Annotated in this window: 54 protein-coding genes and 1 tRNA gene; 34 read left to right on the top strand and 21 right to left on the bottom strand. The window is 69.9% G+C overall.

What is annotated here, in order from left to right; translation table 11 throughout:
* The 3 genes from GT007_RS14815 to kdsA all read left to right on the top strand — a co-directional run.
* Positions 1–268: hypothetical protein (locus GT007_RS14815; RefSeq protein WP_201451930.1), on the top strand; the 268-nt coding region annotated here is incomplete at its 5' end.
* A 42-nt stretch (positions 269–310) separates the two neighbouring features.
* Positions 311–538: a cupin domain-containing protein gene (locus GT007_RS14810; protein WP_201451929.1), complete on the top strand. Its 228-nt coding sequence runs from the start codon at positions 311–313 to the stop codon at positions 536–538.
* Between the two features lie 44 nt (positions 539–582).
* Positions 583–1,404 carry a 3-deoxy-8-phosphooctulonate synthase gene (kdsA, locus tag GT007_RS14805; RefSeq protein ID WP_160122402.1) on the top strand — a complete coding sequence of 274 codons (822 nt, stop codon included), beginning with the start codon at positions 583–585 and terminating at the stop codon, positions 1,402–1,404.
* An 8-nt stretch (positions 1,405–1,412) separates the two neighbouring features.
* Here the strand turns inward: kdsA and GT007_RS14800 are convergent, their stop codons facing one another.
* Positions 1,413–2,063, bottom strand: coding sequence for an FMN-binding negative transcriptional regulator (locus GT007_RS14800; protein ID WP_236571678.1), 651 nt, complete (start codon positions 2,061–2,063; stop codon positions 1,413–1,415).
* A 26-nt stretch (positions 2,064–2,089) separates the two neighbouring features.
* Complete coding sequence (locus GT007_RS14795) at positions 2,090–2,788, bottom strand: GntR family transcriptional regulator (protein ID WP_160122401.1); 699 nt, start codon at positions 2,786–2,788, stop codon at positions 2,090–2,092.
* A gap of 86 nt (positions 2,789–2,874) precedes the next feature.
* On the opposite strand from GT007_RS14795, the gene GT007_RS14790 reads away from it, so the two are divergent.
* On the top strand, positions 2,875–3,864 hold the full coding sequence (locus tag GT007_RS14790; protein ID WP_160122400.1) for a phosphotransferase: 990 nt from the start codon (positions 2,875–2,877) through the stop codon (positions 3,862–3,864).
* A gap of 5 nt (positions 3,865–3,869) precedes the next feature.
* The gene (locus GT007_RS14785) at positions 3,870–5,207 is read left to right on the top strand and encodes an aspartate aminotransferase family protein (protein ID WP_408015552.1); all 1,338 of its coding nucleotides are present in this window, start codon (positions 3,870–3,872) and stop codon (positions 5,205–5,207) included.
* Positions 5,208–5,209: 2 nt separating this feature from the next.
* On the opposite strand, the gene GT007_RS14780 is transcribed toward GT007_RS14785, so the two are convergent.
* From GT007_RS14780 to GT007_RS14750, 7 genes are all read right to left on the bottom strand, one after another.
* Positions 5,210–5,284, bottom strand: a tRNA-Gln gene (locus GT007_RS14780).
* 28 nt (positions 5,285–5,312) lie between these two features.
* Complete coding sequence (locus GT007_RS14775) at positions 5,313–6,164, bottom strand: 4-(cytidine 5'-diphospho)-2-C-methyl-D-erythritol kinase (protein ID WP_160122399.1); 852 nt, start codon at positions 6,162–6,164, stop codon at positions 5,313–5,315.
* Between the two features lie 46 nt (positions 6,165–6,210).
* Positions 6,211–7,896 (bottom strand): thiamine pyrophosphate-dependent enzyme, encoded by a 1,686-nt coding sequence (locus GT007_RS14770; protein ID WP_160122398.1) that lies wholly within the window; start codon positions 7,894–7,896, stop codon positions 6,211–6,213.
* Between the two features lie 167 nt (positions 7,897–8,063).
* A complete protein-coding gene (locus GT007_RS14765; RefSeq protein WP_160122397.1) occupies positions 8,064–17,981 on the bottom strand; it encodes an SdrD B-like domain-containing protein in 9,918 nt (3,305 codons plus the stop codon).
* Between the two features lie 243 nt (positions 17,982–18,224).
* Positions 18,225–19,871 carry an NAD(P)/FAD-dependent oxidoreductase gene (locus GT007_RS14760; protein ID WP_160122396.1) on the bottom strand — a complete coding sequence of 549 codons (1,647 nt, stop codon included), beginning with the start codon at positions 19,869–19,871 and terminating at the stop codon, positions 18,225–18,227.
* Complete coding sequence (locus GT007_RS14755) at positions 19,859–20,227, bottom strand: DUF3293 domain-containing protein (protein ID WP_160122395.1); 369 nt, start codon at positions 20,225–20,227, stop codon at positions 19,859–19,861. Before GT007_RS14755 ends, GT007_RS14760 begins: the two co-directional genes overlap by 13 nt.
* Before the next feature lie 43 nt (positions 20,228–20,270).
* Positions 20,271–21,041, bottom strand: a complete 771-nt coding sequence (locus GT007_RS14750) for a LamB/YcsF family protein (RefSeq protein ID WP_160122394.1) — start codon at positions 21,039–21,041, stop codon at positions 20,271–20,273.
* 99 nt (positions 21,042–21,140) lie between these two features.
* Between GT007_RS14750 and GT007_RS14745 the strand changes: the two genes are divergently transcribed.
* Complete coding sequence (locus GT007_RS14745) at positions 21,141–21,854, top strand: 5-oxoprolinase subunit B family protein (RefSeq protein WP_160122393.1); 714 nt, start codon at positions 21,141–21,143, stop codon at positions 21,852–21,854.
* Positions 21,851–22,798, top strand: coding sequence for a 5-oxoprolinase subunit C family protein (locus GT007_RS14740; RefSeq protein ID WP_160122392.1), 948 nt, complete (start codon positions 21,851–21,853; stop codon positions 22,796–22,798). Before GT007_RS14745 ends, GT007_RS14740 begins: the two co-directional genes overlap by 4 nt.
* Before the next feature lie 65 nt (positions 22,799–22,863).
* On the opposite strand, the gene GT007_RS14735 is transcribed toward GT007_RS14740, so the two are convergent.
* From GT007_RS14735 to GT007_RS14725, 3 genes are all read right to left on the bottom strand, one after another.
* Complete coding sequence (locus GT007_RS14735; protein ID WP_160122391.1) at positions 22,864–23,964, bottom strand: BsuBI/PstI family type II restriction endonuclease; 1,101 nt, start codon at positions 23,962–23,964, stop codon at positions 22,864–22,866.
* On the bottom strand, positions 23,961–25,736 hold the full coding sequence (locus GT007_RS14730) for an HsdM family class I SAM-dependent methyltransferase (RefSeq protein WP_160122390.1): 1,776 nt from the start codon (positions 25,734–25,736) through the stop codon (positions 23,961–23,963). The genes GT007_RS14735 and GT007_RS14730 overlap by 4 nt, the downstream gene beginning before the upstream one ends.
* 202 nt (positions 25,737–25,938) lie before the next feature.
* Positions 25,939–27,102, bottom strand: a complete 1,164-nt coding sequence (locus GT007_RS14725; RefSeq protein WP_160122389.1) for a 4-hydroxybenzoate 3-monooxygenase — start codon at positions 27,100–27,102, stop codon at positions 25,939–25,941.
* Positions 27,103–27,178: 76 nt separating this feature from the next.
* Between GT007_RS14725 and GT007_RS14720 the strand changes: the two genes are divergently transcribed.
* The 5 genes from GT007_RS14720 (at position 27,179) to GT007_RS14700 (ending at position 31,945) form a co-directional block, all read left to right on the top strand.
* Positions 27,179–27,868, top strand: coding sequence for a glutathione S-transferase family protein (locus GT007_RS14720; RefSeq protein ID WP_160122388.1), 690 nt, complete (start codon positions 27,179–27,181; stop codon positions 27,866–27,868).
* The gene (locus tag GT007_RS14715) at positions 27,865–28,515 is read left to right on the top strand and encodes a DsbA family oxidoreductase (RefSeq protein ID WP_160122387.1); all 651 of its coding nucleotides are present in this window, start codon (positions 27,865–27,867) and stop codon (positions 28,513–28,515) included. The genes GT007_RS14720 and GT007_RS14715 overlap by 4 nt, the downstream gene beginning before the upstream one ends.
* 65 nt (positions 28,516–28,580) lie before the next feature.
* Complete coding sequence (locus GT007_RS14710; RefSeq protein ID WP_160122386.1) at positions 28,581–29,555, top strand: tripartite tricarboxylate transporter substrate-binding protein; 975 nt, start codon at positions 28,581–28,583, stop codon at positions 29,553–29,555.
* 346 nt (positions 29,556–29,901) lie between these two features.
* Complete coding sequence (locus tag GT007_RS14705; protein ID WP_160122385.1) at positions 29,902–30,858, top strand: hypothetical protein; 957 nt, start codon at positions 29,902–29,904, stop codon at positions 30,856–30,858.
* Positions 30,851–31,945: a glycosyl hydrolase family 8 gene (locus tag GT007_RS14700; RefSeq protein ID WP_160122384.1), complete on the top strand. Its 1,095-nt coding sequence runs from the start codon at positions 30,851–30,853 to the stop codon at positions 31,943–31,945. The genes GT007_RS14705 and GT007_RS14700 overlap by 8 nt, the downstream gene beginning before the upstream one ends.
* Positions 31,946–31,950: 5 nt before the next feature.
* On the opposite strand, the gene GT007_RS14695 is transcribed toward GT007_RS14700, so the two are convergent.
* On the bottom strand, positions 31,951–32,784 hold the full coding sequence (locus GT007_RS14695) for an NAD-dependent epimerase/dehydratase family protein (RefSeq protein ID WP_160122383.1): 834 nt from the start codon (positions 32,782–32,784) through the stop codon (positions 31,951–31,953).
* 101 nt (positions 32,785–32,885) lie between these two features.
* On the opposite strand from GT007_RS14695, the gene GT007_RS14690 reads away from it, so the two are divergent.
* Positions 32,886–33,665 (top strand): tetratricopeptide repeat protein, encoded by a 780-nt coding sequence (locus GT007_RS14690; RefSeq protein ID WP_236571677.1) that lies wholly within the window; start codon positions 32,886–32,888, stop codon positions 33,663–33,665.
* A 98-nt stretch (positions 33,666–33,763) separates the two neighbouring features.
* A complete protein-coding gene (locus tag GT007_RS22810; RefSeq protein WP_160122382.1) occupies positions 33,764–34,969 on the top strand; it encodes a LysM peptidoglycan-binding domain-containing protein in 1,206 nt (401 codons plus the stop codon).
* Here GT007_RS22810 and GT007_RS14680 read toward each other — a convergent pair.
* Positions 34,906–35,250: a hypothetical protein gene (locus tag GT007_RS14680; RefSeq protein WP_160122381.1), complete on the bottom strand. Its 345-nt coding sequence runs from the start codon at positions 35,248–35,250 to the stop codon at positions 34,906–34,908. The genes GT007_RS22810 and GT007_RS14680 overlap by 64 nt on opposite strands.
* Positions 35,251–35,375: 125 nt before the next feature.
* Here GT007_RS14680 and GT007_RS14675 point away from each other — a divergent pair, with 125 nt between their 5' ends.
* Positions 35,376–36,059 carry a phosphatidylserine decarboxylase gene (locus tag GT007_RS14675; RefSeq protein WP_160122380.1) on the top strand — a complete coding sequence of 228 codons (684 nt, stop codon included), beginning with the start codon at positions 35,376–35,378 and terminating at the stop codon, positions 36,057–36,059.
* Entirely contained in the window at positions 36,056–36,946 is an 891-nt protein-coding gene (locus tag GT007_RS14670) for a CDP-alcohol phosphatidyltransferase family protein (protein WP_160122379.1), read from the top strand. Before GT007_RS14675 ends, GT007_RS14670 begins: the two co-directional genes overlap by 4 nt.
* Here GT007_RS14670 and GT007_RS14665 read toward each other — a convergent pair.
* Positions 36,900–38,081, bottom strand: coding sequence for a vWA domain-containing protein (locus GT007_RS14665; protein ID WP_160122378.1), 1,182 nt, complete (start codon positions 38,079–38,081; stop codon positions 36,900–36,902). The genes GT007_RS14670 and GT007_RS14665 overlap by 47 nt on opposite strands.
* Before the next feature lie 365 nt (positions 38,082–38,446).
* Positions 38,447–39,286, bottom strand: coding sequence for an AAA family ATPase (locus GT007_RS14660; protein WP_236571676.1), 840 nt, complete (start codon positions 39,284–39,286; stop codon positions 38,447–38,449).
* An 83-nt stretch (positions 39,287–39,369) separates the two neighbouring features.
* On the opposite strand from GT007_RS14660, the gene GT007_RS14655 reads away from it, so the two are divergent.
* The 9 genes from GT007_RS14655 (at position 39,370) to glpD (ending at position 45,181) form a co-directional block, all read left to right on the top strand.
* Positions 39,370–39,702 carry a hypothetical protein gene (locus GT007_RS14655; protein ID WP_160122376.1) on the top strand — a complete coding sequence of 111 codons (333 nt, stop codon included), beginning with the start codon at positions 39,370–39,372 and terminating at the stop codon, positions 39,700–39,702.
* An 86-nt stretch (positions 39,703–39,788) separates the two neighbouring features.
* Positions 39,789–40,031, top strand: a complete 243-nt coding sequence (locus tag GT007_RS14650) for a hypothetical protein (protein WP_160122375.1) — start codon at positions 39,789–39,791, stop codon at positions 40,029–40,031.
* Between the two features lie 11 nt (positions 40,032–40,042).
* The gene (locus tag GT007_RS14645) at positions 40,043–40,486 is read left to right on the top strand and encodes a Dps family protein (protein ID WP_160122374.1); all 444 of its coding nucleotides are present in this window, start codon (positions 40,043–40,045) and stop codon (positions 40,484–40,486) included.
* A 22-nt stretch (positions 40,487–40,508) separates the two neighbouring features.
* Positions 40,509–40,790, top strand: a complete 282-nt coding sequence (locus GT007_RS14640) for a hypothetical protein (protein ID WP_160122373.1) — start codon at positions 40,509–40,511, stop codon at positions 40,788–40,790.
* Between the two features lie 2 nt (positions 40,791–40,792).
* Positions 40,793–41,197, top strand: coding sequence for a hypothetical protein (locus tag GT007_RS14635; RefSeq protein WP_160122372.1), 405 nt, complete (start codon positions 40,793–40,795; stop codon positions 41,195–41,197).
* 166 nt (positions 41,198–41,363) lie between these two features.
* On the top strand, positions 41,364–41,999 hold the full coding sequence (locus GT007_RS14630; protein ID WP_160122371.1) for a PRC-barrel domain-containing protein: 636 nt from the start codon (positions 41,364–41,366) through the stop codon (positions 41,997–41,999).
* A 41-nt stretch (positions 42,000–42,040) separates the two neighbouring features.
* Positions 42,041–42,940, top strand: coding sequence for a diacylglycerol/lipid kinase family protein (locus GT007_RS14625; RefSeq protein ID WP_160122370.1), 900 nt, complete (start codon positions 42,041–42,043; stop codon positions 42,938–42,940).
* A complete protein-coding gene (locus GT007_RS14620; protein ID WP_160122369.1) occupies positions 42,937–43,677 on the top strand; it encodes a metallophosphoesterase family protein in 741 nt (246 codons plus the stop codon). Before GT007_RS14625 ends, GT007_RS14620 begins: the two co-directional genes overlap by 4 nt.
* A gap of 31 nt (positions 43,678–43,708) precedes the next feature.
* Entirely contained in the window at positions 43,709–45,181 is a 1,473-nt protein-coding gene (gene glpD / locus GT007_RS14615) for a glycerol-3-phosphate dehydrogenase (RefSeq protein ID WP_160122368.1), read from the top strand.
* A 4-nt stretch (positions 45,182–45,185) separates the two neighbouring features.
* On the opposite strand, the gene GT007_RS14610 is transcribed toward glpD, so the two are convergent.
* On the bottom strand, positions 45,186–45,692 hold the full coding sequence (locus tag GT007_RS14610) for a GNAT family N-acetyltransferase (RefSeq protein ID WP_236571675.1): 507 nt from the start codon (positions 45,690–45,692) through the stop codon (positions 45,186–45,188).
* Positions 45,693–45,809: 117 nt separating this feature from the next.
* Here GT007_RS14610 and GT007_RS14605 point away from each other — a divergent pair, with 117 nt between their 5' ends.
* Complete coding sequence (locus tag GT007_RS14605; protein WP_160122366.1) at positions 45,810–46,595, top strand: enoyl-CoA hydratase/isomerase family protein; 786 nt, start codon at positions 45,810–45,812, stop codon at positions 46,593–46,595.
* Between the two features lie 11 nt (positions 46,596–46,606).
* Here the strand turns inward: GT007_RS14605 and GT007_RS14600 are convergent, their stop codons facing one another.
* Positions 46,607–47,221, bottom strand: coding sequence for a hypothetical protein (locus GT007_RS14600; protein WP_160122365.1), 615 nt, complete (start codon positions 47,219–47,221; stop codon positions 46,607–46,609).
* A 221-nt stretch (positions 47,222–47,442) separates the two neighbouring features.
* Here GT007_RS14600 and GT007_RS14595 point away from each other — a divergent pair, with 221 nt between their 5' ends.
* The 6 genes from GT007_RS14595 to GT007_RS14570 all read left to right on the top strand — a co-directional run bounded on the left by GT007_RS14595 (position 47,443) and on the right by GT007_RS14570 (position 53,451).
* On the top strand, positions 47,443–48,342 hold the full coding sequence (locus GT007_RS14595) for a LysR family transcriptional regulator (protein ID WP_160122364.1): 900 nt from the start codon (positions 47,443–47,445) through the stop codon (positions 48,340–48,342).
* 80 nt (positions 48,343–48,422) lie between these two features.
* Positions 48,423–49,295 (top strand): NAD(P)-dependent oxidoreductase, encoded by an 873-nt coding sequence (locus GT007_RS14590; RefSeq protein WP_160122363.1) that lies wholly within the window; start codon positions 48,423–48,425, stop codon positions 49,293–49,295.
* A gap of 1 nt (position 49,296) precedes the next feature.
* A complete protein-coding gene (locus GT007_RS14585) occupies positions 49,297–50,808 on the top strand; it encodes an aldehyde dehydrogenase family protein (RefSeq protein WP_160122362.1) in 1,512 nt (503 codons plus the stop codon).
* Complete coding sequence (locus tag GT007_RS14580; RefSeq protein WP_160122361.1) at positions 50,798–51,538, top strand: serine O-acetyltransferase; 741 nt, start codon at positions 50,798–50,800, stop codon at positions 51,536–51,538. Before GT007_RS14585 ends, GT007_RS14580 begins: the two co-directional genes overlap by 11 nt.
* Positions 51,535–52,377 carry a VOC family protein gene (locus GT007_RS14575; RefSeq protein WP_160122360.1) on the top strand — a complete coding sequence of 281 codons (843 nt, stop codon included), beginning with the start codon at positions 51,535–51,537 and terminating at the stop codon, positions 52,375–52,377. Before GT007_RS14580 ends, GT007_RS14575 begins: the two co-directional genes overlap by 4 nt.
* A gap of 96 nt (positions 52,378–52,473) precedes the next feature.
* Complete coding sequence (locus GT007_RS14570) at positions 52,474–53,451, top strand: Bug family tripartite tricarboxylate transporter substrate binding protein (RefSeq protein ID WP_160122359.1); 978 nt, start codon at positions 52,474–52,476, stop codon at positions 53,449–53,451.
* Positions 53,452–53,541: 90 nt separating this feature from the next.
* Here the strand turns inward: GT007_RS14570 and GT007_RS14565 are convergent, their stop codons facing one another.
* On the bottom strand, positions 53,542–53,967 hold the full coding sequence (locus GT007_RS14565) for an organic hydroperoxide resistance protein (RefSeq protein ID WP_160122358.1): 426 nt from the start codon (positions 53,965–53,967) through the stop codon (positions 53,542–53,544).
* Positions 53,968–54,076: 109 nt separating this feature from the next.
* Between GT007_RS14565 and GT007_RS14560 the strand changes: the two genes are divergently transcribed.
* Both GT007_RS14560 and GT007_RS14555 read left to right on the top strand, forming a co-directional pair.
* Positions 54,077–54,508: a MarR family winged helix-turn-helix transcriptional regulator gene (locus tag GT007_RS14560; protein WP_160122357.1), complete on the top strand. Its 432-nt coding sequence runs from the start codon at positions 54,077–54,079 to the stop codon at positions 54,506–54,508.
* Between the two features lie 50 nt (positions 54,509–54,558).
* Positions 54,559–55,314 carry an alpha/beta hydrolase gene (locus tag GT007_RS14555; RefSeq protein ID WP_160122356.1) on the top strand — a complete coding sequence of 252 codons (756 nt, stop codon included), beginning with the start codon at positions 54,559–54,561 and terminating at the stop codon, positions 55,312–55,314.
* Here the strand turns inward: GT007_RS14555 and GT007_RS14550 are convergent.
* Together GT007_RS14550 and GT007_RS22895 are read right to left on the bottom strand one after the other, a co-directional pair.
* Positions 55,306–55,629 carry a hypothetical protein gene (locus tag GT007_RS14550; RefSeq protein WP_160122355.1) on the bottom strand — a complete coding sequence of 108 codons (324 nt, stop codon included), beginning with the start codon at positions 55,627–55,629 and terminating at the stop codon, positions 55,306–55,308. The two genes, GT007_RS14555 and GT007_RS14550, sit on opposite strands and share 9 nt — an antisense overlap.
* 5 nt (positions 55,630–55,634) lie before the next feature.
* Positions 55,635–55,729: IS3 family transposase (locus tag GT007_RS22895; protein ID WP_328798949.1), on the bottom strand; the 95-nt coding region annotated here is incomplete at its 5' end.

Below are 55,729 nucleotides of genomic sequence, written 5' to 3'. Positions count from 1 at the left end.
GCAGCTGCCAGAGCCGCTGTATCACGCAAGCGACCTGGTGCGTCGGGTGGGGCGGGATGGCTACCTGCGCTTCAAGGGGTGGCCGCTGAAGCTGTCACAGGCCTTTCAGGGGCTGGACGTGGCCTTCGGGGCCACCAGCCAGGATGGCGTGTGGCAGCTGTTCTTCTCGCGATTTCCTCTCGCCACACTCGACCTCAGGGACGAAACACCCCATCTCAAAACCGTCAGGGATGTCTCCGTACACCTGTCAAACATCTCTCCAGTCTGAACAAACCCCACGGCCCTGCACAGCGATGCCTGCGAAGTGGCCGTGCGCACCTACAAGGCCGGGGAATCGGAGGCGCTGCACATGCACAAGGTGGCGACCGAGGTCACCATGGTGCTGTCGGGCACCGTGCGCATGGCGGGCCGCGAGTGGAACGCCGGCGACATCATCGTGCTGGAACCAGGCGAGGCCACGGATTTCGAGGCGGTAACCGACGCTGTCAACGTGGTGGTGAAGGTGCCTGGAGCGCTGAACGACAAGTATCTGCTCTAGGGGTTTGGTGCTAGAAGCCGCGGCGCCAGACCCGCGAGGACAGAGTGACGAACGTACAGATCGGCCCGATCATCATCGGCAACGGCCTGCCGCTGGCCTTCATCTGCGGCCCCTGCCAGATCGAAAGCCGCGCCCACGCGCTGGAAACCGCCGACGCCATCGTCGCAATGGCCAGCGCGGCCGGCGTGCCGATGATCTACAAATCCTCCTTCGACAAGGCCAACCGCACCAGCGGCAAGGCCCAGCGCGGCATCGGGATGGCGCAGGGCCTGGCCATCCTGGCCGAGGTGCGCGAACGCACCGGCCTGCCGACCCTGACCGACGTGCACCTGCCCGAGCAATGCGCCCCGGCCGCCGAGGCGGTGGACGTGCTGCAGATCCCGGCCTTCCTGTCGCGCCAGACCGACCTGCTGCTGGCCGCCGGTGAAACCGGTGCCGCGATCAACGTGAAGAAGGGCCAGTTCCTGGCGCCGTGGGACATGGTGAACGTGGCCGCCAAGATCGCCAGCACCGGCAATGAGCGCATCCTGCTGTGCGAGCGCGGGGCCAGCTTCGGCTACAACACGCTGGTCAGCGACATGCGCTCGCTGCCCATCATGGCGGCCACCGGCTATCCGGTGGTGTATGACGCCACCCATTCCGTACAGCAGCCCGGCGGCCAGGGCGGCAGCAGCGGCGGGCAGCGGGAATTCGCGCCCGTGCTGGCGCGGGCCGCCGTGGCGGTGGGGGTCGCGGCCGTCTTCATCGAATGCCATGAAGACCCGGACCGCGCGCCGTCCGACGGTCCGAACATGATCCCGCTGCGGGAAATGCCGGCCCTGATCGCGCGCCTCAAGGCGTTCGACGCGCTATCCAAGGCGGGCTGAACGCCCGCTCAGCGCGGGATCAGCCGGCCCACCTCGCGGTCGCCCTCATGCTCGCTGGCGGCCAGCCCCTCGGCCACGCCGGCGCGGTCGGCGGCCTCGCGGTTCTGGCTCAGCTTGCGCTTGCCCTCCAGGCGGGAGATCGGCAGGCGCAGGCCCACGATGCCGCGCAGCTGGGCGCGCACGAAGGCCTCCGGCGCATCGGACACCGCCCAGGGCTCGGCGCGCGGGGCCTCGTGCTGGCGGGTCAGGCGGGTGACGACCTCCAGCAGGCGGTCCGCATCCTCGAAGAACTCCGCCGGGCCATAGGCGTGCACGGCCACGTAGTTCCAGGTGGGCACCACCTTGTGGTGCTCCCGCTTGGAGGGATACCAGGACGGGCTGACATAGGCATCCGGGCCCATGAAGATCGCCAGCGCCTCACCCAGCGCCGGCAGCTTCCAGTGCGGGTTGGCCCGGGCGACATGGCCATACAGCGTGCCATAGGGCCCTTCCTCCGGCGCCAGGAACAGCGGCAGCGGGGTGGAGATCAAACCCTCGGCGGTGGCGGTGACCAGGCTCGGCAGGCGCGCCGCGCCCATCATGGCGTGCAGGTCGGGCAGGTCTTCCACGCGGAAGGCGGGCGGGATGTACATGGCGGGCTCGCGGGCGTTGATACCCACCTTCTATCAGTGAACAGCGCTGGCGGTCAGCCCAGGCCCGGTACGGCGCGGGCGCGGGCGGGCGGCCCCTGGCGCAGCCGCCGCAGCAGGCCCTCGGCCGATTCCCGCAGATCCTGCTGGATCGCCAGCGCCGCCGCCTCGGCATCATGGCGCGCCAGTGCGGCCACGATCTCCCGGTGGCGGGGGATGGAGGCCAGCAGCACCTCCCGGTGCGGCATCATCAGTTCGACATAGGGGCCGATGCGCAGCCAGAAGGGCTCGATGGCCGCGCAGAGCATCGGCGACTGGCTGGCGGCATAGACCGCCGCGTGAAAGGCCCGGTTGGCCAGCGCGTAGCCGCGGCTGTCGCCCTTGTCGGCCTCCGCCTCCAGCACATCGCACAGCGCGCTGATCCGCTCCACATCCCCGGGCTCCGCGCGCATCGCCGCCTTGCGGGCCGCGAGGCCTTCCAGATGGATGCGGATATCGAGCAGTTCCTCCAGATCGGCGGCACCCAGCACCGGCACGAACAGCGTGCCCGAGCTGGGGGAGGCCACCAGCGCGCCCTCCGCCTCCAGCCGGCGCAGCGCCGCATGGGCGGGCTGGCGGCTGATGCCGAGCGTCTCGGCCAGGCCGCGCAGCGTGATGCCCTGGCCGGGGCGCAGCGCGCCGGACATCAGCGCCTCCCGCACCGCGCGATAGGCCTGGCGGTCGAGCGTGTCGCGCAAGGGGGGCTCGGCGTTCATGCGGCCAATATAAGCGAGGCGATCGGTTTTGTCACTTTTGGCATGCCAGATTGTCATGCACACTCAAGCACGATACACCATGCGCCATGCAGCCGCATCCGATCGACGACCCGATGATGCTCGCCCCGCCGCCCCGGCTGGACGAGGACGCCCTGGCGGAGGTGCTGGCCCGCCACTGGGGGCTGCGCGGCCGGCTGGCGCCGCTGGGCGGCGAGCGCGACCGCAACTTCCGCCTGGAGCGCGAGGACGCACCTCCGCTGCTGGTCAAGCTGGCCCACCCGGACGAGGACCCGGCGATCACCGATTTCCAGACCGCCGCCCTGCTGCATCTGGAAGCGGCCGACCCCGGCCTGCCGGTGCCGCGCATGCTGCGCGACCGGGAGGGCGGCACCACCCGCCCCCACCCCACGCTGGAAGGGCGCAGCGCGTTGCTGCGCGTCCTGACCTATCTGCCCGGCCGCCCGACCACGGACCCCTTGCGCGCCGCCCCGGCGCTGGGGGCGCTGGCCGCGAGGCTGGACCGCGCCTTCGCGGGCTTCCGCCACCCGGCGGAACAGCGCCGCCTGCTGTGGGACCTGCGCGAGGCCCCCGGCCTGCGCCCCCTGCTGGCGGAAATCTCCGACCCGGCCTTGCGCCGGGTGACCGAAGCCGCGCTGGACCGGTTCGAGCGGCTGCCCCCCCTGCATGGCCTGCCGGCCCAGGCGATCCACAACGACCTGAACCCCCACAATGTGGTGGTGGACGAGGCCGGCCAGCCCTGCGGCATCATCGACTTCGGCGACGTGGTGCGCGCGCCCCTGTTGCAGGAGGTCGCGACCACCAGCGCCTATCTGCTGCTGCCCGGGACCGATCCCCTGCTGGCGGTGCGGACCTTCGTCGCGGCCTATCGGGCCGTGCAGCCGCTGCCGGAGGAGCTGGTGGCGCAACTGCCGGTGCTGATCGCCACACGCATGGTGCTGACGGTGCTGATCACCCATTGGCGTGCCCGGCTGCAGCCGGAAAACGCCGCCTATATCCTGCGCAACGCGCCCGGCGCGCGGGCCGGGCTCGAAACCCTCATGAACCAGCAAGGATGACCGCCATGTCCGATACCAGCGCCCCGCCCAAGGGGATGGCGATGATCAACGCCTTCGATCCCAACCGCGCCACCGGCCTTTCGCCCGAGGAGCAGGCCATGGTGGCCCGGCGCCAGAAGCTGCTGGGCCCCGCCTATCGGCTGTTCTACGAACACCCGGTGCATGTCGTGCGCGGCGAGGGCGCCTGGCTGTTCGACAGCCACGGCAACCGCTACCTCGACTGCTACAACAATGTCGCCTCCATGGGGCATGCGCATCCGCGCATCGTGGCCGCCATCGCCGAGCAGGCGGGCAAGCTGAACACCCACACCCGCTACCTGCACGAAACCGTGCTGGACTACGCCGAGGCGCTGCTGGCCACCCTGCCGCCGGAACTCGGCCATTGCATGTTCACCTGCTCGGGTTCCGAGGCGAACGACCTGGCGCTGCGCATCGCCAACGCGCACACGGCCGGCGAGGGCGTGGTGGTGACCGCGCTGGCCTATCATGGCGTGACCTCGGCGCTGGCGGCCCTCTCGCCCTCGCTGGGTGAGGGCGTGCCGCTCGGCCGGCATGTGGCCACCGTGCCCGCCCCCGATGCCTATCGCGGCGGGGCGGAGATGCCGGCGCGTTTCGCGGCCGACATCGCTGCCGCCTTCGCCGACCTGGCCCGGCACGGCATCAAGCCCAGCGCCCTGCTGGTGGACACCATGTTCACCTCCGACGGCGTCTTCCCGGCCCCCGCTGGCTTCCTGGCGGCGGCGGCCGAGGCGGCGCGGGCCGCGGGCGCGCTGTTCATCGCGGATGAGGTGCAACCCGGCTTCGGCCGCACCGGCACGATGTGGGGCTTCGAGCGCCATGGCGTGGTGCCGGACATGGTGACCATGGGCAAGCCGATGGGCAACGGCCACCCGGTGGCGGGGCTGGCGCTGCGGCCGGAACTGCTGGAACGATTCGGCAAGCGCGCACGCTATTTCAACACCTTCGGCGGTAACCCGGTCTCGGCGGCGGCAGCACTCGCCACGCTGCGCGTGCTGCAGGACGAAAAGCTGGCCGATAACGCCACCGCCATCGGCGCGCATCTGACCGAGGGCCTGCGCCGGATCGCCACGCGGCGCCCCATCATCGGGGATGTGCGCGGCGCGGGGTTGTCGATCGGCTGCGAGCTGGTGCTGGACCCGGTGACGAAAACCCCCGCCACGGCCGAGACCGGCCGGCTGGTGAATGCCCTGCGGGAACGCCGGATCCTGATCTCCGCCTCCGGCCCCGGCGCGAATATCCTGAAGATCCGCCCGCCGCTGTGCCTGACGCGCGAACAGGCCGACATGTTCCTGGAAGCGGTGGAGGAATTGCTGCCGGGCTGAGGTGGTTGGGGTGCCAGGATTCGAACCTGGGAATGGCGGTACCAAAAACCGCTGCCTTACCGCTTGGCTACACCCCACCAAGGCCGGGACAGCGGTGAAGTGCCATCAAGCGGCCGGTTCGTAAAGGGGGCCAGCCGCGCTCCACCAGGCATGCGGCATGGCGGCGGCGGCGGCCAGCGCGGCCTCCGCCCGGGCGAACAGGCCGAAGCAGGTGGCACCCGATCCGCTCATCCGCGCCAGCAGGCAGCCGGGCTGCGCGCCGATCGCGCTCAGCACCTCCGCCACCTGCGGCACCAGGGAGATCGCAGCTTCCTCCAGATCGTTGCGGGTGCCGCGCAGGGTTTCCGCCATGGCGCGCGCATCGGCCCAGGCCGCGGGCAGCGCCGCCATGGGCGTGAAGCCGCCCTGCCGGGCGCGGAACACATCGGGCGTGGACAGCGGAATACGCGGGTTCACCAGCAGCAGATGCGCGGGCGGCGTGCGGGGGGCGGTGCCCATCACCTCCCCTACCCCGCCCATCCGGGTGGGGCGGCTGGCGACGCAGACCGGCACATCGGCGCCCAGCGGCAGCGCCAGTTCCAGCAGCGCCGATTCGGGCAGGCCCAGCCCCCAGGCCCGGTTCAGCAGCCGCAGCGTGGCCGCCGCGTCGGCCGAGCCGCCGCCAATGCCGCTGGCCACCGGCAGGTTCTTCACCAGGGTCAGCGTGCCCTCGGGGGCGATGCCGGCCTGCTTGGCCAGGGCGCGGGCCGCGCGCAGCACCAGATTGTCGGCCTCGGCCAGCAGCCCCTCCGCGAAGGGGCCCTGCAATTCCAGCGCCAGGCGGCGCGCGGGGGAAAGGCGGACCTCATCGGCCGCCGGGCCGAACACCGCCAGGCTGTCCAGCACGTGATAGCCATCGGCCCGGCGGCCGATGACATGCAGGTAGAGATTCACCTTAGCGGGGGCGGCTTCGATCATGGCAGTGATGTGCCCGATCCACCCCCGCCGAGATAGGCCCCCGGCCCTACTTCTTCGCCTGGGCGCGCAGCTGGGCCACCGTGGCGCGGTTGGTCACCTGCTCGGGGTTCATCCGCACCTCGATGATCGCGGGCTTGCCGCTGGCCGAGGCGCGCTTGTAGGCCGGAACCAGCTCATCCGTGGCTTCCACCACCTCGCCATGGCCGCCGAAGGCCTCGATGAAGCGGGCGAAATCCGGGTTGGTCAGCTGCGTGCCGGAGACACGCTCAGGGTAGGCGCGCTCCTGATACATGCGGATCGTGCCGTACTGGCCGTTGTTGAACACCATGATGATGGGGTTCACATGGTGGTGGAAGGCGGTGGCGATTTCCTGGCCGGTCATCAGCGCGCCGCCATCGCCCACGAAGCAGATCACCTCGCGCTCCGGCGCCACGATCTTGGCGCCGATCGCGGCCGGGATGCCGTAGCCCATGGCGCCGTTGGTCGGGCCCAGGAAATCCTGCTTCTGGCTGACGTGCATGAAGCGGTTCGGCCAGGTGGCGAAATTGCCGGCGTCGCAGGTGAACACCGTGTCCTCGGGCAGCACCTTCTCCAGCGCCTGCAGGGCGCGGGCCAGGTTCAGCGGGCCCTCGTATTCCGGCGCCTCGGCCTGGGCCAGGCGGGTGGCGCGCAGCTGCTTGGTCCAGGCGCCCCAGCCGGGCTTGGAGACCTTCAGCCCCTTCACCGCGGCGGCGAAGGCATTGAGGTCGGTCGTGATGCCCAGCGCCGGGCGGTAGACGCGCCCGATCTCGGCCTGGTCCGGATAGACATGGATGATGGGCTTCGCGCCCGCCATATCGAACAGGGTGTAGCCCTGGCTCACCGGCTCACCGATGCGGGTGCCGATGGCCAGGATCAGGTCGGAGTCGCGCGCGTGCTGCACCAGCCCCGCATCGGCGCCCACGCCCAGGTCACCCACGTAATTGTCGCTGGTGCCGTCGAAGTTGGACTGGCGGCGGAAGCCGACGGCCACCGGCAGCTTGTTGGCCACCAGGAATTTCTGGATGGCCTTGCGGCCCTCGGCCGTCCAGCCCGCGCCGCCGCCGATGACGGCCAGCGGGCGCTTGGCCTTGCCCAGCATCTTCATCATGGCCTCGATGGCCTCGGGCGCCGGGTACGGCGGCGTGACCACGGCGGGGCCGATATCGGGCACGGTCGCCAGGCGCTTCTGCATTTCCTCGCTGATCGCCACCACCACCGGGCCCGGGCGGCCGGAGCGCGCCACGTCGAAGGCATGGGCGATCAGTTCGGGGATGCGCTTCTCATCGTCGATCTGCGTCACCCACTTGGCCAGCGGGGCGAACATCTTGCGGTAATCGACTTCCTGGAAGGTCTCGCGGTCGGTTTCCTCGACCGGGATCTGGCCGACCAGCAGCACCAGCGGCGTGCTGTCCTGGTGCGCGATGTGCACGCCGATCGAGGCATGGCAGGCGCCGGGGCCGCGCGTGACGACGGCGACACCGACCTCGCCCGTCAGCTTGGCATGGGCCTCGGCCATGTTCACGGCACCCGCCTCGAACCGGCAGGTGATCAGGTTGATGCGGTTGCGGTTGGCATAGAGGCCATCCAGCAGGTCCAGATAGCTCTCGCCCGGCACGGCGAAGACATGGCTGGCCCCCTGGGCCACCAGCGCGTCGGCCAGGATGCGGCCGCCGGTGCGGGGTTCGAGTGCGGGGGCTTGCTGCTTGGCCATGGCGTGTCCTCAGGGGTTTCCTGGGCGCGGAGGTTACAGGGGGTGCACCGATACGTCACGATGGGCAGCCCGGGTGAAATCCAGCCGCTTCGGCATTTCTGGTATGCCGCACGCAAGAAGGGGGCGCGGTTGCCCGCACCCCCTTCCCTTCCGCCCGAAGGCGTCGTTCAGAACACGAAGTCGCTGGCCTGCAGGCTGGTCACCCCATACAGGATGATCTGCTCGCCATTGTGCTCGATCAGCGTCTTGTCGCTGTAGTTGGTGACGGCGAGGTCGGCCATGCTCAGCCCGCTGGCCGAGAAGTCCAGCTTGTCGCCCTCGGCATGGTTGAAGTCGGACACCTGCGTCAGGCCCCAATGCGGCCCGAACGCGAAGGTATCCGCGCCGCCATAGCCGTACACATTGCCGCCGCCCGGGCCGATCTGCATCGTGTCCCCGTAGTTGGAACCCCAGAAGATCGTGAAGCCCGAACCCGCCGTCAGCGTGGAGGCCGCCGTGCTATTCGCCACCAGGTTGGTGCCGCTGGCATTGCCGGTGATGCTGGTGGCGCTGCCCGAGAGATAGGCCACCTCCACATTCTCGGCCACGGTCCAGCCGCTGACTTCCAGCCAGGCGGTGTCGTAGCCGCCATCGGCGTTCTCGACGACGGTGTCGGCCGCGTTCTTGATGATGAAGTGGTCGTTGCCCGCGCCGCCGAACATCTGCGTCACCCCGGTGCCGGAGTAGAAGATGTCGTTGCCCGCGCCACCGATGAAGGTGTCGTTACCACCCTGGCCCCAGAACACGTTGTCGCCCGCGGCGGCCGTGACGGTGGAGCCGGACGCATTGGCCACCACCTGCGCCCCGCTGCCGCCCAGCACCACCGAATGCGCATCGCCGAACAGGCGCACGATCTCGACATTGTCCGAGACATGCCAGCCATCGGCGCTGACCCAGGCGGTGTCGATGCCCTCGCCCGGCTTCTCGACGATGACCGAATTCACGTTGTTCACCACGAACTGGTCATTGCCCGCGCCACCGATGAAGGTGGTGACACCCGAGCCGCCGCGCAGCACGTCATCGCCGGCGCCGCCATCCAGAACGTCCCCGTTCTGGTTGCTGCCCCAGATCTCGTCATTGCCGCCGCCGCCATGGATGGTGGAGGCAAGGTCGGCATTGGCGACCAGCACATTGTCCAGCGCATTGCCGTTCAGGCTGGTGGCGGCGCCGATCAGGCGGCCCGCCTCGATCTCGGGCGACATGGTCCAGCCGCTGGCCGCGACCCAGGCCGTGTCGTAGCCGCCATTGGCGTGCTCGGAGACGAGGTCGCTGGCGCTGGCGATGCTGAACTGGTCGTTGCCGGCGGTGCCGAAGAACACGCTGCCCGCCGCGTCCGCCACGCCGCTCAGATGGATGTTCTGGTCGGCGAAGCTGACCCACTGGATGTCGTGCAGCACCTGCTCGCCGGCCGCCGTCTTGATGACGGTGGTCGAACCGTTGCTGGTGATGGTGGCATCGGCGCGCAGCACGTCCAGCTGCACCACATTGTTGCCGCCGCCGCCATAGACCTCGTCCGAGCCCTCACCGAGGCGGAAGATATCGTTGCCGGTGCCGCCCACCGCGGTGTCGTTGCCGGCGCCGCCGATGAACAGGTTGCCGCCATTGCCGCCGATCAGCAGGTCGTCGCCGCCATGGCCCATCAGCGTGGTCGGCGCGTCGGTGCCGATCACGATGTCATCGCCCTGGCTGCCGTAGAAGCTGTCCTGGCCGGCGGGCAGAACCACCGGGGCCAGTGCCTCGAAATGACCGAAGGCGCCGGGCATAGAGGTCTGGTCGGGGTGGTAGTTGATGCCGGCGGGCATGCCCTGGCTGGCCTGCCAGCCATTGATCACGATGGCGGCGTTGGTGCCGAAATACAGCACGAACTGGCCGTTCACCATGCCGGTCGCGGTTGGCGCGCCATAGCCGTAGATCTCGATGGTGTCCCCGCGGGAGGGGTTGAAGTTCTCGATCCACTGCACGCCGTCGCCGACCTGATAGTTCACGGTCGTCTGCTGGCTGCCGAGCTTCAGGTGGTCGCCCACCGTGTAGTTGCCGAAATTCGTGCCGTCGAAGCTGATAGTGCCGGTGTTGGTGCCACCCACCATGATGCCGCTGCCGTGCAGCTCGTCATTCCCGGCCAGGCCGATCATGATCGAGCGGCCTTCATTGGCCTCGATGATGTCGTTGGAGATGCCGCCCACCAGCAGGTCGTAGTTCCAGGCGCCGGAGGCGCTGCCCAGACCCTGGCCGTTGTTGCCCAGCCCCTGCATGTTGTTCGGGCCGCAGCCGCCGATGATGATGTCGCGGCCGGAGGTGCCCTCCATGATGTTGGAGCCGTGGCCACCCACCAGGATGGAGCCGCCGGAACCGCCGCCGCCCTGCAGGTTGTTGTCGCCCGTGCCGCCGACGAGGTAGGCGAGGCCGCCATTGCCCATCAGGTGGTAGCTGCCCTGCCCGCCGATGGCATAGGCGCCCGGCTGGTCGAAGGTGTAGTTGCCGCCGCCATCGGGCAGGTGCTGGGCGACATTGCCGGTCAGGCCCACGCCCTCATAGGCCAGGCCCGCATTGACCTGCGTGACCTCGGCGCCGTTCACCACGGTGAAGGCGTCGGTGATGCCGTTGCCGGGGTTGGCGTCGCTGTCGCGCACCCCTTGCGTGCCCGCCACCTTGGCCACGAATTCCGTGCCGTCGGGGGCGGTGAAGCGGGTGATGTAGCTGCCCGGCGCCACGCCGCTGAACAGGTAATCCCCGTTCGCGTCGGTGTAGGCGGTGGCGGCGATCAGGCCGGTCACCGTGATCAGCTCGACCTTGATGCCCTCGAACATCGCCGAAGGCAGCTTGTAGTTGCAGATGGCGTCCGGCTGGTCGAGGAACACATGCCCGCTGACCGCGCCCGTGCCCTGATAGCCCGCGTCGATGGTGCGGTCCGTCTGGCCCGAGAGGATCAGGAAGCCCGGGGCGACACCCAGGGCATTCGGGTTGCTGTCCACCGCGCGGTTCGGGCCCACATAGGGGGTCGTGACCGTGTAGCCGGCGGGGGTGGTGAACTCGACATGATAGTCGGAGGGCTTGTGGCCCTCGAACAGGTAGTTGCCCTGGGCGTCGGTCACGGTGGTGTCGACGGTCAGGCCCGTGCGGTCGTCGATCAGCTTGACCGTGACACCGGCAAGGCCCGGCTCCAGCGCGTTCTGCAGCCCGTCATGGTCGATATCGACCCAGGCCTTGTCGCCGATCGTCACCGGGCGCCACAGCCCGGCGTCGATGGTCAGGTTCACGTCGCCCGAGGAATAGGTCTGGTTCGGCGTGGCGCCCGCCAGGTCGGCGTCGCTGTCGATGGCGTCGTTGGCGCCGACATTCTTGTCGGTGAAGTGATAGCCCGCGGGGGCGTCGAACTTCACCGAATAGGTGTCGGGGCGCAGGCCGTCGAACAGGTAGTTGCCGTTGGCATCCGTGACCATGCTGGCCACGACGGTGCCGCTGCCATCCAGCAGCTTGACCGTGACGCCGGCCAGCGGCGTGTCGATGGCGTCCTGGATGCCGTTGCCGTTCTGGTCCTCGAACACCCGGTCGCCGATCTTCACAGGGATGTAGAAGCCGGCGTCGTGCGTCAGGTCGATCTGGCTGGAGGCGACGGTGAAGGCCGGCGTCTCACCCGTGGTGTGGCTGGGGTCGCTGTCGGTCGCGGCCGTGCCCTGGCCGGGGATGGTGGGCACATAGCCCGCGGGCGCCGTCCAGATTTCCTTGTAGGTCGCGGGCGGCACGGTGAAGGAGTAGTGGCCGTTCGCATCCGTCACGGCCGTGCCGACCACGGCACCCGTCAGGGTGTTGATCAGCGTGACGGTGGCACCGGCCAGGTTGGCCTCGCCGCTGTCCTGGACGCCGTTGCCGTTGGTGTCCACCCAGGCGCGGTCGCCGATGGTGGCCGGGCCGTACAGCCCCGCATCCACCGTGCGGTCGTCATCGCCCGAGACATAGACCTTCACCGGGGTGATGCCGGTGATGCGGCTGGCGTCGCTGTCGGCCGCGTCGTTGCCGCCCTGGTCGGGCTGCACGAACTCGAAATCCGTCGGCGGCACCACCTGGATGTGATAGGCGCCGGGCTTCAGGCCGGTGAACAGGTACTGGCCGTTCGCGTCCGTCGTGGTGGTGCCAACGATGGCGTTGCTGCCATCCAGCAGGTTGACCGTGACATGGGCCAGCGGCGTGTCGCCGGCATCCTGCACGTTGTTGCCGTTGCGGTCTTCCCACACCGTGTCGCCGATGGTGACGGGGCGGTACAGCCCGGCGTCGATCGTGCGGTCGTCGGCACCCGAGATGTAGGTCTTGGCGACCGTCTGGCCGGTGACGAGGTCGGCATCGCTGTCCACCGCGTCGCCGCCCGCATCCTTGGCGGTGAAGACATAGCCCGCGGGCTTGTCGAACTGCACCGCGTAGGTGCCGGGCTTCAGCCCCACGAACAGGTAGTTGCCCGAGGCATCGGTGGTGGTGGTGGCCAGCACGGTGCCCGTGCCATCCAGCAGCTTCACCGTGACGCCGGCCAGGACGACATCGCCGCCATCCTGCACGCCGTTGCCGTTCATGTCCTCGAAGACCGTGTCGCCGATCTTGACCGGGATGTAGTAGCCCGCGTCATGCGTCAGGTCCGTGACGCCCGACAGCAGCACCGTGTTCCCCGTGACACCCGTGACCGGGCTCGGGTCGCTGTCGGTGGCGGCCGTGCCCGCGCCGTCCGTGGTGCGGACATAGCCGGCGGGCAGGCTCCATTCCTCGTGATAGGTGCCGGGGGGCAGGTTGGTGAACAGGTACAGCCCGTTGCTGTCCGTCACCTTGGTGCCGACCAGGGCGCCCGTGTCACTGTCGTAGAGGTTGACGGTCACGCCCGCCAGGCCCGGCTCGCCGGCCTGCTGGATGCCGTCGGCGTTCAGGTCCACGAAGGCCTTGTCGCCCAGCGCCGCCAGCGGGATGACATGCACAGTCTCGGTGTCCGAGGACGGCGTCATCGCCGTGCCCGGGGTCACGCCATAGGGGTTGGCGGGGGTGACGGGCGCCACGGTCGCGGTGTTGGTCAGGTAGGAACCGGCCGAGGCGCCGGCGGCGACCTTGGCCGTCACCTCGATCACCACCTTGTCGCCGGCCGTGAGCGCGTTGTCGCCCGCGTTGACCACGTCGCCGAAGTCGAAGCTGAGCTTGCTGCTGGCGGCATCGAAGGTGCCGCCGGCATTCACCGCCAACGTGCTGCCGGTGATCGACCCCAGCGACACCACCTTGGAGGACAGGTATTCGAGGCTGCTGGGCAGCGCGTCGATCACCTTCAGGTGCTGCGCGCCCTCGCCCAGCGTCACCGTCAGGCGATAGGTGACGGTCTCGCCCGCCACCACGTCGGAGCCCGGCGTGTAGATGTTGGAGGTGGCAACCAGGTCCTTCACGATGCTGTCCTGGATGGCGACGTGGATCGTCGCGTCATCCTGGTCATGCGCGGTGCGGATGCTGGAAGGATCGTTCGCGTAGTCGAGCGTGGCCGTGTTGGTGATGGCCTGGCCATGCACCACGGTGTCGGCCAGCTTCGCCTGATAGGTGATGGTCACGCTCTGGCCCAGCGCCAGGCTGGCCAGGTTCAGGCTGATATGCCCGCCCGCCTCGCTGATCGTGCCCATGCTGGAGGTGGCGGAACCCGCCACCAGCGTGATGCCCGGGGCCAGGATGTCGCCCAGCGCCAGGTTATAGGCGCTGGCGTGGCTGGCGGCGGTGTGCTGGATCGTGACCGTGTAGGTCGCGATGTCCGCCGCGTCCCCCGTGCCGAAGGTCGTGGTCTTCTGCACGTCCAGCACCGGCTCCACCACATCGACCGAGGCGGTGGCGGTGTTGGACTGGCTGTAGTCGGTGGTGGCCTTGACGCTGTTGGTCAGCACGTCGCCGCCCACATTGGCGGCGACATCCACCACCTTCGCCTGCAGCTCGATGACGATCTGGTCCTTGGCGTCGGCCACATTGTCGGCCGTGTTGGTCACCGTGCCGAAGGACAGCGTGACCTGGTCGCTGGTGCCATTGCCGTTGCTGTCGGCGGCCGAGACCGTGGGCGTCAGGATGCCGCCGGCCGCGGACAGGTTGGCGCCGGCCGAGATCACCTTGGCCGAACCCGCCACATATTGCAGCTGGCCGGAGGAACCGGAGACCAGCTGGTCCGCCAGCGTGTCGATCACCTTGAAGTTGACCGACTGGCCCTCGGGCACCGTCACCACCATACGATAGGTGACGACCTCGCCCACCTTCGCATCCTGGTTGCTGGTGCTGTACTGCGCGCTGCCGGTATCGGCGAAGCTGGTGTCGAACACCGACTTGGTGATGGTGGGCGAAGCGATGGTGACCGTCGCCGGGTCGCTCACATTGTACGGCCGGTCAGAGGCGGGGGTGCCGGGCTCGCTGCTGCCTGTCGCGGTCGCGGTGTTGTTGATGGCCTGGCCGCTGACGGCCCCCGCCACCGCCTGCGCCTGGAAGGTGAGCTTGATCTGCCCGCCCTCGTTCAACTGCGCGGCGGTCACCTTCAGGTTGGTGTCGCCCACGCCATTGCCGCTGACGATGGTGGTGCCCGAAGGCCCGCTGACCAGCGTGACCGTGCCCGGCAGGAAGGTGGCATTCGGCGCCAGCTGGCTGAGGATGTCGTCGATCGAGACATCATAGGCCGGCGCGCCATAGCTGCTGGACTGGTTCGTCAGCGTGACGGTGTAGGTGTAGACGTCGTTCGCATCGACCGTGACGCGGCTCGCGGTCTTGTCGAGCACCAGATGCGGCTCGACGATCTCGACCGAGCTGGTGACCGTCGTGTCCTTCACCGTGCCCACGCTGTCGGTGACGCGGACGATGGCCTTGTTCGTCTCCGTCTCGCCCGCGTAGTTCGCGGCCGTGTCCAGCACGCGCGCCACGATGTCGAAGCTGATGGTGTCGGCGCCGTTCTGCGTGTTGTCCGGCGTGTTGGTCACGTCACCGAAATTGAAGGTGACGGTATCCATGATGCCGTCGCCGTTGCTGTCGGAAATCACGCCGACGCTGCCAGCCGCGACCCCGGCGCCGGTGATGTTGGCGCCGACCGTGGCGCCGGTCACGCTCACCAGTTCGAAGGGCCCGCCCGTCACGGAACCCGTGCCGCCCGGCAGGATGTCGATCAGCTTCAGGCTGTGCGACTGGCCCTCGGGGATGGTGGCGGTCACGTGCCAGGTCACCAGCTCACCGATCGCGAGATCGGTCAGGCCGGCGTTGCCCTCGGCGGTGCCGGTATCGGCGTTGGAGGTGGCGATGACCGTCTTGGCCACCTGCGGGGTGACATCGACATAGGCGGTGTTGGTATCCGCCAGGCCGTCGGTGGAGGTGCGGCTGATGCCGCCTTCCTCCGCCGCGTACCAGGCGGTGGTGCCGGTGTTGGTCAGCCGGTCGCCCGCCGCCACGGTGCTGTCCAGCTGCAGGTCATAGGTGATGACGACCACGTTCTTGCCGCTGGTCGCGTCATAGGCGGCGATGGCGCCCTGGTGCAGGCCGGGGTCGGTCAGCTGGATGCCGCCCGCCGCGTCGAACAGGCCGCTGCCCGTCAGCGTATAGGCCACGGCCGTGCCGTCGCCGTAATGCACCTGCAGGTTCAGCCCGCCGGCGGGGATGTGGAAGCCGGTGGGCAGGCTGTCGCGGATCAGCGTGTCGAAGGCACCGCGCACGCCGCTGCCCACATTCTCGACCACGATGGCGAAGGTGACGGTGTCGTTCGCGTCGGCGCGGATCAGGTTGGCGTCGATGGGCGTGCTGGCCAGCCCCGCGCTGGTGATGGTGCCGGTGAAGGCGGTGGCCGAACCCGGCGCGTTGAAGGTGACGCCCGAGGGGCCGGCGGCGGCCGTGAGGACGGCGGCCCCCGTGTTGTCCTCGGCCACCACGCCCTTGACGATCTTCAGCCGCGGCTCACCCAGCTGGAACTGGATGATCGCATTGTCCTGGGAGACGGTGTCGAAGCTGTTGGTTTCGGAGGAGGTGACCTGGTTGCTCAGCAGCAGCCCATCGCCGAAGGCCGCGTCGTTCACCTTCACGGTGAACAGCAGGTCGATATGCGTGGTCGGGTAGGCGCTGTTGGTGATGTCACCGAAATTGAAGGTGATCGAGTTGCCGGCCGCATTCTGCGTGATGCTGGGCATCACGCCCGCCGCGTTCAGGTGCAGCTGGTCGGTGGGGCCGAGGCTCCACTGGTTCAGGCCCGGGACGGCGCCGACGCCCGCGAAGGAGAAGGCGTTGGCCGTGCCGTTCACATCCGGGTCGGCCGCCAGCAGCACGGGCAGCGGCAGGAAGTCCGTCAGCGTCACCGAATGCGCCGAGGTCAGCGGCATATCCAGGGTGAGGCGATAGGTGATCAGGTCGCCCGACTGGATCTTCGGCACCACGGAGAAGCTGGTGCTGCCCTGCGCCGTGTCGCCATTGATGGCGTAGATGCTCTTGCCGACATCGCTGACCGGCAGGATCACGCCGGCATGGCTGTCATCGGCGATGGCGTCGCCGGTGTTGTACACGTCGCCACCATAGATGACGTCGTTCTTCACCGGGTCGCCCTGGTCGACCATCGTGTCGCCCGGCACCGGCCCGGTCCAATTGGCGTCCAGCGTGGTCTGGAAATTGATGTGGATGGTGGCCTGCTGATAGTCGGTGGCGTGGGTCGCGCCGCCCAGCGCGCCGCCATTGCCGTCCATCACATCGTCGAGGCCCGCCGCGACCATCGCCTCGCTGACGCGGAAGGTGATGACGCTGGTGCCGTCCGCCGCCTTGGCGCCGACATCATAGAAACCCACCAGGCTGACCGTATGGGTCACGCCATGCTCGGTCACCGTCAGGGTGGGGGTGAAGCCCGCCTTGAAGGTCTGGCCATCGCCCAGCGTGTCGGTGACGACGAGGCCCTTCATCTCGAAATAGTTCGAGACCTGGCCGTCCAGCGAATATTCCAGCGTGCCGCCGGCCTGCCATTGCGGGGAGACGAGGTCCACGCCCTTCTGGATGGCGATGGACTTGGCGGTGACGATGTCCTCGGCGCCCGGCGGGTCGATGTTGATGTGCGTGAGGCTGTCGCGCCCGTCGATCGGCTGCCAGTCGGCATCCAGCGTCGCGTTGTTCTCCAGCGGGCGGAAGGCGCCGGTCGCGGGGTCCAGCACCGGCTCACCGGTCGAGAGGAATTCCGTGACGTAGTAGTCGATGACCAGGGTGGGCTTCACCGCCCCGCCCGTGATGGTGCCGTCGAAGGTGCCGGTCACCACCTGGCTGCCATAGGCGCCGGTGATGGACACCGTGCCGGGCAGCACATGGCCCGACCCGTCCTCCAGATGCGCGCCCAGGATCACGACGCCATCGGGCATCTGGTCCTTCAGCGTGACGCCGGTGAAGTGCTGGCCCGCCGCGAAATCGCCCTGCACCAGCCAGGTGCGCGGATAGGAGGGGCCGGTCGCGGTTTCCTGCTCCGGGCCCAGATAGATCTTGTCCAGCGTGGCGACGGTGGGGTCGAGGTTCAGCGTGGCCGTCGGGCCAGTGATGACGGGGTCGGCGGCCGGGTTGTTCAGCGGGTCCGCGCCATAGGCGAAGCCGCCCGAGGCCTTTACCGCCAGCAGCGTGTTCAGGTCCGCCAGGTTGGAGATGTTCAGCTTCAGGTCGATGTCGGAGGGCGTCTGGGTGGTGGTGAAGCTGCCGAAGGGCAGCTTGAGCACCAGCAGGCTGTCGCCCGGCGTGCCGTTGATGACCAGCGCGTTGCCCGATGCGTCCTTCGCATAGGGGTGGGTGGCGTGGCCCGCGGCGTCGAACTGGATCAGCGTCGATTCCAGCGCGGCGCCCAGATAGGTGGCCGAGACGAAGGTGACGCCATCATTGACCGGGGAATTTCCCACCCCGGCCCCATCCGCGCCGTTGGTCGGCAGGATGACGTTCACATAGGGCGCATAACCCGTGTCGCTGCCGGAGGCAGCGTTATCGAAACGCAGGCCGAGCGTGACCGTGGTGCCGATGAAGGCATCCAGAGTGGAACCGTTCAGGAAGGTGACGATGGGCTGGGGGGCCATGGCTGCGCCTTATTTGTCTAAAAAAACGCGTTTTGGGCGTTTCTTGAGGAAGCGTTAAAGGGCGGCGCAGGCCCGCACAAGCATCTTTCCCTAACAAAATCTCAATTTTTCGGAAAAACCCAAGCGCGAAGTCGGAAAACCCGCCGACGGAAGCGCATTTCAAGAGGTTAGCGGGCGTGCTTCAGCGCGCGTCTTAATCGCGAAGCGCGCACACACGTCAGAAGTGTATGAATTTTTTGAGTTTCATCCCCAACCTTCGGTCACCACCGCATGGCGGCGGCGTTCCTGCGGCAGGTCCCGCCCCAACAGCGCCATCGCCACCGCCTCCGCCACCCGGATGCCGTCCACCCCTGCCGAGAGGATGCCGCCGGCATAGCCAGCCCCCTCGCCCGCCGGATACAGGCCCGGGGTGTTGGGGCTTTCGCACAGGTCGGTGCGCCGGATCCGCAGTGGCGAGGAGGTGCGCGTCTCCACCCCCGTCATCACCGCATCCGCCATGTCGAAGCCCGGCAATTGGCGGCCGAAGGCGGGCAGAGCCTCTCGCATGGCGGCCACCGCGTAGTCGGGCAGGCAACGGGACAGGTCGGTGGGGGTGACACCCGGCTTGTAGCTGGGGGTCACGGCGCCCAGGCTGGTGCTGGGGCGCCCGGCCAGGAAATCCCCCACGCGCTGGGCGGGCGCGCGGTAGTCGCCGCCGCCGGCCTCGAAGGCCAGGCTTTCCAGCCGGCGCTGGAACTCGATGCCCGCCAGCGGGCCTTCGCCGGGGAAATCCTCGGGGCCCACATTCACCACCATGCCGGCATTCGCGTTGAACTCGGCGCGGGAATACTGGCTCATGCCATTGGTCACGACGCGGCCGGGCTCGCTGGCCGCGGCCACCACCTTGCCGCCCGGACACATGCAGAAGCTGTACACGGCCCGGCCATTGGCCGCGTGGTGCACCAGCTTGTAGTCGGCCGGCCCCAGCACCGGATGGCCCGCCGAGGGCCCGAACCGCGCCAGGTCGATCACCCCCTGCGGGTGTTCGATGCGCACGCCGATGGAAAACGGCTTGGCCTGCATCGCCACACCCGCGGCGTGCAGCATGGCGAAGCTGTCGCGCGCGGAATGGCCTAGCGCCAGCACCACATGCCGCGCCGCCAGCACGGAACCGTCCGAGAGCCGCAGCCCCCGCACGGCACGGGTGCCTTCCTCCAGCAGCACTTCCTCCATCCGGGTGCCGAAGCGGTATTCGCCGCCCAGCGCCTCGATCTCGGCGCGGATGTTCTCCACCATCGAGACCAGGCGGAAGGTGCCGATATGCGGCTTGGAGAGATACAGGATCTCCTCCGGCGCGCCGGCCTTCACGAATTCGGTCAGCACCTTGCGGCCATGCAGCAGCGGGTCGCGGATCTGGGAATACAGCTTGCCGTCGCTGAAGGTGCCTGCCCCGCCCTCGCCGAACTGCACGTTGCTCTCGGGGTTCAGCACGCCCCGGCGCCACAGGCCCCAGGTGTCCTTGGTGCGCACGCGCACGGGCTGGCCGCGTTCCAGGATGATGGGGCGAAAGCCCATCTGCGCCAGCAGCAGCGCCGCGAAAATGCCGCAGGGGCCCGCGCCCACCACCACCGGGCGCTCCTGGAACCCCTCCGGCGCATGGGCCACGAAATCATAGCGCATGGCGGGGGCGGGGCGGATGCGCGGGTCGTTCAGCGCCAGCAGCGGCGCCTCGTCCGCCAGCAGCGCGTCCACGGAATAGACCAGCCGGATCGCGCGCTTCTGCCGCGCGTCATAGCCGCGGCGCACCACCTGCCAGGCCAGGGGGCGGGCGCCCAGCCGCTCGCGCACCGCCTCGGCCAGGGCGGCGGGGGTGTGGTCCAGGGGAAGGCGGATCTCCGTCAGGCGCAGCATGGGCGGGCTGGTGCCAGCTTGTGATCATCTGGGCAAGCTTGGGGGCAAGCGAGCCAGTGCAACCGTGCCCCGCGCGTATCGAGCACCAGCACCGCCGCCTGGGCGAAGCGCCGGGCCAGCAGGCGGGTGCGGGGCGTATCGGGGGCCAGGAACATCGCCTCCCGCCACTGCCCCAGCCCGGAGTGGGCCGGCAGCCAGGGGCGGGGCAGCAGCGTCGCCATCCGGGCCATCCGGCGCCGGTTCAGGCCGGCCGGCCAGCGGCGACCGCGCGGGTTCTCGGCGGTCAGGAACAGGGCGCGGCGGGTGCCGAGCAGCGCCAGCGCCCGCCCTGCCCCGCCGCCGGGCCGGACCACCACGCCCGCCGCCCCGTACCGGCTGAGGCGGAAGGCGCGGGCCTTGTTAAAGGGCCATCTCCGGCAGGGTCTTGAGCTGCACGCCCGCATCCAGCAGCGCCTGCTTCACGGCAGCGCCCAGGGCACGCGCGGTCGGCTCGTCGCCATGCACGCACAGGGTGTGGATCTCGGCCGGGATGCGCTTGCCGCTGCGGGTCACGATCACCTTTTCCTGCACCATGGCCAGCACCTGCTTCACCGCCACGGCGGGGTCATGGTGCACCGCATCGGCATTGGCGCGAGAGGTCAGGTTGCCGTCATCGTCATACATGCGGTCCATGAAGCCCTCACTGGCCAGCGGGATACCGGCCTCGATCGTGGCCTTGGCCAGGCAGGAATTGGCCAGCCCCACATGGATCAGCTTGGGGTCGATGGCCTTGATGGCGCGCACCAGCGCGCGGGCCGCGTCGATGTCCACGGCGGTCAGGTTGCCCAGCGCGCCATGCGCCTTCACATGCGTCACCTTGCCGCCCGCGATGGCCGCCACCCCCATCAGCGCGCCGATCTGATAGGCGCACATGTTCTCCAGCTCCTTGGCGGACATCTTGATCTGCCGCCGGCCGAAGCCCTGCAGGTCAGGAAAACCCGGATGCGCGCCCAGCGTCACGCCATGAGACATGGCGAGCTGCACCGTCTTCAGCATCACGTCCGGGTCGCCGCCATGGAAGCCGCAGGCGATGTTCGCGCTGTTGATCAGCGGCATCACGCCCGCGTCGTCGCCCATCTTCCAGGGGCCGAAGCTTTCGCCGATGTCGGAGTTGATGTTCACCACGGGCATATCTGAAGCTCCTGAATCCTGTCCCGCCCCAAGCTTGCAGCCGCCGGGCAGCCTGCCAAGATGGCCGCCGAGACTGGGTGCGGATTCCGGGGGTTCTGGATGCGATTGCGATTGGCCGGCGACGGCATGCTGGTGGCCGAGTTTTCCACAGGGATCGACCCCGCGGCCTCCGCCCGCGCCCGCGCGCTGGACGCGGCGCTGAAGGCCCGCGCATTGTCGGGGGTGGTGGCGACCATGCCGGGCATCCGCTCGCTCGCGATCATCCATGACCCCGTGCACCTCACCACCCGCGCCCTGACCGCCGTGCTGGAGGAGCTGGAATCCGGCCTGACCGCCGCCGAGGCCGCCCCCGCCCATCGCTGGGTGCTGCCCGCCTGCTACGAGGCGCCGCATGCGCTGGACCTGGAGGAATCGGCCACCCGCCTGGGCCTGTCCACCGATGAGCTGATCGCCCGCCACCTGGCCGGGCGCTACACCGCGCTGATGGTGGGCAGCTATCCGGGGCATCCCTATCTGGGCGGGCTGGACCCCAGCCTGTACCTGCCGCGCCGCGTGCCGCCCCGGGTGCGGGTGCCGCGCGGCTCCATCGCCATGGCGGAACTGATGACCAATGTGTACCCCGTGGAGGCCCCGGGCGGGTGGAACGTGCTGGGCTGCACCGCCGCCCCGCTGTTCGACCTGCGCTGGGACAATCCCTCCCTGCTCTCGGCTGGCGACGAGGTGGTGTTCCGCCGCGTGGGCCTGGCCGAACATGACAGCCTGCTGGAGGCCTTCACCGCAGGCACCCTGCACCCGCGGGAGGCCTGCCGATGAGCGCGGCGCTGGACGTTTTGGAACCCGGCCTGTTCACCACCATCCAGGACCGGGGGCGCCTCGGCTTCATGGATATCGGCGTGGCCCCCTCCGGCGCGCTGGACGGGCTGTCGCTGCGCTCGGCCAATGTGCTGGTGGGCAATGACCCGGGCGACGCCGCCTTCGAGATGTGCCGCCTGGGTGCCAAATTCCGCGTGGCGGCCGAGAGCATCCGCTTCGCCTTCGCCGGCGCCGAGGGCCGCCTGACCCTGGATGGCGAGCCCATCGAGTTCTGGCGCAGCCATGTGGCCCGGCGCGGGCAGGTGATCCATCTGGCGGCCATTCGCGGCAATGTCGCCTATATGGCCATCCAGGGCGGCTTCGCGATCGAGCCGGTGCTGGGCAGCCTGTCCACCTATACCCGCTCAGCCATCGGCGGCTTCCATGGCCGGCGCCTGCATGCGGGGGATGCGGTGCCGCTCAACCAGGTCGAGGCGCGCACCGGCCGCAACCTCGCCCTGCCCCACCCCGTGCCCGCCGAGCGCGGCCGCCCCCTGCGCGTGGTGCTGGGCCCGCATCAGGAGATGTTCACGGATGCGGCCATCCGCACCCTGCTGACCACGCCCTATACGGTCACGCGCGATGCCGACCGCATCGGCGTGCGGCTGGAAGGCGCGCCCCTGGAACATGCCGGCGCGAAGGAGATCGTCTCGGACGCCAACACCACCGGCTGCATGCAGGTGCCGGGCAATGGCCAGCCCATCGCGCTGATGGCCGACCGCCACAGCTGCGGCGGCTATCCGAAGATCGCGACCATCATCACCGCGGACCTGCACCGGCTGGGCCAGGCCCTGCCCGGCACCACCCTGCGCTTCGAGGCGGTGGCGGTGGAACAGGCCGAGGCCGCGGCCTTCCTGCTGGCGGAGGCCGAGGCCGCGACCTTCGGCAGGCTGCGGGAGGTGTGAGGGTCCGGCAATCGCCTCGATCTGGCATCTCTCAGCGAAGATAGCAGTCGGTAGCCTGGAGTAGTTCAGAGGAGCGCGGCCAGCTTCCGGGCGGCCGTGCTGCCATCATGCATCTGCACCAGCTTGTCGGGTTCCGAGACGAACCAAGCGAAGGACCGCCAAGCCAGCGCTGGCATGGTGCGCCGCGCGGGATCGGCGCCGCGGTCCATATAGGCGGTGACGAAAGCCGCATGTTCGGGTTGATATGCCCGCGGGCTGGCGGCGATCAGTTCCAGCAGTGCACGCTGCCGCTGTTCCGTCACCGGGCCATCGGACGCCACTACTTCCACGAACACCAACAGTACTTCGCCTGCGCGGCCGGGCGGATCAAGGTCCACAAGCACCACGTCCGGCAACATCGTCGCCGCATCCAATGTGACGCCGAGCGCGCGCTCAAGCGGGGCGTCGCGGAAGGGCATCTTGTTCGCACTGTCACTGATCCACGCCACGCGCGGATCGCCCAGAAAAATTGGCGCGAAGACTTCCACAACTGCCTTAGTAATTAGCGGACTCGGCCCGGGCGGCAGGATAATGGACGGGCCGTTGGGGCATTGCACAGTAATGTTGGCACTCGCGGTGCTGGCGCTGTTCCGAACCAACGCGGCACGCGCAAGTGCTGCGGCCGAGAGGTTCCGCCGCCGCCATTCCACCGCTGCTGCTTCAATCTGCGGCGCGTCCATGCCAGGGCGGAATAGCGCGGCGAAACCCGCTTGAAGGGCATAGCGGCCCTTGGGTGAGGTAGTCGGCACCCCTGCAAGCTCCACTATTGCATTGCATGGAACTAGGCCGTTCCGGAGCACTTCATCGCGGATGGGTTCGCGGGTGTTGTCGGCATACCAACGCTTCTCAGCATGCTTGCGGGGAAGGTTTGCGCCTCCGTGCACATCGTAGACAAGGTTACGCACATCGTCGGTCTGTTGCGCAGCCAAGCTATCCGACATGTGAACTACATGGCGGGGTGCAAGCCATCTGTTAGAACCAGCTACGGCACCAATGTAGAGTGCAACAAACACAGTCTTCGCGGCCATGTCGCGGACAAGATTGCGGCGATCCGGTGTGCCCTCGGGGAAGATCGTCAACAGTCGTTCGCGAACGTCCTGCCAGGGTATTAGCGGCGGCAGGCTCATTCGGCACCATAGAGGCGTGCGACTGCCTTCTCTGGATCGGGCGTAGCGAGCGCGGCTAACAAGTCACCGGCGGCGGGTAGGGGCATAGCTTCAAGCTCTGATGCGCTCACGGCGACGGATGCGTTGATGCAGCGAAGCACACGGTCAGCTGTCATGGTGGAGAGGAAGGCGGCAACTGCGGACACCGGCACCTTTGGCTTAGCAACCATGGGCAACACCATGTTGAGATGGTTCTCAACCGTGATGCGGCCGTGCTGCGCGATCACTTCGGCCGGCATCTCCGCCGAGATAAGCCGGCGGCCCTGTTCTTTCGCGGTGGTCCGCTGCACCAACACACAAGGCCGCGTGACGATGTTCGGATCATGCGGCCCGCTCGGCTCGAACCACGGCGCGTGGTTCCGCTTCGTCGCCTTAAGGATGAAGCGTCCATCCTGCGTGACCGCCTCCGCCCACACGATGGGGACGCGGTTCTCTCCCGGCTTAGAGTGCAGCCGGGGCTTGTGGCGGTTCCACACAAGCGGGCCTGTCGATACTGCGTAGCCCCAATCGGCGAGGCGCGCGGGCATCTCGCGCATACGCTGCACGAAGGCGGCATCTGCGGCGCTGCGTGGAAGGGTCCACGGCGCTTCAGGATCGTCCGGCAGGATCAAGGCGCCTGTCGGCTGCACCGTTAGCACGCCACGCTCGGCAAGCACTACGGCGCATGTCGCGCTGCGCTCGGCACGGCCGCGCCGGAAGGTGGACAGGGCGACCTCTTGCAGCACGTCCGCGAAGGCATCCTTGCGGCTTTCGAGTAGGTCAATCGATACGGGCGCCGCGTACTCATGCAACAGCCGGCGCAGGGCTTTGAAGTAGTGGCCGGCCAGGAAGCTCGCGGGTGTCAGATAGGCCACGATCCCGCCGCCCGGCTTCGCCAGATGCACGGCAAGATCGGTGAACAGCCCGTAGAGGTTCGGATGCCCGTGCAGACTGCGGCCGAAGCGGGCGCGCGTCTCGGGCGTATCTTTCACCTTACCGAAGGGTGGGTTGCCCATGACCAAATCGTGCATCCCGGCCGCATCCTCGAAACTGGACAATGCGTCGCGTATCTCTGCGACATGGCCAAGGCGGCGGCTGGACGCGGCGACCAAAGGAAGGGCCACGGCTTCAACCGCGAGATTGGCCAGCCATGCGGCGAAACCATCCAAATCCCAGCCACGCAACCGGGAGCCGAGTGCGGAGAGAGCGATGGCAGGTTCAGCCCCCTCCATCGCGGCAAGCATCCGGACAGCGGCTTCCACGAGGAAAGCGCCACCCCCACATGAAGGATCAATCGCCCGCCCAACGCGCCAGTCATGGCCAGCAGCGTGCGCCTTGTCCAACAAGCGTCGGACCAAGGCAGGCGGAGTGTAGAAGATACCGTGCTTGGTCCTGTGCGTTGGCGGCAGAGCTTGGGTGTAGAGGCGGCCAAGTGCCGCCACGGCTTCCGGCACCGGTAAGCGAACAACATCACGCCCGAAGGCACGCGCATCAGCGACAGTAAAAGGCGACAGCTCGGCGAGCGCCAGCCCGGCGGGCAAGGCGACATGCGCTAGCCGGCCGGCGCCATGGGCTTTGGCGTTCTCCTGCCACCACGCCACGGCAGCGGCATACGCGAGGGAGCGGGCAGCCTCCACGCTTGCCGCATCAACGACGGCAGAAGCAGAAAGGGCACGTTGGCGAGTGAGCAGGTGAGATACTACCGCTTCAGAGCCGTGCCGCTTGTGCGCTCCCTCTACAGCTCCAGCCATCATCAAGCCCCACGATTCGTGACCACCATGATGCCCCGCAATCAGGTCATCCGACAGGTAAAGTGCATTCGCGCGTGGACTAACATGTGGGGAACTCGGCTTCTATCGGGGCAACGCACCTTCCGACACCGCCCTTCATTCCATCGGTTTGGCGTGATCGGCCGGAACAAGGAAAGATCGGAGAAAGCTTTTAACAACATCAGCTTCACACCCCCTCATACGGCAGCCCCACATAGTTCTCGGCCAGGGTCTTCTGCGCGGCCTCGCTGCTGAACAGATAGTCCAGCTCGGCCGCCTGGACATGGTGCTCGAACCCATCGGCCGCGTCGAAGCGGTGCAGCATCTGCGTCATCCACCAGGAGAAGCGCTGCACCTTCCACACCCGGGCCAGGCAGATGCGGCTGTACTCCTCCATCAGCCGCGTCTCGCCGCGGCGGAAGAAGCCGTCCAGCGCCGCCGCCAGCACCCGCACATCCGCGATGGCCAGGTTCATGCCCTTGGCCCCGGTGGGCGGCACGATGTGCGCCGCATCCCCGGCCAGGAACAGGCTGCCGAAGCGCATCGGCTCCGCCACGAAGCTGCGCATGCCGGTGACGCCCTTCTGGATGATCGGCCCCTCCGGCACCGGGCCCAGGCGGCGGTGCAGCGCGGCCCAGATCCGCGCATCGGGCCAGGCGGCGGGGTCCTCGTCGGGCGCGCATTGCAGATAGAGGCGGCTGAGGCTCTCGCTGCGCATGGTCGCCAGCGCGAAGCCATCCTGGTGCCTGGCATAGATCAGCTCGTGGGAGGCAGGCTTGGCCTCGGCCAGGATGCCCAGCCACGCGAAGGGATAGACGCGCTCCAGGATGCGCAGGGCGGCCGGCGGAATGGCATCGCGCGTGATGCCGTGGAACCCGTCGCAACCGGCGATGATGTCGCAATCCAGGCGCTCGGTCCCGTCCGCATGGGTGAAGTGGATGGCCGGGCGCGGGCCCTCGATCCCCTCCACCCGCACGCCCGAGACCTCGAAGAACAGCGGCAGCCCGGCCGCCAGCCGCGCGGCCACCAGGTCCTTCACCACCTCCTGCTGGCCATAGATGGTCACGCGCTTTCCGGTCAGGCGCGTCAGCTCGATGCGGTGGCTGCCGCCCTCATGGCGCAGCTCCACGCCTTCATGCGGCAGGCCTTCGCGCAGCAGTCGCTCGCCCAGCCCGGCCTCGACCAGCGTCTCCACGCTGCCTTGTTCCAGCAGCCCCGCGCGGATGCGCCCCTCGATATACCGGCGGGAGCGGCTTTCGATCACCACGGCGTCGATACCCGCACGGTGCAGCAGATGCCCCAGCAGCAGGCCGGCCGGCCCTGCTCCGATGATGCCAACCTGACAGCGCATGCGCCCCTCCCCCTTTTCGTTTTGTGCTTCTCACCCCCAAATGATGCTCCAATCGCCAGCACGCAACGGGGGAAACATGCAGCGCCTGCTCTATGAACTGGCCGGGGAGGACCCGGGCCGCCGCTTCAGCCCCTATTGCTGGCGCACTCGCTTCGCCCTGGCCCACAAGGGGCTCGAGGCCGAGGGCACCCCCTGGCGCTTCACCGAGAAGGACCGCCTGGCCTTCTCCGGCCAGGGGCTGGTGCCGGTGCTGGTGGATGGGGAGAAGGTGCTCTCCGATTCCTGGCGCATCGCGGAGTGGCTGGAGGAGAAATACCCCGACCGTCCCTCCCTGTTCGGCGGTGCCGCCGGGCTGGTGCGCTTCGTGAACAGCTGGGCCGACACCGCCCTGCACCCGGCGCTCGCCCGGCTGATCGTGAAGGACATCCACGACTGCCTGGCCCCCACCGACCAGGCCTATTTCCGCCAGACGCGGGAGGCGCGCTTCGGCAGCACGCTGGAGGCCATCCAGGGCAAGCGCGACGCCGAACTGCCGGCCTTCCGCAAGCTGCTGCAACCCCTGCGCGGCGCGCTGGCGGACAAGCCCTGGCTGGGCGGCGACGCCCCCAACTATGCCGACTACATCGTGCTGGGCAGCTTTCAATGGGCGCGCTGCACCAGCCCCTTCCGCCTGCTGGCGGAGGATGACGCGCTGTTCGCCTGGCGGGCACGCGGTTTCGCCCTGTTCGGCGGCATGGCCGCCCAGGCCAAGGGATTCCCGGCATGAGCAAGCTGCGCATCGACATCGTTTCCGACGCGATCTGCCCCTGGTGCTGGATCGGCAAGCGCAACCTGGAAGGCGCGCTGGCGGAACTCGGCTGGGACGCGGAGCTGACCTGGCACCCCTATCAGCTCAACCCCGAAATGCCGCCCGAGGGCGTGTCGCGCGCCGAATACCGCGCGGCCAAATTCGGCAGCCTGGAACGCTCGAAGGAACTGGACGCCCAGGTGACGGCGGCCGGTGACGCGGCGGGGCTGGAGTTCCGCCTGGACCGCCAGGCCCGCACGCCCAACACGCTGAACGCCCACCGCCTGTCCCTGCTGGCCCAGCGCCACGGCGTGCAGGCCCCGGTGCTGGAGGCGCTGTTCCAGGCCTATTTCCACGATGGCGAGGATGTGGGCGACCTGGCCGTGCTGGCCCGCATCGGCGCGGAGCATGGGCTGGAGGCGGCGGAATACCTCGCCTCCGACCAGGACATGGAACAGATCGTCGCGACCGACGCTTCGTTCCGGCAGGGCGGCATCTCTGGCGTGTCGAGCTTCGCGCTGGAACGGCATTTGCTGTTCTCGGGCGCCATGCCCGTGGCGCAGATGGCCGCGGCGTTCCGGCGCGGTGAGGCGCTGCTGCGCGAAAAGGGCCTGATCGGCGCCTGAGAAACCGTGCTTGCCCGCGGGGGCGGGCGCGGTGCACGCTCCGTGGCAATACACGGAGGAACAACATGTCCATCACCCGCCGCGCCGCATTGGCGCTGCCCTTGCTGGCGCCTGCCCTGCGCCCCGCCCACGCCCAGCGCTTCGCCGCCCAGCGCCCTATGCGCATGGTGGTGCCCTACACGCCCGGCGGCGTGTCCGACATCACGGCCCGGCTGATCGCGGACCCGCTCTCCGTCACCTGGGGCCAGCCGGTGGCGGTGGAAAACCGGGCGGGTGCCGACGGCATCATCGGCACCGAGGTCATCGCCCGCAGCCCGGCGGATGGGCACACGTTGGGTCTGGTCAGCGTGGCGCATCCGGTGAATGCCGCCTTCTACCGCCTGCCCTTCGACACGATGGCCGATTTCACCTTCCTGTCGCTGACCACGCGCACGCCGCTGGTGCTGTGCGCCGCGCGCGATTTCGCGGCCAGCACGCCCGCGCAGCTGGTGGACCACGCCAAGCGCCGCGGCGCAGGCGCCGTCACCTTCGCGGGCACCGGCGGGGTGGTGCGCCTGGCCCCGGTGCTGTTCGCCAGCCTGACCGGCATCGAGATGACCTATGTGCCCTATCGCGGCAGCACCCAGGCGCACCCCGATCTGATGTCCGGCCGGGTGGACATCATGTTCGACACCGTGCCGGCGGCGCTGGTGCATATCCAATCCGGCGCGCTGAAGGCGCTGGCCACCACGGGTGCGACCCGCAGCCCGCAACTGCCCGATGTACCCACCATGGCCGAGGCCCTGCTGCCCGGCTTCGAGGCCACGACCTGGGGCATGGTGATGGGCCCGGGCAACATGGCCGAGGACCTGGCCACCACCCAGTCGCGCGACATCGCCCAGGCCCTGCGCGTGCCCTCGGTGATCGAGCGCCACCGCATCCTGGGCGCGGAGGTGATCAGCTCCACCCCCGCCGAAACCCGCGCCTTCGTGCAGGCGGAACTGGCGAAATGGGGGGAGACGGCACGCCGCGCCGGCATCGAGCCGCAAGCATTACGATAGCCCATGGCGAACCACCCGCTTGCTGCGGGTGCACAGAATGCGCGAGCGGGTGCCGCAAGGGAGACCTGCGACACCCGGAAGGATTTATCCAAGAATTGATACAGATCACAACTCGGTGAGTCCGTCAGGTTTTATCGCATTCCTGATTGATATTGATGCCTTGTTCATACCCGCCCGGCGCCTGGGCAGTATTGTCAACGAAAGTTGAATAGAACCTGACCAAACGGGGCAATTCCTCTATCGAACCGCTCCCGCCCTTGCCCCTAGTTTCGCGGTCATGGCTCACACCGTACCACTTCCTCAGCCGCAGGTTGCACCCGCCAGCACCGCCCTGGCCGCGTTGCTGATGGCTTCCAGTCCGGCGGGCGCCCCATTGCCGGACGACGCGCTACGAGCTCACGACCTGTCCACCCAGCTGGCCCACAGCCGCGATGAGGTGCTGGACCTACTGCGCGGCATGCCGGGGATCGGCCTGCTGGTGCTGGAACTGAGCCAGCCCGGCGCCATGGAACTGGCCGAGGCCGCCATGCGCATGCGCGACGAGACCCTGGCGCTGGAAATCATCCTGGTCGCCGACGCCATCACCCCGGCCGAGGCCGCCCGCGCCATGCGCAGCCATGTCACGGACCTGCTGCCGTGCCGCTGCGACGCGCGCACGGCAGCGGCCGCCGCCGAGCACGCGCTGCGCCGCGCGGCCGCCCGCCGCGCCCAGGCCGCCCATGCCCGCGCGAGCCAGATCGAGATCGCCTTCCTGCGCCAGAACCTGGCCGAGGCCAGCGACCGCCTGGCCCGGCTGGCCCCCGCCCTGCCCGCGCCCGCCAACCCTGCCCCCACCCTGCCGGGCTCGCTGGCCGGGCTGCTGCGGATCGGCGCGCGGCCCGAGCAGCCCGACGCCATCCACCCCATCGACCTGCCGCAGATGCTGGAGGAGCTGCTGCCCCGCCATGCCGAGCGGCTGCGGGATGTGCTGCTGGACCGCAGCGGGCTGGCCCCCATGCGGGTGGCCGCCCACCCCGCCGCCATCGCCCAGGCGCTGGAACATGTGCTGGACATGCTCGGCGCCCTCGCCATCGCCGGACAGGTGCTGGCCCTGCGCGTCAGCCGCGCGCCCGACGGGCAGCCGGGCTGGGTCGCGCTGGAATTCCGTCTCTCGGGGGCTGTCGGGCGGGCCGGGGCCATGCCGCCGGCGCCCTTGCTCCGCCTCTCCCTGGCGCGGCGCCTCCTGGAGCAGGAGGGCGGCCATCTGGATGAACCCGCGGCGGCGGGCCGGGACCTGCTGCTGAGGATCAGCTTCGATGTCTGACCTCACCATCGCCCGCCGCGCCCTGGGCGGCCTGCTGCTGCCCGCCCCGGCGCTCGCCATGGGGCGCGGTGGCCCGCTCGAACCCCGCGCCGTCCATGGCCATTGGGCCGCCTTCCGCACGCGCTTCCTCTCGCCGGAGGGGCGCATCATCGACACGGCCAACGGCAACATCTCCCATTCCGAGGGCCAGGCCTGGGGCATGCTGCTGGCCACGCGCCTCGATGACCGCGCCAGCTTCGACCTGATGCTGCAATGGACGCGGCGGCACCTGGGCATTCGCGGCGACGGGCTGCTGGCCTGGCGCTTCCGCCCCGGCCCCGGCCCGGGCGGCGGCGTGGTCGATGACCTGAACAACGCCACCGACGCCGACCTCTATTTCGCCTGGGCCTTGCTAGAGGCCCAGCGCCGCTGGCCCGACGGCGCCTATGCCACGCTGGCGCGGCAGGTGACGGGCGCCATCCTCGGCCAGCTGGTGCGCCAGGTGGGCGGGCGCACGGTGCTGCTGCCCGGCGCCTGGGGGTTCGAGCAGCGCGCGGGAGTGGTGCTCAACCCCTCCTACTACGTGTTCCCGGCGCTGAAGGCGCTGGCGGAGCTGATGCCGAACCCGGCCTGGCAGCCGCTGATCGGCCAGGGGCGGCAGTTGATGCAGGAATCCCGCTTCGGGCGCTGGGGGCTGCCGGCCGACTGGGTGGTGATGCCCGGCCAGGGCGGCGCGATCGCCCCCGAACCCGGGCGCGGCGACCGCTTCGGCTATGACGCGCTGCGGGTGCTGCTGAACAGCATCTGGGCGGGCGGGACGGAGGCCGCTCTGCTGGACGGTGCCGCGCGCTTCTGGTCCGACCCCGCGCACCCCTATGTGCCGGCCTGGACGGTGTTCAGCACCGGCGCCATCTCCCCCTATCCGGCGGGCGAGGGGGTGAGCGCGGTCTCGGCGCTGGTCATGGCCGCGCGCTCCGGCTGGGGCGTGGACAGGGCGCTGGGGGACATGAACCGCGCCCAGCATTATTACGATGGCGCCCTGCTGCTGCTGGCGCGCGAGGCCTGGGCCGATGCCAGCCGTCGGGGTGAAATCGCGTCGATGGGATAAGAGGGTCAGCCCCCTTGGCGCAGGATGGCGGCCAGCCCCTCCCGATAGGTCGGATACCGCCACTCCAGCCCCAGCGCCGCCTTGGTCGCGGCATTGGCCACGCGGCGGTTCTCGCTCCAGAAGCTGCGGGCCATCTCGCTCATGCCGGGCTCGGCCTGTTCATAGGGCGTGACCGGCGGCGGCTCGATGCCCAGCAGGGCGGCGGCATAAGCCACCACATCGGCGGGCGGGGCCGGTTCGTCATCGGCCAGATGCAGCACGCGCGCGCCGATGGGCGGGTGGTCGATCGCGGCAAGGACGGCGCGGGCGATATCCTCGACATGGATGCGCCCGAACGCCTGCCCGGCGCGGAACAGCCGCCGCGCGGTGCCGGCACGCAGATCGTCCAGCGCGCTGCGGCCGGGGCCATAGATGCCGGCCGTGCGCATGATGTCCAGCGGCAGGGCGTGGCGGGCGCAGGCCTCGCGCCAGGCATTCTCGGCCGCCAGGCGCGAGCGGCTGCGGGGCTGGCCCGGGGCGGGGGGCGTCGCCTCATCCACCCAGCCGCCCGCGCGGTCCCCATACACCCCGGTGGTCGAGAGATAGCCGACCCAGCGCAGCGCGCCGGGCAGCGCCCCGGCATGCGCGGCCAGGAACGGGTCCACCCCCTGCGTGGGCGGGGCGGTGACCAGCAGATGCGTGGCCGCGCCCAGCGCCTGCCCGGCCTGCGCAAAGGGAATGGCACCCGGGCCGGGCTGCCCGCGCGTGGTGGTCGTCGCCCGCCATCCCGCGGCCTGGGCCAATTTCGCCACCGCCCGGCCGCTGAAGCCGCCGCCCAGGATCAGCACATTTGGGGTCATCTGTTACCTCGGCCGGGGGTGTGGTGATTCTCAAGCCGCTGTATATGGGAGCTGTGACACCCCCCCGGCTACCCCTTCCCGCCCTGTTGGCGGGCGCCCTGTTGTGCGCAGCCGCCGCCGGCGGTGCGTGGTGGTGGCTGAGCGCCCACCAGGCGCCGGTGGTGGAACTGCCCGTGCCGCCCGAGCCCCCGCGCCTGGCCGACAGCGCCGAATATGAGCGCTGCCTGGCGCTGCTGCGCGAGGATTCGGATGCCGCCATGGCCTATGCCGAGGAATGGGCTGGCCAGGGCGGCGGCGAGGGCGCGCGGCATTGCACCGCGCTGGCGCTAATCGGCCTGGGCGCGCCCGAACGCGCGGCGGACATGCTGGAGCGCATCGCGCGCGACAGCCACGCCGGTTCCGCCGCCCGCGCCGCCGTGCTGGGCCAGGCTGGCCAGGCCTGGATGATGGCGGGCGATGCCGCCCGCGCCTATGGCGCCACCACCATGGCCCTGACGCTGGAGCCGCAGGACGCGGACCTGATCACCGACCGCGCCGTGGCGCTGGCCGCGATGCGCCGCTACGCGGAGGCCCTGCAAGAGCTGGACCAGGTGCTGCGGCTGGAACCCGACCGGGTGGAGGCGATGGTGTTCCGTGCCTCCGCCCTGCGGAACCTGGACCGCACGGAAGACGCGATGCGCACCATCACCCAGGCGCTGACCGCCGCCCCGGACAACCCGGAGGCCTTGCTGGAACGCGGTATCCTGCACCAGCTGCGCGGCAATGAGGCACAGGCCCGCGCGGATTGGGAGCGCGTGGTCAGCGTGGCCCCGGACAGCCCGGCGGCGGAGCTGGCCCAGCAGAATCTGGCGCTGAATGAGGCGGGGCTGCCGCAGCGCTGAGGCCGGCGGCAGGCCATGGCCGCGCCATGACCATTGCGTGAAGGCCCCCCGCGCCTTATCCAAAATCCCGGTTGGGTGACTGTTCGAAGGAGAGTGCGGTGCAGCGCTGGATCTGGTTGCTGGCCCTGGGGGCCGGTGCTGCATTCGTGGCTTGGCAGCAGGGTTGGGTGGGCGGCACGCCGTCGGTGGCCCCACGCCCTGCCCCGCCGGCCGCCAGCCCCCCGGCGCCCGCGCCACAACCCGCCCCGCAACCGCAGGCTGCGGCACCCGCCGCCCAACCGGCACCGCAATCCGCCCCCGCCGTCCCGGCCGCGCAGCCCCAGGCCGCCCCCGCGCAGCCCGCCCCTCAGCAAGCCCAGCCCGCCGCCGAGGCCCCGGCCCCGGTGCCGCCGCGCTTCGACATCGCCCGGCTTTCCCCGCGCGGCAGCCTGGTCACGGCCGGGCGCGCCGCGCCGGGCGCCGAGGTGACACTGCTGGAAAATGGCCGTGAGATCGGCCGCGCCCGCGCCGATTCGCGCGGCGAATGGGTGATCCTGCCCGATGGCCCGCTGACGCCCGGCGCGCGGGAATTCACCCTGCGCGCGCAATCGCCCGGCGGCCCCCTGGTGCCTGGTGAGGACAGCGTGGTGCTGGTGGTGCCCGAGGCCGCACCCGCGATCGCCGCGGCACCGCCCGCGCGCCCCGAACCAACGGCACCCCAGGCGGCGGCACCCCAGCCCGCCGCCGAGGCCCCCGCCGCCGCGCAGCCGCCGGTCGCGCTGCTGCTGCCCGGCACCGCCGCCGCCGGCACGCCGCGCCCCGCAGGCGCCGCCCCCATCGCCACGCGCCTGACCATCGATGTGGTGGATTACGACAGCGCCGGCGCCATCCGCTTCGCGGGCTCCGCCCCCATGGGGGCGCAACTGCGCATCTATATCGACAACGCCCATATCGGCGAGGCGCAGGCCGATGCCATGGGCCGCTGGGCCTTCAGCCCGGCCACCCAGCCGGCACCGGGCCTGTACCGCCTGCGGGTGGACCAGCTGGATGCGGGCGGCGCCGTGGTCGCCCGCGCCGAGGTGCCCTTCCAGCGCGAGGCCCCCTCCGCCGAGCCCAGCCCGGAGCAGTCCCGCTATGTGGTGCAGCCGGGCAACAATCTGTGGCGCATCTCACGCGGGGTGTATGGGCGGGGCATCCGCTACACGACGATCTATCAGGCGAATCGGGAGCAGATCCGCGATCCGCGCCTGATCTATCCGGGTCAGGTCTTCGCGCTGCCGGAACTGCGCGGCACGGCACCCGCGGCCTCCAGCCGCTCCAGATAAGGATCCATCGCCATGGCGAAGCGCACCATCTCACTGACCAGGGAGATGGCGCCGTTCACCGCCGGGGCGGAACGGCGCAGCACCATCCGGTGATCCGGCAACAGGTGCAGGTCCACGCCCTCGGGCAGGCCCAGGCGCAGTTCCTCCCAGGCGGCCAGGGCCGCGGCCCGGTCCGCCCCGCGCTCGGCGGTGGAGGGAATGCGCCCCGCATAGCCGCTGATGGTCAGCGACGCATCCGTCACTTCCGCCGCGCAGGGATGGCCCCGCCAAGCGTAGCGCACGATGGGTCGAAGGTCCGGCGCCCGGGGGGACAATGCTCCGTCCGGTGCCACGTTGAATGGGCCGATGGTCAACAACATAAGGCCAAGCTTGCCCGGCCGAGATGAAGAGAGGATAAACCGCGCCCATGGCGCTCGCCGAAAGTCTCCGCATGGTGTTCGCCCGCCCCCACAAGGCGGGTACACCCTTCATCGCCGCCGGCGCTGTGCTCAGCGTGGTCGGTCTCCTCGTGAGTGGCTGGCTGTTCTGGCCGGCCGCTCTCTTCACCCTGTTCTGCCTGTACTTCTTCCGCGACCCGGAACGGTACCCGCCCCCGCGTGAGGGGCTGGTGGTGGCACCCGCCGATGGGCACATCGTCTCGGTGCAGATGGCACCCCCGCCGGTGGAACTCGACATGGGCGCCGAGCCGGTGTGGCGCGTGGCCATCTTCCTGTCGGTGATGGACGTGCATGTGAACCGCAGCCCTGTCGCGGGCATGGTCACGCGCGTGGCCTATCACCACGGCAAGTTCCTGTCGGCCAACATGGACAAGGCCTCGGACGAGAACGAGCGCAACGCGCTGGCCATCCGCATCCCGGACGGGCGCATGCTGGCCTGCGTGCAGATCGCGGGGCTCATCGCCCGGCGCATCCTGTGCGACGCCAAGTCGGGCGACGTGCTGGCCGCCGGCGAGCGCTTCGGCATCATCCGGTTCGGCAGCCGCACGGATGTGTACCTGCCCCCCGGCGTGACGCCCATCGTCAGCGTCGGCCAGACCATGATCGGCGGCGAGACCGTGCTGGCGCATCTGGACGAGACCCCCCTGGCATGAGGGCGCGCGAGAAAGCCCGCCGGGCGTTGCAGCAGCGGCTGGCCCGCAGGCCGCGCTATCGCGGGCCCTCGCTGAACCGGCTGATCCCCAACATCCTCACCATGCTCGGCCTGTGCGCCGGGCTGGTGGGTATCCGCTTCGCCTTCGAGGGCCAGTTCGGCCCCGCCGCCGCGATGATCGTCGCCGCCGCCGTCATCGACGGGCTGGACGGGCGCATCGCGCGGCTGCTGAAGGGCACCTCCGCCTTCGGCGCGGAATTCGACAGCCTGTCGGATTTCCTGTGCTTCGGCGTGGCCCCGGCGCTGGTGCTGTACCTGTGGTCGATGCAGGAGGTGGGGCACCTGTTCTTCCTGCCCTGCGTGATCTACGCGGTGTGCGTGGCGCTGCGGCTGGCACGCTTCAACGCGGCCCTGTTCGATGACCCCGGCGCGCCGCCCCAGCCGCCCAAGCCCCTGTTCGCGCTGAATTTCTTCACAGGCGTGCCCGCCCCCGCCGCGGCCGGGCTGGTGCTGTTCCCGCTGTTCGCCGCCCTCACCGCCCAGGGTTGGGGCCTGGAGGGGCTGGGCCACGCGCTGCGCCACCCCATCCTGGTCGCCATCTTCCTGGTGGGGGCCGGCATCCTGGCCATCAGCACCCTGCCCGCCTGGAGCGGCAAGCGCATCAAGGTGCCGTCCCAGATGGTGCTGCCGCTGATGCTGGCGGTCCTCGCCCTGGCCACCCTGCTGCTGACCGAGCCCTGGGCGGCGATCACCCTGGTGATCCTGCTATATGCGCTGATGCTGGCCCTGTCGGTGCGGGCCTATCGCCGGCTGGAACGCGACTGGCTGGCCGCCGAGGACGCTACTTCAGAAGCGCCCGCGCCATCCCATCAATCCCCTGGAGCGTGAGGGGGAACATCTGCCCCTCCACCAGCCCTGACATCAGCCCGATGGACTGCGTGTAGCGCCAGTGATCCTGGCGCAGCGGGTTCAGCCAGGCGACCCGGCGGAAATGGCTGGTCAGGCGGCGCATCCAGACGGCGCCCGCCTCCTCGTTCCAATGTTCCACGCTGCCGCCGGGGGCCGTGATCTCATAGGGGCTCATGGAGGCATCGCCCACGAAGATCAGCTTCCAGTCGGGGCCGTAGCGGCGCAGCAGTTCCTCGGTGCCCAGCATGTTCTGCTGGCGCCGGTGGTTCTGGGTCCAGACCCGGTCATAGACGCAATTGTGGAAGTAGTAGTGGCGCAGGTGCTTGAACTCGCTGCTGGCCGCGGTGAATAGCTCCTCCGACTGGCGGATGTGGTCGTCCATGCTGCCGCCGATATCCAGCAGCAGCAGCACTTTCACCGCGTTCCGGCGCTCCGGCAGCATGTGCAGGTCGAGCAGGCCCCCCTTGGCCGCGGTGCCGCGGATGGTGCCGCCCAGGTCCAGCTCCGTCGCCTCTCCCTGCCGCGCGAAGCGGCGCAGGCGGCGCAGCGCCAGCTTCATGGTGCGGGTGCCAAGGGCCGCGTCGTCGGCCAGGTCCTTGAACTCGCGCTTGTCCCAGACCTTGGTGGCGTGGCGGTGGCGGGATTCCTCCTGGCCGATCCGCACGCCCTCCGGGTTGTAGCCATGGGCGCCGAAGGGCGAGGTGCCGCCGGTGCCGATCCAGCGATTGCCGCCCTGGTGGCGGCCCTTCTGCTCCTCCAGCCGCTGCTTCAGCGTCTCCATCAGCTTTTCGAAGCCGCCGAGCGCCTCGACCAGAGCTTTTTCCTCCTCGGTCAGATTCTTCTCGATCAGCTTCTTCAGCCATTCCTCGGGGATCGCCGTGGGGTCCAGCCCATCGGGCGAGCCCTCGATGCCCTTGAACACCTCGCCGAAGACGCGGTCGAAGCGGTCCAGGTGGCGTTCGTCCTTCACCAGCGTGGCACGGGCGAGGAAGTAGAAATCCTCGATGCTGTAGCCGGCGACACCCGCCTTCATCGCGCCCATGAGGGCCAGCCATTCGGTCAGGCTGACCGGCAGGCCGGCCTTGCGGAGTTGGAGGATGAAGGGGGCGAACATAGCCGGTTATCCTTGAGCGGGACGGCAGTTGTCGGGGATGAAATTGCTCTCTCCCCAGCGTGGCCGCTGTGCGGCTCTAATTGCTCGCCGAAGCTCTGGTGTTTCCGGAATGGCAGAGGATCCAGCGAGGTTACTTCGCAGGATGTATTGTGTATATCCTTGTGCACGACAGGCCTGCTCACATCGCGCACCCGATTCCATCGAGGGCCCGCCAGGCATCACGTTATACCGATTGGATACACAGACAGTGACTTGACCCGTCTGTGGATTAAGGAAAGACCATTCATCTCTTACACCACATGCGGTCGCAGATAATATCAAAACGAGGCAAACAACCCTTCCGATCCATGCATTGAAACTCTCCATCAGCGCCGCGCCCGGTTCAGAAACGCCAGCCGCTCGAACAGATGCACATCCTGCTCATTCTTCAGCAGCGCGCCATACAGCGGCGGGATCGCCACCTTGGCGTCCTGCGTGCGCAGCGCCTCGGCCGGCATGTCCTCGATCATCAGCAGCTTCAGCCAGTCCAGCAGCTCGCTGGTCGCGGGCTTCTTCTTCAACTCGCCCACCTCGCGGATCTGGAAGAAGACATTCAGCGCCTCCCGCGCCAGATCCTTGCGGATGTCGGGGTAATGCGCCTGGACGATGGCCTCCATCGTCTCGCGCTCCGGGAAGCGGATGAAGTGGAAGAAGCAGCGGCGCAGGAAGGCGTCCGGCAGTTCCTTCTCGTTGTTGCTGGTGATGATGACGATGGGCCGCTGGGTGGCGCGGATGGTCTCGCCGGTCTCGTAGACATGGAATTCCATGCGGTCGAGTTCCAGCAGCAGGTCGTTCGGGAACTCGATGTCGGCCTTGTCGATCTCGTCGATCAGCAGCACGGCGCGCTTGTCGTGGGTGAAGGCCTCCCACAGCTTGCCTTTGCGGATGTAGTTGCGGATGTCGTGCACCCGCTCCTCGCCCAGCTGGCCATCGCGCAGGCGCGATACGGCGTCGTACTCGTACAGCCCCTGCTGCGCCTTGGTGGTGGATTTGATGTGCCATTCGATCAGCGGCGCATCCAGCCCGCGCGCGATCTCCTGCGCCAGCACGGTCTTGCCGGTGCCCGGCTCGCCCTTGACCAGCAAGGGGCGTGAGAGCGCGACGGCGGCGTTCACCGCCACCTCCAACTCACGCGTGGCGATATAGTCCTTGCCGGTCTTGAACACAGGCTTCTCCCGGAATGCTTGGCGGCATGATGGGGGTTGCCGCGGCCCTTGCAAACCCTGCATTCGGCGGGCACAGGGGTGCCATGCAGGTCTATTTTCTGGCGCTGGTGCTGCTCTCCGTGGCGGCTTTCATCGAGAACCGCTGCTCCACCCCCGGGCTGCGGCCGGACTGGCCGCCGGCCGAGCGCGCCTTTCGCGTGCTGGGGCGCAGCGCCTTCGCGGTGTGGCTGGGGCTGCTCGCCTGGGGCTTCGTGAAATTCCCCTGGTGGCAGCCGGCGGCGGGCATGGTGGGGTCGCTGGCGGCCAATGCGCTGGTGCTGCAGGCGGGCGTGCGGCCCGGCTGGCCTGGGATTTCCATGGGGCTCGCGCTGTGCGGGCTGATGGCGGCCAGCTGGGTGATGGTGCGGATTTTCTGATCGCCGTTTCGTGAATTCGCCCGGCCACGCAACCGACACGATCGGGCGGCGTTCTACCAGCACAAGACCTTTGCTGGAGAGCCACAATGCGAACCGTCCTGAAGATCATCCCCGCCATCGCACTGGCCGGCACGCTGGCCGCCTGCGGCCACAGCCCCGGTGACCGCATGCTGTCCGGCGGCGGGCTGGGTGCGGCGGGTGGCGCCATCATCGGCGCCGCCACCGGCGCGCCGCTGGCAGGCGCCGCCATCGGCGGCGTGGCCGGTGCCGCCGCGGGTGGCCTGACCTCGCCCCGCAGCGTGAACCTCGGCCGGCCGATCTGGCGTTGAGGGGACCCGACATGAGCAAGAACAGCGGAATCGCCACCGACCTCAAGGGCTTCGTGGCTGACACCTACGCCCTTCTGGCCAAGACCCAGGCCTGCCATTGGAACGCGCGGGGGCCGAACTTCATCGGCCTGCACAAGCTGACCGAGGCGCAGTACGGCGAATTGTTCGCCGCCGTGGACGAGCTGGCCGAGCGCCTGCGCGCCCTGGACGCCCCGGCCCCGCGCGGCCTGGCGGAACTGCTGGAGCTGTCCTCCATCAAGGACGCCCCCGCCACCCTGTCGACCGAGGCCGCCGCCAAGCTGCTGGCCGAGGAGAACACCGGCCTCGCCGGCCGCGCGAAGGACATCGCGGAGGCCGCCGACGAGGCGGGTGACCTCGCGACCCATGACATGCTGGTGGCGCGGATCGACGCCCACCAGAAGGCCGCTTGGCTGCTGCGCAGCCACGTGGTCTGATCAAAAACACAGGAGAAGAACGATGCAGGCTCCCCAAACCGAAGGCTTGGTCAACGCCATTGCCGCCGATGCCTCCGACGAAATCGCGCGGCTGCGCGAAAAGGTCGAATTGCTGATGAGTGAGCGCGTGACGCCGGCGGTTTCCGCCGTCGCCGCCGAGGTGGGCGCCGCCGCCGCCAGCGCGCGCGATACCATGCGCGGCCAGGCTGACCGTCTGGAAGGTGCCGTGAAGGAACAACCCTTCGTGGCCATCGGCCTGGCGGCCCTGGCGGGCTTCCTGGTCGCCTCGCTGATCCGGCGCTGAACATGCGGTCCCTGCGCCTGCTGGGTGCCGCGGCGGAGGCTGAGAGCCTCCGCCTGCGGCGTCAGGCTGTGCTGGCGGCCCGCCAGAGCGCCTGGTACGCGGTGGCGGGGGCTTTCGGCCTCGCGGCCGTGGCCATGCTGCATGTGGCGGGCTGGATAGCGCTGGACCGAGCGCAGGGGCCGCTGGTGGCGTCACTGGTGCTGGCCGGGGTTGATCTGGTCATCATGGTGGCGGTGCTGCTGCTGGCCAAGCCCAAGCCGGACCCGGTGTCGCAGGCCGCGCTGCTGCTGCGGGAACGCAGCATGGCGGAGTTCCATGCCTCCCCCCTGCTGGATTTCCGCAGCCCGGCCATGGCCGCCGGCATGGCGGTGGCCGAAACCATCGCGCGAACTATCTTCCGCCGCTGAATACAGCACCCCATCTGATGCCGCCGGAGAAATCCGGCGGCTTTTTCTATTCCATCACAATATACTATTCGTTTTTTCTCCTCACACCGCAACTGTCATCCGCCCCTCGCGTTCTTTCCCTATACCCCGCACGCGGGGAAGGAACGTCCCTTCTGAGGAGGCAACCATGACCACCTACACCCCCCGAACCATGCGCCAGATCGCCGCCATGACCCTGGCCGCCGGTATGATCGCTCTGCCCGCCGTTGCCTTCGGCCAGGCTGACGGCACGCCCGGCAACCCCGCCGGCACCGCCACCAGCCGCGCGGCGGACCGCGCCCTGGGCCAGCCCAGCATCCCCGACGGCGCCCCCGGCAACCCGCCCGGCACGGCGGTGGGCCGCGCCATGGACCGCCTGACCGGCCAGCCGACCAACCGCGACGGCACCGGCAACAACCCGCCCGGCACCGCGGTGGACCGCGCGGCGGAGCGCTTGGCCCAGGCCAACCCGCCCACCGCGGGCGCCATCACCCTGCCGCCGGAACAATCACGCGCCAGCCGCCTGATCGGCAGCCGCCTGTACAACGACCGCGCCGAGAACATCGGCGAGATCGAGGAGGTGGTGGTCTCCGGCGTGGCGCACAGCCCGGTCGCCGTGGTGCAGATCGGCGGCTTCCTGGGCATGGGCGGCCGCCAGGTGGCGGTGCCGCTGAGCGAGCTGCGCTGGAACGCCACCGACAGCCGCCTGACCCTGCCGGGCGCCACGCAGGACGCGCTGCGCGCCCGTCCGGCCTTCACCTACGAAACCCTGCGTCGCGGCTGAGAACGGGAGATGGGCTCCCGCGTCGCTGGTCGATGAGCGCCATGCTGCATGAAAGGGCGGAGCCCGGTCCCGCCCTGCGTGAAGGCGCGCGCTGCGCGGTGGTGGCGAACGGCTTCGCCGGCACCCTGCAGCGCGCGCCCGGCCTGCTGCCGCAGCTGGAAGCGGCGCTGGAACAGGCGGGGTTTTCCATCATCGTCCGTCCCCCGCCCGAGGCATCGCTCGACGAGCAATGGCGCCTCGCGACAGAGGCCCGGCCGGATATCGTCTTCGCCCTGGGCGGGGACGGCACGCTGCGCGCGCTCGCGGCCCGTGCCATGGCACAGGGCGTGACGCTGGCGCTGCTGCCCGGCGGCACCATGAACCGCGTCTGCGCCCGGCTGGGCCTGCCGCCCGACCCGGTGCGGGCGGCGACCCATTACCAGCCGGGCCGCACCCGCGCCCTGGCGGTGGGCTTCGTCAACGAACATCCCTTCCTGTTCCAGTCGCTGCTGGGCCGCCCTGTGCGGCTGCTGCGCTTCCGGGAGATGCAGCGCGGCGGCGGCGCCGCAGGCTGGCTGCCGCTGCTGCGCGCCACGCTGCGCAAGCTGCTGTTCCTGCGGCGGGACCGGGTGACGGTGCTGCTGCCGGGCGGCGCGCGGCTGGCCGGCTCCGTCGTGGTGGTCACCGCCCCGCCGCCGGACGCCCCGCCCGCCTTCAACCTGGAGGTGGCCCGCCCCCGCCACACCTATTCCCGCCTCCGCCAGGCCTGGCGCTGGTTCCGTGGCCGCCTGGCTGAGGACCCTGACGCCGAGGCCGCCACCGCCGAGCGCCTGGTGGTGATCGGGCGCGGGCGCGCGCTGCGCTTCAGCCTGGATGGGGAGATGATGCTGGCGCCCTCTCCCCTGCGGTTCCGCCTGCGCGGGGATGCGCTGCGCATCCTGGACCCCGCCCCGCCCGCATGATCCGCCTGGCGCATGTGACGGACCTGCATCTGGGTGAGGCCGATCCCGCCCTGGTCCAGGCCCTGGCGGCCGATCTGCGGGCCGCCCGCCCCGACGCGCTGCTGGTGGGCGGCGACCTGACGCGCGCGGCGCGCGGGGTGGAATTCACCGCCGCCTGGCGCCTGCTGGACAGCGTGGCCCCGGACATTCCGGCACTGGCCGTGCCCGGCAACCACGACATCCCGCATTGGGATCTGCTGGAACGCTTCTTCGCCCCCCGCGCCGACTGGCAGGCCGCCCTGCCCCAGCGCGCCTGCATGGTGCTGGAACTGCCCGGCCTGTCGGTGATCGGCCTGGATACGGTCAGCCGCGCGCATTGGCATTTCGACTGGTCGGCGGGCGGTGTGTCCGCGCGGCGGATGCGCGCGCTGCGGGAGGCGCTGGAGACCCGCCGAAGCCGGCGCTGCGTGGTGCTGACCCACCACCCGCTGCTGCACCCCGCCTGGGCCGCGCATCGCCGGCCCGTGCGCCATGCCGCCACCGCGCTGGAACTGCTGCGCGAACACGGGGTGGAGCTGATCCTGTCGGGCCACCTGCACCGCGCGGCACTGCTGCGGGACCAGGGCCGACCCTGGCAGCTCATCACGCCCTCGGCCCTGTCCGCGCGCGGCGGCAGCCCCAATGGCTGGACGCTGCTGGAGGTGGGGCCGGACAGCATCACCCCGCACGGGCGCACCGGCTTCCTGGAACTGGCCTGACGCGCGGGCCCGCACACGCTATCCTGCGGGCATGGAATCTCCCGGTTTCGACCTTCTGGTGATCGGCGGCGGCGTGAACGGCGCGGGCATCGCGCGGGACGCGGTGGGCCGCGGCCATCGCGTGATGCTGGTGGAGCGCGGGGATTTCGCCCAGGCGACCTCCTCCGCCTCCTCCAAGCTGGTGCATGGCGGGCTGCGATACCTGGAACACTACGAATTCCGCCTGGTGCGAGAGGCATTGGCCGAGCGCGAAGTGCTGCTGCGCCTGGCCCCGCACATCATCTGGCCCATGCGCTTCGTGCTGCCCCATCGGCCGGAGATGCGGCCGCGCTGGATGATCCGCCTGGGCCTGTTCCTGTACGATCACCTGGCCCGCCGCGTCTCGCTGCCGGGCGCGGAGGGCTTCCGCACCGCGACACACCCGTTCGGCGCGCCGCTGAACCCCGCCATCACCCATGCCTTCGCCTATTCCGATGGCTGGGTGGAGGATTCGCGGCTGGTGCTGCTGAACGCCCGCGATGCCGCCGCCCGGGGCGCCGCCGTGCATCCCCGCACCGAGTTCCTCGACGCCGTCCGCCACCCGAGCCATTGGGAGGTGCGGCTGCGCGGCCCGGAAGGCGGGTTCCGCGTGACCGCCAGGGCGATCGTGAACGCCGCCGGCCCCTGGGTGCAGCAGGCCCTCGCCGCCGCCCACACCACCCCGCCGGGTCAGGTGCGCCTCATTCGCGGCAGCCACATCGTGGTGCCGAAACTGCACGACGGCGCCCAGGCCTATATCCTGCAGAACGACGACCGCCGGGTGGTGTTCGTCATCCCGTATGAAGGCGAGTTCTCGCTGATCGGCACCACCGATGTGCCGCATGAGGGCGACGCCGCCACCGCCCATTGCACGGATGCCGAGGCCGAATACCTGATCGCCGCCGTGAACCGGCAGTTCCGCCGCCAGATCGGGCTGAGCGATATCGTCTGGCGCTATTCCGGCGTGCGGCCGCTGTTCGACGACGGGGCGGATGACCCGTCCTCCGTCACGCGGGACTATGTGCTGAAGCTGGATGATGCGGGGGCGCCGCTGCTCTCGGTCTATGGCGGCAAGATCACCACCTTCCGCCGCCTGGCGGAGGATGCGACGACCCTGGCCGGCCGCGCGCTGGGCCATGCCGGCACGCCCTGGACCGCCACCGCCACCCTGCCGGGCGGCGATCTGGGCGGGCTGGACCGGGCGGCCTTCACCGCCGAGATGTCCCGCCGATATCCCTGGATGCCGGGCATGGAGCGGCTGGTGCGCACCCATGGCGGGGAACTGCCGGCCATGCTGGATGGCGCCACCGGCCTTCAGGATATGGGCACCCTGTTCGGCGCGGGGCTGACCTGCCGCGAGATCGCCTGGATGCGCGAACATGAATGGGCCCGCACCGCCGAGGATGTCCTGTGGCGCCGCACCAAGCTCGGCCTGCACATGAACGCGGCGGAGCGCGAGGCGGTGCGGGTGGCGATGGGCGGCTGAGCGGTCACACGGGCGGGCTGTCGGCCCCCTCACCCAGCGGGCGGCTCATCAGCACGCTGTCCACCCAGCGGCCGTGCTTCCAGCCGATAGCCGGGATGGTGCCCACCATGGCAAAGCCCTGGGCCGCGTGCAGCCCGATGGAGGCCGTATTGCCGCTGTCCCCGATCACGGCGACCATCAGGCGGAAGCCGCGCGCGGTGCATTCCTCGATCAGCCGCGCCAGCAGCGCGCTGGCCACGCCGCCGCGGCGCGCCGTGGGCGAGACATAGATGCTGTTCTCCACCGTGAAGCGGTAGCCTGGCCGGGTGCGATAGGCGCTGGCATAGGCATAGCCCAGGATCTCGCCATCGCGCTCCGCGACCAGGTAGGGATAGCCGCCGGCCAGCACCGCTTCGCGCCGGCGGGCCATCTCGGCGGCGTCGGGCGGGTCCAGCTCGAAGCTGGCCAGGCCATGGGCCACCCAATGGCCATAGATGGCCGCGATGGCGGGAATATCGGTGGGTTCGGACATCCGGATGATCATGGGCCTACACTGCGCCCGCCCCCCCGCGCCGCCAAGCGGAGGACCCGCCCGCTTGTCGGCACCATCCGCGCCCGTCATGCTGCGCGGCCGGAAACGGAACCCACAATGACCGACGAAGCCAGCACCCCCATCCTGACGCGCGACGGCGCCATCGCCACCCTGCGCCTGAACCGCCCGCGCCACCTGAACCGCATCGAACCGCCCGACCTGGCCGCCATCGCCGCCGCGATCGACGAGGTGAACGCCGACCCCGCCATCCGCGTGCTGGTCTTCACCGGCACCGGGCGCGCCTTCTCGGCTGGCTATCACCTCGGCGACCTGGCGGAGCGCCCGGACGCCGCCGTCACCACCGGTGGGCCACAACTGTCCTTCGAGGATGTGGGCACGAAGCTGGAGAACTGCCGCGTGCCGGTGATCTGCCGGCTGAATGGCGGCGTGTATGGCGGCTCCACCGACCTCGCGCTGTGCTGCGATTTCCGCATCGGCATCGACACGATGGAGATGTTCATGCCGGCCGCGCGGCTGGGGCTGCACTACTACCCCTCGGGCATGGTGCGCTATGTGTCGCGCCTGGGGCTGAACGCCGCCAAGCGCCTGTTCCTGACGGCCGAGAAGCTGCAGGCGCCCGAACTTCTGCGCATCGGCTACCTGACGGAGATGGTGGCGCCCGAGGCGCTGGACGAGGCCGTGGCGGCGCTGGCCGAGCGGCTGGCCGCCATGGCGCCGCTGGCGGTGCAGGGCATGAAGATCGCGCTGAACGAGATCTCACGCGGGGAATTCGACGCCGCCGCCTGCGCCGCCCGCGCCACCGCCACCCAAAAAAGCCAGGACATCAAGGAAGGCCTGGCCGCCTTCCGGGAAAAGCGCGCGCCAGTCTTCCAGGGCCGGTAGCGCGCCTTACCTCAGATGGTCTTGTAGGCGACCACGGACCAGTGGGCGGGGTTCCTGATGAAGTGGTCGCACAGGTTGGACGGCAGGGTGTGCTTGGCGTCCAACCTGATGAAGCCCGCGGCGTTCTCGGCCATGCAGAGCTGGAAGGCGAGGATGCACATCTCCGAGCAGATGACGTGCTTGGGGGCCATGCCGGTGCGGTTGCGGTATTTCAACAGCCGCGCCCGCGCGCCAGTGCCGAATTTGGAAGCCCCCATCAGCGCCCCGATGACGCGGCCGGTGATGCCGATGCCGGCCGTCAGCCCACCGGAATAGCCCACGCCATTGGTGCCATAGGCCCCGTCATTGTAGGTGTTGGCCCATTCCTCAGCGATCTTGGCGGCCCTCAGCGCCAGCCCCTCGTCATGAAAGCGGAAGACGATGGCGGTGTTGCTGTCGCGGGCCAAAGGCATGCTGCGGACACCGACGCCATCCACCGAATCCACCTTCTTGGTGACATCGGAGGAGGTCATGTTCGTGTGGCCGATGGTGGTGCCGTCCACATGGAAAAACACATCACCGGGCTTGCGGTTGTCCTGGCTGTATTCCGGCTTGCCGGCGACCAGCGCCGCCAGCTTGCCGCCCACCTTCTTCTGCCGCGAAAAGATCTCCCGCGAGGCCGAGGAGGAAAGGCCCTAGCCGCTCGTCAGGGAGCTAGACATCACGGGCACGCTGGTGTTGCCACTGGTCGACGTATAGGAATTGGCGGAACCGAGGGTGCTGGACATGGCTTCTCCGGGCGTGGTGCCGCCGCTGTTGCCCCGAATGTCCGCCAACGGCAGTTAATGCTGTCCGAACCGGAGGCTCCGTGACCCACCGCGCGCTGCGATACTTCCTGGCCGTGGTGCGCGCGGGCTCCATCCGCGGCGCGGCGGAGGCGCTGCATGTCGCGGCCTCGGCCATCAGCCGCCAGGTGGCGGAGCTGGAGGCCGAGTTGGGCGAGGCCCTGCTGGAGCGCCTGCCGCGCGGCGTGACGCCCACCGAGGCCGGCCGCATCCTGGCCGAACACGCCCAGCGGCAGGAGGAGGAGGCCCAACTGCTGGAAGACCGCCTGGCCCGGCTGCGCGGCGGGCAGGAGGGGCTGGTGCGGCTGTGCGTCGGCGCGGGGTTCCTGCCCGGGCTGGTGGACCAGGGGCTGGCCGGGTTTTCCCGCGCGCATCCGGGCATCGGCACCAGCGTGGCGCTGGGCACCACGGATGGCATCCTGACCGCGCTGGCCGAGGGCGAGGCTGATATCGGCCTGGCCTACAACCCGCCCGCGCACGCGGCGCTGGAGGCGGTGGCGATCGCCCGCCAGCCCCTGGCCGCCATCCTGCCCCCCGACCATCCGCTGGCGGGGCTCGCCGCGCCGCGCCTGCGCGATTTCTCGCAGATCCCGGCCGCGCTGAACCCGCCCGACCATGGCGTGCGGCAGTTGCTGGCGCGGGTGGAGGCCGATGGCGGCTTCCGCCTGGCGGCCCGGCTGGAGACCGCTTCCTTCGAATTACAGCGGCGTTTCGTGATCGCGGGGCTGGGCGTCAGCTTCATGCCCGGCTTCGCCGCCATCACCGATGTGGCGGAGGGCCGGCTGGTGGCCCTGCCGCTGCATGACCCGCTGCTGGCCGAGGCCAGCGCGCATCTGCTGGTGCGCGCCGGGCGCCGCCTGCCGGAGGCTGCCTCGCGCCTGTTGCAATGGCTGCGGCGGGAGATGCCGGTGTTCGTTGCCTGAACGGCAACGGATCGTTCTAAAACCTCTGCTTGTGGCAACGCATGCCCGGCCCGAAGCTGCCCGCCAACGGAGGGTTTCGGATGAGCATCACCAAGGTCGGCGTCGTGGGTCTGGGCAATATGGGCCTGGGCATGGCCAGCAGCCTGCTGCGCGCGGGGTTTTCCGTGCTGGGCCACGATATTTCCGAAGCGCGCCGCCCGGCCATCGAGGCCGCGGGCGTGCGCTTCCTGCCCTTGCATGAGGTGCTGAACGGCGCCGACGCGCTGGTCTTCTCCCTGCCCTATGCCAAGGATGTGGAGGCGGTGGTGACCGCCCCCGGCGGGCTGCTGGAACGCGGCGACCGCAAGGTGGTGGTGATCGACACCTCCACCTCCGACCCCGGCACCACGCGGCGCCTGGCAGCCCGGCTGGCCGAGGCCGGGCATGGCCTGCTGGACGCGCCGGTCAGCGGCGGGCCCTCGGGCGCCGAAAGCGGATCGTTGACCATGATGATCGGCGGCGCCGAGGCCGACCTGGAGCTGGCCCGGCCGGTGATCGAGGCGCTGTCGGGCAAGGCGGTGCATGTCGGCGCCTCGGGGGCCGGCAATATCGCCAAGCTGGTGAACAACATGCTGGTGGCCGCCCACCTGGTCACGACCGGCGAGGCGCTGCGGCTTTCCGAAAGCGCCGGCCTGTCGGCCGAGGAGGCGCTGAAGGTGGTGAACGCCGCCACCGGCCGCAGCGCGATCAGCGAAGCGATGGTGCCGCGCTGGGTCATCCCCGCCACTTTCGACAGCGGCTTTTCCGCCGGGCTGATGCGCAAGGATCTGCGCCTGGCGCTGGAACTGGCGGCCGAGACCGGCTCCCCCGCTCCCCTCTGCGCCCGCGCGGGCGAGATCTGGCAGGAAGCCCGCCAGGGCCGCATCCCCGACAGCGCCGACTTCACCCTGATGGCCGACTACCGGAGCAAGTGACATGAGCCGCATCGACGAACTCCTTTCCTCCCTGCTGCCCGGCGGCAAGGTCGGCAGCTTCGTGGCGGGCGGGATCCTGCCCGGGACCGGCGCGGCGCTGGATCTGGTGAACCCCGCCAACGGCCAGGTGTTCCTGACCTACGCCGATGCCGGCGCCCCGGTGGTGCAGGCCGCGATGGACGCCGCCCGCCCCGCCCAGCGCGCCTGGATGGCCATGACCGCCGCCGCCCGCGGCCGCGCGATGTGGGAGGTGGCCCGCCTGGTCCGCGCCCACGCCAAGGAATTGGCGGAGCTGGAGACGCTGTCCGCCGGCAAGCCCATCCGCGACACGATGGGCGAGGTGGGCAAGGTCGCGGAGATGTTCGAATACTACGCGGGCTGGGCCGACAAGCTGCATGGGGAGGTGATCCCCGTGCCCACCAGCCACCTGAACTACACCCGGCCGGAACCCTTCGGTACGGTGGTGCAGATCACGCCCTGGAACGCGCCCGTCTTCACGGCGGGCTGGCAGATCGCGCCCGCCATCTGCGCGGGCAACGCCGTGGTGCTGAAGCCGTCGGAGCTGACGCCGCTGACCTCGGTCGCACTCGGCGCGCTGTGCGACAAGGCCGAGGGCATCCCGCGCGGGCTGATCTCCATCCTCGCGGGCGCGGGGCCCACCACGGGTGCCGCCGCCGTCTCCCACCCCGACACGCGCCTGGTGGTGTTCGTGGGCTCGGCCGAGGCCGGCGCGCAGATCGCGGCCGCCGCCGCGCGCAACATCGTCCCCAGCATCCTCGAACTCGGCGGCAAGTCGGCCAACATCGTCTTCGCCGATGCCGACCTGCCGCGCGCCGTGGCCGGCGCCCAGGCCGCCATCTTCGGCGGCGCGGGGCAGAGCTGCGTCGCGGGCTCCCGCCTGCTGGTGCAGCGCGCGGCGCATGCGGAATTCGTCGCGCGGCTGGCGGCCGCCACCAACCGCATCCCCTTCGGCCTGCCGACCGACCCCGCCACCCAGATCGGCCCCATCAACAACCGCCGCCAGTTCGAGAAGATCGGCGCCATGGTCAGCGAGGCCGCCTCGGCCGGGGCCAGCATCGCGGCGGGCGGCGGCTGCCCGGTGGAGTTCCAATCGACCGGCGGCTTCTTCTTCGCCCCCACCATCCTGGACAGCGTGGCCCCCGACGCCGCGATCGCGCGGGAGGAAGTCTTCGGCCCCGTGCTGGCCGTACTGCCCTTCGACACGGAGGAGGAAGCGGTGGCGATCGCCAACTCCACCCCCTATGGCCTGGCGGGCGCGGTCTGGACGCAGGATGTGGCGCGTGCCCACCGGATGGCGGCGGCGGTGCGCGCCGGCACCTTCTGGGTGAACAGCTACAAGACCATCAACGTCGCCTCACCCTTCGGCGGCTTCGGGCGGTCGGGCTTCGGCCGTTCCTCGGGGCGCGAGGCCCTGGCCGCCTATACCCAGACAAAAAGCGTGTGGGTGGAAACCGCCGCCGCCCCGGCCGTGGCCTTCGGCTATGTCGGCTGAGATCTGGCAAAGGCTGGGTGCTGAGGCGGAGCGCATCGCGGAGCCGCTGCTGGCGCCCGCGCTGACCGCCACCGCCCGCGCCGCCACCCCGGCGGCGGGCCTCGCGGCGCTGCTCGCGCGGCTGATCCGCCCGGTATGGATGGAACCCGAGGCCACCGAGACCCTGGCGCGCGAGGCCCTGACGCCCGAGGACACCGCCACGGCCCTGGCGGACCTGGACGCCATCACCACCCGCAATTTCGAGCCCGGGGGGCTGGCGGGCACCTGGCTCGGCGGGCGGGGGTTTCACATGCTGGCGGCGCATCGCGTGGCGCACCGGCTGTGGGCCATGGGGCGGCACGATCTGGCCATGGGCTGGAAGACCGCCGCCGCCGCGCTGGGCGCCGATATCCATCCCGCCGCGCGGGTGGGCCGCCGCATCTTCCTGGACCACGGCATCGGCGTGGTGGTGGGGGAAACCGCGGTCATCGAGGATGATTGCAGCATCTGGCACGGCGTCACGCTGGGCTCCACGCTGATGCAGGGCGGCGCCGACCGCCACCCGAAAATCCGGCGCGGCGCCGTGCTGGGGGCCGGGGCCACGCTGCTCGGCAATATCGAGGTCGGGCTCGGCGCCGTGGTTGCGGCGGGCAGTGTCGTGCTCGCCTCCGTGCCGCCCTTCACCACTGTCGCGGGCAACCCCGCCCGCGCCACCTCCCGCTACCGCCATCCGTATGGATTCACCGCATGACGCTTCCTGGCATCGACCACCCGCTGGTGCTGCTGCGCGATATCGAGGCGGGGCGGCGGTTCTACGCCGGCCTCGGCTTCACGCTGACGCCCGTGGGGCTGCACCCCTGGGGCACCAGCACCAGCCTCGCGGTGCTGGAACGCTCCGCGCTGGAACTGATGGGCATCTATGACGAGAGCCTGATCGACGCGATGGATGTCGGCGGCTTCCGCTTCGGCCGGCACATGCGCGACGCGCTGGCGGAGCGCGAGGGCATCGCGCTCGTCGCCCTGCACAGCCAGGGGGCCGCCGCCGATGGCGAGGCGATGGCCGCGCGCGGCGTGCCCTATCAGGGGCATCTGGGCTTCCGGCGCAAGGTGAAGCCGCCGGGGCGGGATTGGGATGAGGCGGTGGTGTCGCTGGGCATGCTGGTGGACCCCGCTTTGCCCCGCGCCTCCCACTTCCTGGCGCAGCAGCACAAGCCGGAACTGCTGTGGGTGCCGGAATGGATGGTGCACGCCAATGGCGCGAGGCACATCGCCGCCGTCACCTATTGGGCGCCGCGGCCCGATGCCCTGCTGGCGCGGCTGACGGCCATGTTCGGCCCCGCGCGGCCCGCGCGCGGTGGGCATGAATTCGCCACCGGCCAGGGCGTGTTCCGCGTGCTGACCGACTGGGCGCCGGAATTCGGCGACGCCCCGCGCCCGGCGGTGGAAGGCCCGGCGGGCGTGGCCATCGACTTCGCCGTGGCCGACCTCTCGCGCGTCGCGGGCTTCGCCACCATCCGGACGCCGGGCGGGCTGGCGGTGCCCGACATCGCGGCGGCGGGGAATGTGCTGATCCGTTTCGTGGCGGCCTGAACGCCGCCCCGGGTGAGGGCAAAGCCAGGCGGGTCAACCGCCACCACCCGATCGCAGGGAAATGCCGGCGCTTCATCGAGTGCCTGGAGGTATCGCGTGACTGGACATCGTTTTCGCTCGCTCATCGGCGGGCTTGCCCTGAGCTGTGCCCTGGCCCTGCCGGTGGCGGCCCAGAATTTCCCCGACCGGCCCATCCGGCTGATCGTGCCCTTCGGCCCCGGCGGCGGCACCGACCTGATCGCGCGCATCGTGGCCGAGCGCGCGGGCGCCGCGCTGGGCCAGCAGATGCTGGTCGAAAACCGCCCGGGCGGCGGCGCCACCGTGGGCATCGTCGCCATGGCGCAGTCGCGCCCCGATGGCTACACGCTGGCCGTCTGCCCGCCGATCTGCGCCACCGCGCAAAGCCTGTACAACCCGCCCCCCTTCAACGCGGAGCGCGACCTGGCGCCCGTCATCTCTCCGGCCGAGCTGCCGCTGGTGCTGGTGGTGCCGAAGTCCCTGGGGGTCACGGATGCGCAGGGGCTGCTGCAACGCGCGCGGCAGGCCCGGCAGGGGCTGGCCTTCGCCTCGCCGGGGGCCGGTTCCTCGGGGCATCTGGCGGCCGAGGTGTTCCACCGCGCCAGCGGCACCCAGATGGTGCATGTGCCCTACCGCTCCGGCGCCGCGGCCCTGACCGACATCGTGGCCGGCCGGGTGGATTTCTACTTCGACACGGTGGCGAGCGCGCTGGCGCAGATCCGCGCGGGTGAGGTGGTGGCCCTCGGCGTGACCGGCACCAGCCGCGTGCCGCAATTGCCGGATGTGCCGACGATGGGCGAGGCCGGGGTGCGGGGCTTCGACTTCCCCTCTCCCCGCCTGCGGGTGGTGGCGCCGGCGGGCACGCCCGCCCCGGTGCTGGCGCGGCTGAACGCGGCCTTTCAGGCGGCGCTGGCCGACCCGGCCCTGCAGGCGCGCATCCTGGAAGCGGGCGGCAAGCCGGCGGGCGGCACGGCCGAGGAAACCCGCACGGAACTGAACGAGGAAGCGGGCCGTTTCGGCCGGCTGATCCGCGAGATCGGCATCACCGCCGAATGAAAAAGGGGGGCGGCAGGCCCGGTGCGCCTGCCGCCCCCCCCTGTTCAGACGCGGCCGGCGGGCATGGAACCGCCGGCCGCCTCCGGTGCCTCAGACGATGCTGAGCTGCACATCCACATTGCCGCGCGTGGCGTTGGAATACGGGCACACTTGGTGCGCCTTCTCGACCAGCGCCTGGGCCTGCGCGGCCTCGATGCCGGGCAGCGAGATCGCCAGGGCCGCGGTGATGCCGAAGCCGCCCTCGGAGCGCGGGCCGATGCCCACGGTGGCCGTCACGGTTGCGTCGGCCGGCACGCGGATCTTCTCCTGCCCCGCCACGAACTTCAGCGCGCCCAGGAAACAGGCGGAATAGCCCGAGGCGAACAGCTGCTCGGGGTTCAGCCCCTCACCGCCCGGCCCGCCCATTTCCTTCGGCACGGTCAGCTTCGCGGAGAAGCTGCCATCCAGCAGCTTGGTTTCGCCGTCACGGCCCCCGGTGGCGCGGGCGGCGGTGGTGTAGAGCACGTTCACGGACATGATGCGTTCCTTTCATCGGATGCGATTAGGTCGTGAGCGATCATTATCGCTTCGCCATGCGCCAGTCAAGGCGGTTGCGACCATATCGCGCACGATTTATATGATGGACATGCCCGCCCCTTCCCTCGACGACATGCTGTGCTTCGCGGTGTATTCCGCCAACCACGCCTTCAACCGCGTCTACAAGCCCATGCTCGACCGGCTGGGCCTGACCTATCCGCAATTCCTGGCCATGATGTGCCTGTGGCAGCAGGATGGGCAGACCGTGGGCCAGATCGGCGACAGGCTGTTCCTCGAATCCTCCACCCTGACGCCCTTGCTGAAACGGCTGGAGGCCCAGGGCCTGCTGACCCGCCGGCGCGATCACACGGATGAGCGCGTGGTGCGCCTGCACCTGACGCCCGCGGGGCTGGCGATGCGCGACAGCCTGCCCGAGTTGCAAGCCTGCATCCTCGAAGCATCAGGCATGACGCTGGAGGGGATGGGCGATCTGACCCGCCAGGTCGCGGCCCTGCGGGACCATCTGCGCCTGCCTGCGTAATGAGGGCTGCGTGATTTGGCCGCCTGCGCGCCCTGCCCTACAAAGACCGCATGCAAGAAGACACCGGCACCATCCCCGCGCCTGACGGCACGCCCATCGCCTATCGCCGCATCGCGGCCAGCGACGGCGGCGGGGCCCCGGGCATCCTGTTCCTGGGCGGCTTCAATTCCGACATGACGGGCACCAAGGCGGAGGCGCTGGCGCAATTCGCCCAGCGCACCGGCCGCGCCTATTGCCGGTTCGACTATGCGGGGCACGGCAGTTCGGGCGGGGCGTTCGAGGAGGGCTGCATCTCCCGCTGGGCGAGCGACGCGCAGATGGTACTGGATGCGCTGACGACGGGGCCGCAGATCCTGGTGGGGTCCTCCATGGGCGGCTGGATCGCCTGCCTGCTGGCGAAGGCGCGCCCCGCGCGGGTGCATGCGCTGGTGGGCATCGCCCCCGCGCCGGATTTCACCGAGGACCTGATGTGGGCACAATTCCCGCCCGAGATCCGCGCCACCATCGCGCGTGAGGGCGTGTGGTACCGCCCGAGCGAATATGGCGCGCCCTATCCCATCACCCGCACGCTGATCGAGGATGGACGCCGGAACCTGGTGCTGCGGGAGCCTCTGGAATGCCCATTCCCGGTGCGCATCCTGCAGGGCATGTCCGACATCGACGTGCCGTGGCCGCATGCCGTGAAGCTGGCCGAGCACATCACCGGCACCGACCTGCGGCTGACTCTGATCAAGGATGGCGACCACCGCCTGTCCCGCCCCCAGGACATCGCGCTGCTGGAGGCGGAGATCGCGGGGCTAGCGTAGCCCCCAGGCCCAGCCGCAGGCCAGCACCAGGGTACAGACGCTGGCGAAGGGAATGCGCCGCTGGCGGGCCACCAGCCCCAGCAGCGCGGACAGGGCGAAGCTGAGCGCCAGCACGGCCAGCGCCAAGGCCGGCCCCAGCCAGGCGCCCAGCGCCCCGGCCAGCAGCCAATCCCCGCCGCCGAGCCACAGATCGGCCCGGCGGCCGAGGATGAGGCGCATCAGCCCGAAGGGCAGCCAGACCACCAGCAGCCCCACCAGCGCCGCCAGCAGCCCCACCCAGCTGCCGAACTGGCCTGCTGCCGGTTCGATGTACACCGAGTTTAGCCTGAACTGGCCAAGCGCTCGAACTCCATAGGGCTGAGATACCCGATGGTCGAGTGCCGTCGCCTGGGGTTGTAGAAGCGCTCGATGTAGT

The sequence above is a fragment of the Rhodovarius lipocyclicus genome (genome assembly GCF_009900765.1).
GTDB classification, from domain to species: Bacteria; Pseudomonadota; Alphaproteobacteria; order Acetobacterales; family Acetobacteraceae; genus Rhodovarius; species Rhodovarius lipocyclicus.
The sequence above is the reverse complement of the archived record's forward strand: the minus strand, read 5'-3'. Positions and strand labels throughout refer to the sequence as shown.

Bases quoted from the DNA above. Each gene is read 5' to 3' on its own strand.
- GT007_RS14795 (WP_160122401.1), bottom strand. From the start codon at position 2,788: ATGAACGCCGAGCCCCCCTTGCGCGACACGCTCGACCGCCAGGCCTAT.
- GT007_RS14790 (WP_160122400.1), top strand. From the start codon at position 2,875: ATGCAGCCGCATCCGATCGACGACCCGATGATGCTCGCCCCGCCGCCC.
- GT007_RS14785 (WP_408015552.1), top strand. From the start codon at position 3,870: ATGTCCGATACCAGCGCCCCGCCCAAGGGGATGGCGATGATCAACGCC.
- GT007_RS14775 (WP_160122399.1), bottom strand. From the start codon at position 6,164: ATGATCGAAGCCGCCCCCGCTAAGGTGAATCTCTACCTGCATGTCATC.
- GT007_RS14770 (WP_160122398.1), bottom strand. From the start codon at position 7,896: ATGGCCAAGCAGCAAGCCCCCGCACTCGAACCCCGCACCGGCGGCCGC.
- GT007_RS14765 (WP_160122397.1), bottom strand. From the start codon at position 17,981: ATGGCCCCCCAGCCCATCGTCACCTTCCTGAACGGTTCCACTCTGGAT.
- GT007_RS14760 (WP_160122396.1), bottom strand. From the start codon at position 19,871: ATGCTGCGCCTGACGGAGATCCGCCTTCCCCTGGACCACACCCCCGCC.
- GT007_RS14750 (WP_160122394.1), bottom strand. From the start codon at position 21,041: ATGCCCGTGGTGAACATCAACTCCGACATCGGCGAAAGCTTCGGCCCC.
- GT007_RS14745 (WP_160122393.1), top strand. From the start codon at position 21,141: ATGCGATTGCGATTGGCCGGCGACGGCATGCTGGTGGCCGAGTTTTCC.
- GT007_RS14740 (WP_160122392.1), top strand. From the start codon at position 21,851: ATGAGCGCGGCGCTGGACGTTTTGGAACCCGGCCTGTTCACCACCATC.
- GT007_RS14735 (WP_160122391.1), bottom strand. From the start codon at position 23,964: ATGAGCCTGCCGCCGCTAATACCCTGGCAGGACGTTCGCGAACGACTG.
- GT007_RS14730 (WP_160122390.1), bottom strand. From the start codon at position 25,736: ATGATGGCTGGAGCTGTAGAGGGAGCGCACAAGCGGCACGGCTCTGAA.
- GT007_RS14725 (WP_160122389.1), bottom strand. From the start codon at position 27,102: ATGCGCTGTCAGGTTGGCATCATCGGAGCAGGGCCGGCCGGCCTGCTG.
- GT007_RS14720 (WP_160122388.1), top strand. From the start codon at position 27,179: ATGCAGCGCCTGCTCTATGAACTGGCCGGGGAGGACCCGGGCCGCCGC.
- GT007_RS14715 (WP_160122387.1), top strand. From the start codon at position 27,865: ATGAGCAAGCTGCGCATCGACATCGTTTCCGACGCGATCTGCCCCTGG.
- GT007_RS14710 (WP_160122386.1), top strand. From the start codon at position 28,581: ATGTCCATCACCCGCCGCGCCGCATTGGCGCTGCCCTTGCTGGCGCCT.
- GT007_RS14705 (WP_160122385.1), top strand. From the start codon at position 29,902: ATGGCTTCCAGTCCGGCGGGCGCCCCATTGCCGGACGACGCGCTACGA.
- GT007_RS14700 (WP_160122384.1), top strand. From the start codon at position 30,851: ATGTCTGACCTCACCATCGCCCGCCGCGCCCTGGGCGGCCTGCTGCTG.
- GT007_RS14695 (WP_160122383.1), bottom strand. From the start codon at position 32,784: ATGACCCCAAATGTGCTGATCCTGGGCGGCGGCTTCAGCGGCCGGGCG.
- GT007_RS14675 (WP_160122380.1), top strand. From the start codon at position 35,376: ATGGCGCTCGCCGAAAGTCTCCGCATGGTGTTCGCCCGCCCCCACAAG.
- GT007_RS14670 (WP_160122379.1), top strand. From the start codon at position 36,056: ATGAGGGCGCGCGAGAAAGCCCGCCGGGCGTTGCAGCAGCGGCTGGCC.
- GT007_RS14665 (WP_160122378.1), bottom strand. From the start codon at position 38,081: ATGTTCGCCCCCTTCATCCTCCAACTCCGCAAGGCCGGCCTGCCGGTC.
- GT007_RS14655 (WP_160122376.1), top strand. From the start codon at position 39,370: ATGCAGGTCTATTTTCTGGCGCTGGTGCTGCTCTCCGTGGCGGCTTTC.
- GT007_RS14650 (WP_160122375.1), top strand. From the start codon at position 39,789: ATGCGAACCGTCCTGAAGATCATCCCCGCCATCGCACTGGCCGGCACG.
- GT007_RS14645 (WP_160122374.1), top strand. From the start codon at position 40,043: ATGAGCAAGAACAGCGGAATCGCCACCGACCTCAAGGGCTTCGTGGCT.
- GT007_RS14640 (WP_160122373.1), top strand. From the start codon at position 40,509: ATGCAGGCTCCCCAAACCGAAGGCTTGGTCAACGCCATTGCCGCCGAT.
- GT007_RS14635 (WP_160122372.1), top strand. From the start codon at position 40,793: ATGCGGTCCCTGCGCCTGCTGGGTGCCGCGGCGGAGGCTGAGAGCCTC.
- GT007_RS14630 (WP_160122371.1), top strand. From the start codon at position 41,364: ATGACCACCTACACCCCCCGAACCATGCGCCAGATCGCCGCCATGACC.
- GT007_RS14625 (WP_160122370.1), top strand. From the start codon at position 42,041: ATGCTGCATGAAAGGGCGGAGCCCGGTCCCGCCCTGCGTGAAGGCGCG.
- GT007_RS14620 (WP_160122369.1), top strand. From the start codon at position 42,937: ATGATCCGCCTGGCGCATGTGACGGACCTGCATCTGGGTGAGGCCGAT.
- glpD (WP_160122368.1), top strand. From the start codon at position 43,709: ATGGAATCTCCCGGTTTCGACCTTCTGGTGATCGGCGGCGGCGTGAAC.
- GT007_RS14610 (WP_236571675.1), bottom strand. From the start codon at position 45,692: ATGTCCGAACCCACCGATATTCCCGCCATCGCGGCCATCTATGGCCAT.
- GT007_RS14605 (WP_160122366.1), top strand. From the start codon at position 45,810: ATGACCGACGAAGCCAGCACCCCCATCCTGACGCGCGACGGCGCCATC.
- GT007_RS14590 (WP_160122363.1), top strand. From the start codon at position 48,423: ATGAGCATCACCAAGGTCGGCGTCGTGGGTCTGGGCAATATGGGCCTG.
- GT007_RS14585 (WP_160122362.1), top strand. From the start codon at position 49,297: ATGAGCCGCATCGACGAACTCCTTTCCTCCCTGCTGCCCGGCGGCAAG.
- GT007_RS14580 (WP_160122361.1), top strand. From the start codon at position 50,798: ATGTCGGCTGAGATCTGGCAAAGGCTGGGTGCTGAGGCGGAGCGCATC.
- GT007_RS14575 (WP_160122360.1), top strand. From the start codon at position 51,535: ATGACGCTTCCTGGCATCGACCACCCGCTGGTGCTGCTGCGCGATATC.
- GT007_RS14565 (WP_160122358.1), bottom strand. From the start codon at position 53,967: ATGTCCGTGAACGTGCTCTACACCACCGCCGCCCGCGCCACCGGGGGC.
- GT007_RS14560 (WP_160122357.1), top strand. From the start codon at position 54,077: ATGCCCGCCCCTTCCCTCGACGACATGCTGTGCTTCGCGGTGTATTCC.
- GT007_RS14555 (WP_160122356.1), top strand. From the start codon at position 54,559: ATGCAAGAAGACACCGGCACCATCCCCGCGCCTGACGGCACGCCCATC.